The 55551-nt window shown below is 65.2% G+C and carries 55 protein-coding genes and 1 tRNA gene; 19 read left to right on the forward strand and 37 right to left on the reverse strand.

Translation table 11 applies throughout. The features are described 5' to 3' along the window. Window position 1: 1 nt before the first annotated feature. Window positions 2-178, forward strand: coding sequence for an integrase core domain-containing protein (locus QZZ02_RS15075; protein ID WP_366511526.1), 177 nt, complete (start codon window positions 2-4; stop codon window positions 176-178). Window positions 179-202: 24 nt separating this feature from the next. Here QZZ02_RS15075 and QZZ02_RS09685 read toward each other — a convergent pair whose 3' ends face one another. The 5 genes from QZZ02_RS09685 to QZZ02_RS09705 all read right to left on the reverse strand — a co-directional run bounded on the left by QZZ02_RS09685 (window position 203) and on the right by QZZ02_RS09705 (window position 4957). Continuing rightward, the gene (locus QZZ02_RS09685; RefSeq protein ID WP_291843987.1) at window positions 203-2104 is read right to left on the reverse strand and encodes an ABC transporter ATP-binding protein/permease; all 1902 of its coding nucleotides are present in this window, start codon (window positions 2102-2104) and stop codon (window positions 203-205) included. A gap of 67 nt (window positions 2105-2171) precedes the next feature. Beyond that, entirely contained in the window at window positions 2172-3137 is a 966-nt protein-coding gene (locus tag QZZ02_RS09690) for a hypothetical protein (protein ID WP_291843988.1), read from the reverse strand. After that, window positions 3134-3481 carry a PadR family transcriptional regulator gene (locus QZZ02_RS09695; protein WP_291843989.1) on the reverse strand — a complete coding sequence of 116 codons (348 nt, stop codon included), beginning with the start codon at window positions 3479-3481 and terminating at the stop codon, window positions 3134-3136. Before QZZ02_RS09695 ends, QZZ02_RS09690 begins: the two co-directional genes overlap by 4 nt. A 91-nt stretch (window positions 3482-3572) precedes the next feature. Beyond that, the gene (locus QZZ02_RS09700) at window positions 3573-3932 is read right to left on the reverse strand and encodes a hypothetical protein (protein ID WP_291843990.1); all 360 of its coding nucleotides are present in this window, start codon (window positions 3930-3932) and stop codon (window positions 3573-3575) included. 5 nt (window positions 3933-3937) lie between these two features. Beyond that, window positions 3938-4957, reverse strand: coding sequence for an Ig-like domain-containing protein (locus tag QZZ02_RS09705; RefSeq protein WP_291843991.1), 1020 nt, complete (start codon window positions 4955-4957; stop codon window positions 3938-3940). Window positions 4958-5077: 120 nt separating this feature from the next. Between QZZ02_RS09705 and QZZ02_RS09710 the strand changes: the two genes are divergently transcribed. Beyond that, the gene (locus tag QZZ02_RS09710) at window positions 5078-5686 is read left to right on the forward strand and encodes a TIGR00730 family Rossman fold protein (protein WP_291843992.1); all 609 of its coding nucleotides are present in this window, start codon (window positions 5078-5080) and stop codon (window positions 5684-5686) included. Here QZZ02_RS09710 and QZZ02_RS09715 read toward each other — a convergent pair whose 3' ends face one another. The 4 genes from QZZ02_RS09715 to gltX all read right to left on the reverse strand — a co-directional run bounded on the left by QZZ02_RS09715 (window position 5687) and on the right by gltX (window position 8733). Beyond that, window positions 5687-5890: a helix-turn-helix transcriptional regulator gene (locus QZZ02_RS09715; RefSeq protein WP_291843993.1), complete on the reverse strand. Its 204-nt coding sequence runs from the start codon at window positions 5888-5890 to the stop codon at window positions 5687-5689. Beyond that, window positions 5887-6279, reverse strand: coding sequence for a hypothetical protein (locus tag QZZ02_RS09720; RefSeq protein ID WP_291843994.1), 393 nt, complete (start codon window positions 6277-6279; stop codon window positions 5887-5889). Before QZZ02_RS09720 ends, QZZ02_RS09715 begins: the two co-directional genes overlap by 4 nt. Further along, window positions 6279-7202: an alpha/beta hydrolase gene (locus QZZ02_RS09725; RefSeq protein WP_291843995.1), complete on the reverse strand. Its 924-nt coding sequence runs from the start codon at window positions 7200-7202 to the stop codon at window positions 6279-6281. The genes QZZ02_RS09720 and QZZ02_RS09725 overlap by 1 nt, the downstream gene beginning before the upstream one ends. A gap of 193 nt (window positions 7203-7395) precedes the next feature. Next, complete coding sequence (gltX, locus tag QZZ02_RS09730; RefSeq protein ID WP_291843997.1) at window positions 7396-8733, reverse strand: glutamate--tRNA ligase; 1338 nt, start codon at window positions 8731-8733, stop codon at window positions 7396-7398. Window positions 8734-8901: 168 nt separating this feature from the next. Here gltX and QZZ02_RS09735 point away from each other — a divergent pair, with 168 nt between their 5' ends. Next, window positions 8902-11106 (forward strand): pentapeptide repeat-containing protein, encoded by a 2205-nt coding sequence (locus QZZ02_RS09735; RefSeq protein WP_291843998.1) that lies wholly within the window; start codon window positions 8902-8904, stop codon window positions 11104-11106. On the opposite strand, the gene QZZ02_RS09740 is transcribed toward QZZ02_RS09735, so the two are convergent. The 5 genes from QZZ02_RS09740 to QZZ02_RS09760 all read right to left on the reverse strand — a co-directional run bounded on the left by QZZ02_RS09740 (window position 11103) and on the right by QZZ02_RS09760 (window position 15585). Beyond that, the gene (locus QZZ02_RS09740) at window positions 11103-11612 is read right to left on the reverse strand and encodes a hypothetical protein (RefSeq protein ID WP_291843999.1); all 510 of its coding nucleotides are present in this window, start codon (window positions 11610-11612) and stop codon (window positions 11103-11105) included. The genes QZZ02_RS09735 and QZZ02_RS09740 overlap by 4 nt on opposite strands. A 56-nt stretch (window positions 11613-11668) precedes the next feature. Beyond that, on the reverse strand, window positions 11669-12106 hold the full coding sequence (locus tag QZZ02_RS09745) for a hypothetical protein (protein ID WP_291844000.1): 438 nt from the start codon (window positions 12104-12106) through the stop codon (window positions 11669-11671). Next, window positions 12103-12522: a hypothetical protein gene (locus QZZ02_RS09750; protein WP_291844001.1), complete on the reverse strand. Its 420-nt coding sequence runs from the start codon at window positions 12520-12522 to the stop codon at window positions 12103-12105. Before QZZ02_RS09750 ends, QZZ02_RS09745 begins: the two co-directional genes overlap by 4 nt. 420 nt (window positions 12523-12942) lie before the next feature. Next, window positions 12943-14601 (reverse strand): NAD+ synthase, encoded by a 1659-nt coding sequence (locus tag QZZ02_RS09755; protein WP_291844002.1) that lies wholly within the window; start codon window positions 14599-14601, stop codon window positions 12943-12945. A gap of 54 nt (window positions 14602-14655) precedes the next feature. After that, window positions 14656-15585, reverse strand: a complete 930-nt coding sequence (locus tag QZZ02_RS09760; protein WP_291844003.1) for a Gfo/Idh/MocA family oxidoreductase — start codon at window positions 15583-15585, stop codon at window positions 14656-14658. Between the two features lie 175 nt (window positions 15586-15760). Between QZZ02_RS09760 and QZZ02_RS09765 the strand changes: the two genes are divergently transcribed. From QZZ02_RS09765 to QZZ02_RS09780, 4 genes are all read left to right on the forward strand, one after another. Then, a complete protein-coding gene (locus QZZ02_RS09765) occupies window positions 15761-16579 on the forward strand; it encodes a DUF3667 domain-containing protein (protein WP_291844004.1) in 819 nt (272 codons plus the stop codon). A gap of 21 nt (window positions 16580-16600) precedes the next feature. Beyond that, a complete protein-coding gene (locus QZZ02_RS09770; protein WP_291844005.1) occupies window positions 16601-17596 on the forward strand; it encodes an NADP-dependent oxidoreductase in 996 nt (331 codons plus the stop codon). After that, window positions 17596-18330 carry a DUF3667 domain-containing protein gene (locus tag QZZ02_RS09775; protein ID WP_291844007.1) on the forward strand — a complete coding sequence of 245 codons (735 nt, stop codon included), beginning with the start codon at window positions 17596-17598 and terminating at the stop codon, window positions 18328-18330. The genes QZZ02_RS09770 and QZZ02_RS09775 overlap by 1 nt, the downstream gene beginning before the upstream one ends. A gap of 399 nt (window positions 18331-18729) precedes the next feature. Then, window positions 18730-18996: an HU family DNA-binding protein gene (locus QZZ02_RS09780; protein WP_291844008.1), complete on the forward strand. Its 267-nt coding sequence runs from the start codon at window positions 18730-18732 to the stop codon at window positions 18994-18996. A gap of 239 nt (window positions 18997-19235) precedes the next feature. On the opposite strand, the gene QZZ02_RS09785 is transcribed toward QZZ02_RS09780, so the two are convergent. The 6 genes from QZZ02_RS09785 to glmU are packed head-to-tail and all read right to left on the reverse strand — an operon-like array spanning window position 19236 to window position 26074. Then, window positions 19236-20606: a class II 3-deoxy-7-phosphoheptulonate synthase gene (locus QZZ02_RS09785; RefSeq protein WP_291844009.1), complete on the reverse strand. Its 1371-nt coding sequence runs from the start codon at window positions 20604-20606 to the stop codon at window positions 19236-19238. 1 nt (window position 20607) lies between these two features. Then, window positions 20608-21996: a glutathione-disulfide reductase gene (gene gor, locus QZZ02_RS09790; RefSeq protein ID WP_291844010.1), complete on the reverse strand. Its 1389-nt coding sequence runs from the start codon at window positions 21994-21996 to the stop codon at window positions 20608-20610. A gap of 46 nt (window positions 21997-22042) precedes the next feature. Further along, window positions 22043-22525 carry a DUF2059 domain-containing protein gene (locus QZZ02_RS09795; RefSeq protein WP_291844011.1) on the reverse strand — a complete coding sequence of 161 codons (483 nt, stop codon included), beginning with the start codon at window positions 22523-22525 and terminating at the stop codon, window positions 22043-22045. A gap of 11 nt (window positions 22526-22536) precedes the next feature. Further along, window positions 22537-23238 (reverse strand): ribose-5-phosphate isomerase RpiA, encoded by a 702-nt coding sequence (rpiA, locus tag QZZ02_RS09800; RefSeq protein ID WP_291844012.1) that lies wholly within the window; start codon window positions 23236-23238, stop codon window positions 22537-22539. After that, entirely contained in the window at window positions 23235-24719 is a 1485-nt protein-coding gene (locus tag QZZ02_RS09805; protein ID WP_291844013.1) for an NAD-dependent succinate-semialdehyde dehydrogenase, read from the reverse strand. The genes rpiA and QZZ02_RS09805 overlap by 4 nt, the downstream gene beginning before the upstream one ends. Continuing rightward, window positions 24716-26074, reverse strand: a complete 1359-nt coding sequence (glmU, locus tag QZZ02_RS09810) for a bifunctional UDP-N-acetylglucosamine diphosphorylase/glucosamine-1-phosphate N-acetyltransferase GlmU (protein ID WP_291844014.1) — start codon at window positions 26072-26074, stop codon at window positions 24716-24718. Before glmU ends, QZZ02_RS09805 begins: the two co-directional genes overlap by 4 nt. Window positions 26075-26189: 115 nt before the next feature. Here glmU and QZZ02_RS09815 point away from each other — a divergent pair, with 115 nt between their 5' ends. Beyond that, window positions 26190-26879: an HAD hydrolase-like protein gene (locus QZZ02_RS09815; protein WP_291844015.1), complete on the forward strand. Its 690-nt coding sequence runs from the start codon at window positions 26190-26192 to the stop codon at window positions 26877-26879. On the opposite strand, the gene QZZ02_RS09820 is transcribed toward QZZ02_RS09815, so the two are convergent. Then, window positions 26880-27098, reverse strand: coding sequence for a phosphoglycolate phosphatase (locus QZZ02_RS09820; RefSeq protein ID WP_291844016.1), 219 nt, complete (start codon window positions 27096-27098; stop codon window positions 26880-26882). Window positions 27099-27349: 251 nt separating this feature from the next. Between QZZ02_RS09820 and QZZ02_RS09825 the strand changes: the two genes are divergently transcribed. The 4 genes from QZZ02_RS09825 to QZZ02_RS09840 all read left to right on the forward strand — a co-directional run bounded on the left by QZZ02_RS09825 (window position 27350) and on the right by QZZ02_RS09840 (window position 31349). Further along, window positions 27350-27424, forward strand: a tRNA-Val gene (locus QZZ02_RS09825). A 202-nt stretch (window positions 27425-27626) separates the two neighbouring features. Continuing rightward, the gene (locus QZZ02_RS09830) at window positions 27627-28667 is read left to right on the forward strand and encodes an extracellular solute-binding protein (RefSeq protein WP_291844017.1); all 1041 of its coding nucleotides are present in this window, start codon (window positions 27627-27629) and stop codon (window positions 28665-28667) included. A gap of 2 nt (window positions 28668-28669) precedes the next feature. Continuing rightward, window positions 28670-30292: an iron ABC transporter permease gene (locus QZZ02_RS09835; protein ID WP_291844019.1), complete on the forward strand. Its 1623-nt coding sequence runs from the start codon at window positions 28670-28672 to the stop codon at window positions 30290-30292. A 25-nt stretch (window positions 30293-30317) separates the two neighbouring features. Continuing rightward, complete coding sequence (locus tag QZZ02_RS09840) at window positions 30318-31349, forward strand: ABC transporter ATP-binding protein (RefSeq protein WP_291844021.1); 1032 nt, start codon at window positions 30318-30320, stop codon at window positions 31347-31349. 274 nt (window positions 31350-31623) lie between these two features. Here the strand turns inward: QZZ02_RS09840 and QZZ02_RS09845 are convergent, their stop codons facing one another. The 4 genes from QZZ02_RS09845 to QZZ02_RS09860 form a co-directional block, all read right to left on the reverse strand. Continuing rightward, window positions 31624-32697 carry a Glu/Leu/Phe/Val dehydrogenase dimerization domain-containing protein gene (locus QZZ02_RS09845; RefSeq protein WP_291844023.1) on the reverse strand — a complete coding sequence of 358 codons (1074 nt, stop codon included), beginning with the start codon at window positions 32695-32697 and terminating at the stop codon, window positions 31624-31626. 119 nt (window positions 32698-32816) lie between these two features. After that, window positions 32817-33407 (reverse strand): uracil-DNA glycosylase family protein, encoded by a 591-nt coding sequence (locus QZZ02_RS09850; RefSeq protein ID WP_291844024.1) that lies wholly within the window; start codon window positions 33405-33407, stop codon window positions 32817-32819. After that, window positions 33394-33666 (reverse strand): DUF3253 domain-containing protein, encoded by a 273-nt coding sequence (locus QZZ02_RS09855; protein ID WP_291844025.1) that lies wholly within the window; start codon window positions 33664-33666, stop codon window positions 33394-33396. The genes QZZ02_RS09850 and QZZ02_RS09855 overlap by 14 nt, the downstream gene beginning before the upstream one ends. A 12-nt stretch (window positions 33667-33678) precedes the next feature. Continuing rightward, the gene (locus tag QZZ02_RS09860; RefSeq protein ID WP_291844026.1) at window positions 33679-34116 is read right to left on the reverse strand and encodes a PaaI family thioesterase; all 438 of its coding nucleotides are present in this window, start codon (window positions 34114-34116) and stop codon (window positions 33679-33681) included. Between the two features lie 144 nt (window positions 34117-34260). Between QZZ02_RS09860 and QZZ02_RS09865 the strand changes: the two genes are divergently transcribed. Then, window positions 34261-34983: an acyltransferase gene (locus tag QZZ02_RS09865; protein WP_291844027.1), complete on the forward strand. Its 723-nt coding sequence runs from the start codon at window positions 34261-34263 to the stop codon at window positions 34981-34983. A gap of 347 nt (window positions 34984-35330) precedes the next feature. Here QZZ02_RS09865 and QZZ02_RS09870 read toward each other — a convergent pair whose 3' ends face one another. Further along, window positions 35331-36611, reverse strand: a complete 1281-nt coding sequence (locus QZZ02_RS09870; protein WP_291844028.1) for a nucleoside transporter C-terminal domain-containing protein — start codon at window positions 36609-36611, stop codon at window positions 35331-35333. Between the two features lie 84 nt (window positions 36612-36695). On the opposite strand from QZZ02_RS09870, the gene QZZ02_RS09875 reads away from it, so the two are divergent. Together QZZ02_RS09875 and QZZ02_RS09880 are read left to right on the forward strand one after the other, a co-directional pair. After that, window positions 36696-36923 (forward strand): DUF1289 domain-containing protein, encoded by a 228-nt coding sequence (locus QZZ02_RS09875; RefSeq protein ID WP_291844029.1) that lies wholly within the window; start codon window positions 36696-36698, stop codon window positions 36921-36923. Between the two features lie 3 nt (window positions 36924-36926). Then, a complete protein-coding gene (locus QZZ02_RS09880; RefSeq protein ID WP_291844030.1) occupies window positions 36927-37646 on the forward strand; it encodes a TIGR02281 family clan AA aspartic protease in 720 nt (239 codons plus the stop codon). Window positions 37647-37655: 9 nt separating this feature from the next. Here QZZ02_RS09880 and QZZ02_RS09885 read toward each other — a convergent pair whose 3' ends face one another. After that, entirely contained in the window at window positions 37656-38474 is an 819-nt protein-coding gene (locus QZZ02_RS09885; protein ID WP_291844031.1) for a sulfite exporter TauE/SafE family protein, read from the reverse strand. Beyond that, window positions 38475-39470, reverse strand: coding sequence for a tRNA dihydrouridine(20/20a) synthase DusA (dusA, locus tag QZZ02_RS09890; RefSeq protein ID WP_291844033.1), 996 nt, complete (start codon window positions 39468-39470; stop codon window positions 38475-38477). A gap of 157 nt (window positions 39471-39627) precedes the next feature. Between dusA and QZZ02_RS09895 the strand changes: the two genes are divergently transcribed. The 4 genes from QZZ02_RS09895 (at window position 39628) to QZZ02_RS09910 (ending at window position 45200) form a co-directional block, all read left to right on the forward strand. Continuing rightward, window positions 39628-40179, forward strand: a complete 552-nt coding sequence (locus QZZ02_RS09895; RefSeq protein ID WP_291844034.1) for a hypothetical protein — start codon at window positions 39628-39630, stop codon at window positions 40177-40179. A gap of 75 nt (window positions 40180-40254) precedes the next feature. Beyond that, on the forward strand, window positions 40255-41820 hold the full coding sequence (locus QZZ02_RS09900) for an EAL domain-containing protein (RefSeq protein ID WP_291844035.1): 1566 nt from the start codon (window positions 40255-40257) through the stop codon (window positions 41818-41820). Between the two features lie 21 nt (window positions 41821-41841). Beyond that, entirely contained in the window at window positions 41842-42399 is a 558-nt protein-coding gene (locus QZZ02_RS09905) for a response regulator (RefSeq protein WP_291844036.1), read from the forward strand. 65 nt (window positions 42400-42464) lie between these two features. Continuing rightward, the gene (locus QZZ02_RS09910; RefSeq protein WP_291844037.1) at window positions 42465-45200 is read left to right on the forward strand and encodes a PAS domain-containing sensor histidine kinase; all 2736 of its coding nucleotides are present in this window, start codon (window positions 42465-42467) and stop codon (window positions 45198-45200) included. 27 nt (window positions 45201-45227) lie between these two features. Here QZZ02_RS09910 and QZZ02_RS09915 read toward each other — a convergent pair whose 3' ends face one another. From QZZ02_RS09915 to QZZ02_RS09955, 9 genes are all read right to left on the reverse strand, one after another. Next, a complete protein-coding gene (locus QZZ02_RS09915) occupies window positions 45228-45782 on the reverse strand; it encodes a periplasmic heavy metal sensor (protein ID WP_291844038.1) in 555 nt (184 codons plus the stop codon). Then, a complete protein-coding gene (locus QZZ02_RS09920; RefSeq protein ID WP_291844040.1) occupies window positions 45779-46189 on the reverse strand; it encodes a hypothetical protein in 411 nt (136 codons plus the stop codon). Before QZZ02_RS09920 ends, QZZ02_RS09915 begins: the two co-directional genes overlap by 4 nt. Then, window positions 46189-46866: an RNA polymerase sigma factor gene (locus tag QZZ02_RS09925; protein ID WP_291844041.1), complete on the reverse strand. Its 678-nt coding sequence runs from the start codon at window positions 46864-46866 to the stop codon at window positions 46189-46191. Before QZZ02_RS09925 ends, QZZ02_RS09920 begins: the two co-directional genes overlap by 1 nt. A gap of 29 nt (window positions 46867-46895) precedes the next feature. Next, the gene (locus tag QZZ02_RS09930; RefSeq protein WP_291844043.1) at window positions 46896-47474 is read right to left on the reverse strand and encodes an EF-hand domain-containing protein; all 579 of its coding nucleotides are present in this window, start codon (window positions 47472-47474) and stop codon (window positions 46896-46898) included. Window positions 47475-47546: 72 nt separating this feature from the next. Next, window positions 47547-50432, reverse strand: a complete 2886-nt coding sequence (locus tag QZZ02_RS09935; RefSeq protein WP_291844045.1) for a bifunctional [glutamine synthetase] adenylyltransferase/[glutamine synthetase]-adenylyl-L-tyrosine phosphorylase — start codon at window positions 50430-50432, stop codon at window positions 47547-47549. Window positions 50433-50542: 110 nt separating this feature from the next. Next, a complete protein-coding gene (locus QZZ02_RS09940) occupies window positions 50543-51922 on the reverse strand; it encodes a HAMP domain-containing sensor histidine kinase (protein WP_291844046.1) in 1380 nt (459 codons plus the stop codon). Window positions 51923-51982: 60 nt separating this feature from the next. Next, window positions 51983-52654, reverse strand: coding sequence for a response regulator transcription factor (locus QZZ02_RS09945; protein WP_291844047.1), 672 nt, complete (start codon window positions 52652-52654; stop codon window positions 51983-51985). Window positions 52655-52672: 18 nt separating this feature from the next. Continuing rightward, window positions 52673-54184, reverse strand: a complete 1512-nt coding sequence (locus tag QZZ02_RS09950; RefSeq protein WP_291844048.1) for a Do family serine endopeptidase — start codon at window positions 54182-54184, stop codon at window positions 52673-52675. Between the two features lie 118 nt (window positions 54185-54302). Then, the gene (locus tag QZZ02_RS09955; protein WP_291844050.1) at window positions 54303-55532 is read right to left on the reverse strand and encodes a bifunctional alpha/beta hydrolase/OsmC family protein; all 1230 of its coding nucleotides are present in this window, start codon (window positions 55530-55532) and stop codon (window positions 54303-54305) included. Between the last annotated feature and the right edge of the window lie 19 nt (window positions 55533-55551).

The following is a 55551-nucleotide window of genomic DNA, read 5'->3' on the forward strand; positions in this document are numbered from 1 at the left end:
CCTGCTCAGGGAATGGGCCTACGCCATACCCTACAGATCATCCGATAGCCGGAACCGCGATCTCGCCCGATATCTAGACTGGTACAATACCGGCCGGCCGCACTATGCTCTCGCCAAACAGCCGCCAGCCAAAAGGCTCAGCCAGCTACTGAACAACGTCTTGAGAAACGACAACTAGGCAGGCCTCTGGCAAAGACAACGCCTATTCGGCCAGCGCGGCGGCATCGGACGCGATAGCGGGACTGGCCGCCGACACCGCCTCGCTCTGACGGCGCCACATGTCGGCATAGAGACCGCCGAGGGCGAGGAGTTCGTCATGGGTGCCCGTTTCGGCAACCTGACCGGCCTCGAGCACGAAGATACGGTCGGCGCCGGCGATGGTGGACAGGCGGTGGGCGACGGCAATCGTGGTCCGGCCCTCGGCGGCATCGGCCAGGGCCGCCTGGACCTCGCCCTCGGTCTGGCTGTCGAGCGCCGAAGTGGCTTCGTCGAGGATCAGCACGGCCGGGTCCTTGAGGATGGCGCGGGCCACGCCGACACGCTGTTTCTCGCCACCGGAGAGTTTCAGCCCGCGCTCACCGACCCGGGTGTCCAGACCGTCCGGCAGGCCACGCACAAAGTCGGCCAGGTGGGCGCGTTCCAGCACCGCCATGATCTCGGCCTCGCTGGCATCCGGCTTGCCGTAGATCACATTGGCACGCAGCGTGTCATTGAACAGGACGACATCCTGAGGCACCAGGCCGAGCGCGTCGCGCAGGCTTGTCTGGGCAATGTCGCGCAGGTCCTGCCCGTCGATCAGCACCCGCCCCTGTTCGGGATCATAAAAGCGGAACAGGAGCCGCAACACGGTCGACTTGCCGGCTCCGGACGGTCCGCAAATCCCGACAAAACTGCCCGCCGGGATCTCCATCGACACGCCGCCGAGCGAGCGCGAGCGGCCATCATGGGTGAAGGTCACATCCTCGAACGTCACCGCGCCGCCGGACAGGACCAGCGGCCGCGCATCGGCGCTGTCGGCCACGTCGGGCTTGAGCGCCAGCGTCTCATAGACCCGTTCCATGTCGACGGCGCCCTGCTTGATCTCGCGATAGGCCCAGCCAAGGATGTTGAGCGGCTGGTAGATATTCATCAGGACCAGCGTCACGGCTGCGACATCACCGGGCTGCAGCACGCCGTTGAAGGCTTTCCAGCCGGCGGTCAGCGCCATGGCCAGAAGACCGGCATTCATCACCAGCGCCTGCAGCCCGTTGAGCAGGGCCAGCGAAGATTGCGACTTCGTGGCCGCCCCGGCATAGCGGGTCATGGCGTCATTATAGGCGTCACTCTCGCGGGTTTCCGCCGCGAACGCCTTCACCGTCTCGAAATTGATCAGCCCGTCCACGGCCCGGGCCGAAGCCTCGTTGTCGGCATCATTCATCTGCCGGCGGATCCCGACACGCCATTCGGTCAAGGACCAGGTCAGGCCCATGTAGACCGCAATGGTGATCACCGCGATGACGGCAAATTCCCAGCCGTAATTGGCGCTCAGGACAATGGCCGCCAGGGTCAGTTCGAACAGGGTCGGCGCGATGTTGAAAATCAGGAAGCGCATCAGGAAATCGACGGCGCGGGCGCCGCGTTCGATGATGCGCTGCAGGGCGCCGGTGCGCTTGGTCTGGTGATAGCCGATCGACAGACTTTGGACGTGAGCAAAGGCCCGCACAGCGGTCAGCCGCTGGGCATCCTGGCTGACGGGCGCAAACATCGCATCGCGCAGCTGCGGCGCCCCGACCGACAGGAAGCGGGCGACGGCATAGGCGATGAAGGCGAGCGAGAACGTCGTCAGGAGGCCGGGCCAGAGCGTACTGCCCTGCCCGCTGCCCGAAGCCGGTGCCCCGCCTGTCGCGTCGACGATCAGGTTGATGCCGTCCCCGAACAGGATGGGGGCTGCCACCGAGAACAGCTTGGCGATGATGGTCAGGACGAGCGCCACCCCCATCCGGAAACGCCACTTGGCCATCTCCGGCGAGGCCAGCAGCGCGAACAGACGCCACATGGTCAGGCCCAGCGCGCCCTTGGGCGCCTGTCTGGCGTCTTCCTCGCTATCGGGGGCGGTCGGTCTCATTGCGTCGAGAGATAGGGCGTGACGCGGCCGCGCGCCAGAGGGCGGTGTGCCAATCGCCGTCGCCGGTTCATTCCTGAGCGGGTGGCGCGGAGGCAGCCGCCTCGCTGCGACGCGTCTGCCAGTCGCGATGCAGGGCGGTCAGGCTGGTGATCACCCCCCATCCCCCGAACAGGGCCATGGCCAGCTTCATGTATTCATTGGCCGGCTCGGCGGCGAAGACGTCGCCGGCCAGGACGATCCGGAACAGGGCCGCCGCAAGCAGCAGGGTCAGCACCGCCTCGACGCGGCGTGTGGTACGGGTAACGCGGCCCGCGACCGCCTGCCAGGCCGGAACCAGGATGGACAGGGCCAGCAGCACCCACAGGACCGGCGCCCGCTCGGCCGCAAAAGCCGCATCATAGGTGAAGGCGTCGAGCAATGCGGTCGGCGCTGCACCGCCTGTGATGTGGGCCATGACGGTCGCCGGTCCGGCCATCAGGATCGCCAGACCGGCAGCCCAGAACATGATCGCGGCGGCCATCACGGGGCGGTTGACCGCGTCCGGGGCCTGCACGGCCGGCAAGGCATTCGGCGACCATCGACCGCGCAACCAGCGGCGACGGGCGAAACCGGCAATCCAGAACACCACAAGCAATCCACCCAGGCCTTGCAGGGCTGCGGCCAGGGTTTCATCGGCAATCCGGTCGGCAAAGGACGCGTCGGTTTGGGCCGCCGGATCGGACAGCGTCACGCCCAGGGCGAGCACGGCCAGCGCTGCAAGAAAGATCACGGCCAGTTTGCGAAACAGGCGCCCATCAAGGGTTTCGATCACAGGCGGCGTTTGATGATAGCTCAGCGCCACGGTCTCGGGATGGCCGAACCCCTGCAATAGCGTCCGGGCCAGGGCGGCATCGGGCTCCCGCCCCTCGGCCCGGCCGGCCAGCTCCTCGGTCAGCAAGGCCGACAATTCGGCACCGATATCGGCGCGTTGCTCAAGCGGCAGGCGCCGGGTCACGGCCTGCACATAGCGGGCAATCATCTCATTCGCGGTCATCGGCCCGCTCCATCCGCTACAAGTGCGTCCATGACCGCGCCCAGCGCGTGCCAGGATTGTGAAAGCCGGGTGTAAAGCTGCCGCCCGTCCTCGCTCAGCGTGTAATAGCGGCGCGGCGGGCCGTCCCCGGTCCGCCACTCGCTGACCAGCACGCCCTGCGCTTCCAGCCGCCGCAGCAGCGGGTAGAGCGTGCCCTCTTCAATCTCCATCCCCCGCGCCGCCAGCGCCTGACGCAGGGAATAGCCGTATTGGGCCGAGCTCAGCTGCGACAGGGCCGCCAGCACGATCGCACCGCGGCGCAGTTCGAGTTCCAGCTTCGGAAATGGGTCATCAGCTTCTACCATATGACGCACTGTACTGTGAGTCACACAGTAAACAAGCGAGATTGTCGCGCGGCGAAATTCGGAGCCTGGATTGTGAGCGTGTGCGACCGCCTCAAACGTGTCCGGACCGGATCAGGGCGTGCCAGAGCACGGCAGCCAGCAAAGGGACGATACAGAAGATCAGCCGGTGCCAGCCGAGCAGGCCACTGCCCACCCGGAGGAGCAGCAGAACAAGGGACAAGGCCACAAAGCCGGTCATCCCGGTCGGAAGCGTCGTCAGCTGACCCAGCACGGCCTCGCTGCCATCCCGATACCAGCCGACCATCATCCCGTAGGGATAGAAGGCAACGAGCAGCGCGCGCAGCACATGCAGGCTGACCAGCACCACAGCCACATCCAGCAGGATGGGCGACCAGCGGCGCCAGGGCGAACTGTCGAGATCGAGCGGAAGCTCCCGGTCCGGGCCGCCCATCCGGGCTAGCCGCCCTGCCCGTCTTCCGTCGGCGCCTCGAGCACCTGGCCGGGATAGATCAGGTCCGGGTCGCGGATCTGGTCGCGATTGGCTTCATAGATGACCGTGTACTGGACACCTTCGCCATAAAGGCGGCGGGCCAGCCGCCAGAGCGAATTGCCCGGCTGCACAACGACGGAATTGGGACCCATGTTGAGGTCTTCGGCGGCGACCCGCTCGAACGGCAGCACGATGACGGCGCTGACATGGCCATCCTCGTCGACCTGGTCGATCTGAAGGTCATAGATGCCCGGCGCCAGCAGGGCCCCGGCCTGCAGCGTCCAGCGTCCATCGCGGCCGACATTGGCCTCGCCGACCAGGGCGCCGTTGGCATAGATGCGCACGGTGGTGCCGGCTTCGGCCCGACCGGAAAAAATCACGGCGCCGGTCTCGTCATAATCGATGGTTTCCAGCACCAGCGGCCCCATCTCGCCGGTCGAACAGGATGGGCATTGCCAGACACGGCTGGCCTCGCCCGGTCGTCCGACCACAACCAGCGGGGTCGGTCCGCGCTGTTCGGGGATGGAGACCACGACGACCTGTTCGGAACGCAGCTGGCGTCCGTCGCTTGCGGTCATCAGCAGGGAGAGCTCGACGGCGCCGGACGGTAGCGGGTCATTGAGGATGATGACCCACTCGCCGCGCTCATTGATTGTCATGCGATCAGAGCGCGTGCCGCCATCCTCGAATTCTATCGCCGTGTCATTGGCCAGAAGCTGGATTGCCGCGCCCGGCTCGCCACGTCCGGCAATCACGGCCGTACCGGCCGGTGCCACGCGAACAATGTCGAAAACCGGGGCGGCCAGCATGGCAGCGCTCGGATCGGGCTGTGTCGTCGTGCCAGCGGGGGACACCGGATTGCCGGCGACCGGTACGGCCGCACCGTCATCCTGCGCCGCGGGACGATACATGATGAAAGCCAGCGCGGCGGCGATCGCCAGCGCGGCAAGGGCTGCAGCGATGATAAACGACCGCGTGGCGGTCATGGCGGCTCTCCCGTCGTCAATTGGGCTGGACACGAATATGCGCTCCGGCATACCGGAACTGGATGCAAACCTCGCGCCGTCAGCCTTCGGCGAATAGCATCCCGATCCGATAAAGCAAATATGAGTGATGTCACGATGGCGAAACTAAGGTCGATTGGTGTCTTCTGCGGATCACGTATGGGTGAGCGCGAAACCTATGCAGCCGCCGCCGCGGGCGTTGGCCGCGCGATCGCCCAGGCCGAGTGCCGGCTGGTCTATGGCGGCGGCGATGTCGGCCTGATGGGGATTGCAGCCTCGACCGCCGCGGCCGAGGGAGGCGCGGTCCATGGCATCATCCCGGGATTCCTGATCGCCCGCGAAGGCCATCTCGACGGCGTCGAGATCAAGATTGTCGAGACGATGAGCGAGCGCAAGAGCGAGCTCATCGCCGAGAGTGACGCCTATATCATCCTGCCCGGCGGCACCGGAACGCTGGAGGAAGTCTTCGATGTTGTATCGCGCCAGCAGCTGGGCTTGCACGACAAACCGATCGTATTCCTCAACACGGACGGTTTCTGGGGCCCCTTCATCGAGCTGATTGCCCACACAGTGCGCGAAGGTTTCACGCCGCAAACCCTCGCCGATCATGTCGAACTGATCGACCGGCCGGAGATTGCCATTGCCCGCATCTGTGCCCTGCTCGACGAAAAGGATGCCGCCGCGGCGCAGCTGGCCGAAAAAGCGGACTGATCAGTCCGCCTCTCCGCTCGGATCAAACACATCCTCGATCTTGAGGTCGAAGGCGCCGGCCAGGGCAAAGGCCAGGGTGAGCGAGGGATCATGCTTGCCGGTCTCGACCGCATTGACCGCCTGGCGCGACACCCCGACCCGTTCGCCGAGTTCGGCCTGACTCCAGCGTCGCTCTGCGCGCAGGACGCGCAGCCGGTTCTTCACCGGTACACCACGTATTTCTGGAAGCAGCCGACCAGGCCCCACAGCCCGATCATCGCCGGAAAGATCCAGATCATCGGGATGGGCGGCAGCTCCAGCGCGCCCTCCAGGAAGCCATAGGCGAAGGTTCCAAAACCTGTCAGCAGGGCGGAAATGATCATCGCCTCAGCCAGCAGGCGCTGTTTGAACTCATCCATGGAGCGGTAGAAAGTCAAGACCGCCCACAGTGCGCCCAGTCCCGGCAGGACCGGCAGAACCGCAACCAGGCCGGTGACGACCGGTCCGAAACTGGCCGATTCCAGCAGGAATACCGACCCGAAGAGCGTCGCCATGTAGAGCACCATGGCGCTGCCGAAATGCAGCATGTAGCGGCGTGCGTTCGCGGCCATCATCAGCCTTCCTCCCCCGGGTCACCGATCACGCCGGTCAGCACGGACCGGAAGGCCGCCGGCTGGTCCAGCATGATGAAGTGACGCGACCCGTCAATCCGGTGCAGGTCGAGCGTCGCCAGACCGGCATATTGTTGTCGATACACGGATTCGAGTGCTTCCGCGCTCACCGGTGCGCCCTCGCTCCAGGCAATCATCACGGTAACCGACGCGGAGACATGATCCAGCACCGGACTGAAATCGGTCCCCATCACCTCGCCCATGGCCGCGCTGACAACAGACTGGTCGGCCTGTTCCATCCAGCCCATCACCCGCGCCTGCCCGGCCTCGCTGATCGACTGGACCGGCAGCCCCTGGCGCGAAATCGCGAGGAATTGTTCGCGCGAAGCCGCCGCCATCCGGGCCGACATACCCGTCGCATAGGCTGAGGCCTGCTCTGGCGTGATCGCAGGATTGAACAGGCGGGCAAAGAAGGGGGCACTGTCCACGATGACGACGTCGCTGACACGGTCAGGCGCATGGGCAGCGAGCTGCAATGCGATCTGCGCACCCATGGAGTGGCCGACCAGAACAGCATCCTCGATCCCTTCCCGGTCCAGCCATCGGGCGAGATCGGCGACTGCACTGCCAACCACACCCTCCACCGCGCGCGGCACAGCGGGCACATCACCAAAACCGGCCAGCGTCACGACATGCGCATCGATCGTGTCACCCAGCGCTGCGACCGTGTCTTCCCAGACCGCACCGGGTGTCGCCAGGCCGGGAATGAAGACGATGTCCCGCCCGCTGGCCGCGCCCGCCCGCTCGATCTGCACACTTGCCAGATCCTGGGCGTCCCCTTGACCAGACGATATTGCCGCAACAATCGCGATGATGATCCCGATCCAGCCCGCCGGGCTCATCCGGAGATTTCCACAGGGTTTCATATTGCGCTCCATCAGCTTTACATGACTTAATGTCATGGAAACCTGACACTTGTATGCGCAAATGTCAAGCAAACCTTACCATATGTCATGAGGACAGGTCATTCTGTCAGGCTGGACTGGTGAAAGAGCGATGAGAAGATGAGCGCCCCGGCGCGCAATCATCCATGGGTCGCGTGTCAGCCGGCAGGCCGCCCTAAGCCGCCTCGCCCGCCAGACGCTTGAGGATTTTCTCGCGTCCGATCAGCGGCAGCAGGACGGCCATTTCCGGGCCGCGTTCCTCGCCGGTCAGCATCTGGCGCAGCGGCATGAAGAGCATCTTGCCCTTGCGGCCGGTCGCGTCCTTGAGGGCATTGGTCCAGGCCGACCAGCTGTCACCGGTGAGTTCGCCGTCCGGCAGATGCTCCGCAGCCGCGGCGGCATAGTCCGCATCCTCGATCACGGGCGTGACGGGACCATCGATCAGCGCCGCCCAGGCCTTGACGTCAGCCAGGGTTTCCAGGTTCGGCCGCACGGCCTCCCAGACCGCCTCGCCCTTGTCGGCGCCAAGCTCTACCAGGCGCGGTTTGGCGACGGCATAGGGCATGCCGTGCAGCAATTTGGCATTCACGCGCTTCAGCTCTTCATCATCGAAACGGGCCGGCGAGCGCGACAGCTTGCCAAGATCAAACCCTTCGAGAATCCCGTCGACATCCGCAAAGGCATCGACCGGGTCCGACGTCCCGATCCGGGCCAGCAGCGACATGATCGCCATCGGCTCGAGACCATCGACATCGCGCAAATCGGCAATGCCCAGCGATCCCGTCCGCTTGGACAGCTTGCCGCCATCAGCACCAACCAGCAGGGCCTGGTGGCCGAACAGGGGCGGCGTGCCGCCAAGAGCTTCGAAGATCTCGATCTGGGCGCCGGAATTTGTGGTGTGGTCCTCGCCGCGGATGATGTGGGTGATATCGGCCTCGATATCATCCACCACGCTGGGCAGGGTGTAGAGATAGGAGCCGTCCTCGCGGATCAGGATCGGGTCGGACAGGGAGGATGTCTCGATCGAGACATGGCCGCGCACCATGTCGTCCCACTCCACCGGATTGCCCGACAGTTTGAAACGCCAATGCGGCTTGCGCCCTTCCGCCTCGAAAGCGGCCTTCTCGGCCTCGCTGAGCGCCAGGGCGGCGCGGTCATAGACCGGCGGCCGGCCATTGGCCATTTGCAGGCGGCGCTTGCGGTCGAGCTCGTCGCCGGTCTCATAACACGGGTAAAGCAGGCCCTTGGCCTTCAGCTTTTCCGCCGCTGCGGCATAGCGGTCAAAGCGCTCGGACTGTTTGAACGTCTCGTCCCAGCTTATGCCCAGCCAGGTCAGGTCGGCGCGGATGCCGTCCTCGAAAGCCTGGGTGGAGCGCTCGACATCGGTATCGTCAATGCGCAGCACAAAGGTCCCACCCGCCTTGCGCGCGAACAGATAGTTGAAGATCGCGGTGCGGACATTGCCGACATGAAGCTTGCCGGTCGGGCTGGGCGCAAAACGGACTTTGGTCATCGACGTGGAGCCTCACTGAGTTTGAGGCGCAGGGCTTAGCGCTGTCAGGGCATCGGGGCAAGCGGGGGGTGCGGATGGGGGCGTGCAGTGACGGCGACAGTCGATTACTCGCCTTCGCGCTTCATCTGCGCTTAACTCGCGCCAGACGCGCAATCGGGGGAGACGGGCGTGGACGATGAAGCGCGCAAGGCCGAACGCAAGAAAGCGATCGAGGACGCGTGGTGGAAACGCTGGCGCGAGCAGGATTTCAGCTGGGACGGGCTGGCGGCGCTGGATGAGGATGGCAAGCCGAAACACGCCTGGCAGGGCTGGTCGGTCACGAAGACCCGGCGCGTTGTCGAGACAAAGGACGCGCCGGACGGATCGCGCCCGGCGACCTTGCAAGACTATTTTCGTCGCAAGCCCGGTGGCGACACGCTGCGTGGCGATCCAGTGTTGCGCAAGGCTGGCCTGCTGATCGACGGTGCCGAAATTCCCGGTTCCGATGGCAAGACCTTCCACATCATCCACTGCCCGAAAACGCTGGACGCCGAAGACACCACCACCACGAAAGCCCTCGACGCGTCACAATGGGAAACGCTGGAATCCGAGGTCGATCGCCTGATCGCGCTGGGTGAGAAGACGGATAAGGATTATCTGAGGGGCACCACCGGGACGGACAAACGCACTCAACTGTCCGGCGTCATTTTGCGCCGCTTTCCCCGCCCACCCGCCCCCGAAAAAGACCAGGCCGAGCTGGCGCCGCTCCATCTGACAGCACCAAGCTCGGCGTGGCTCGATCATGTTGGCGCCGAAAGTCTCAACTTCGCGTCAGAGCTTTCCATGTACGCCGCGATTTTCTTTGCCGACGCGGACTTCAGACAAGCGCAATTCTCCGGCGGAGACGCGAGCTTCCATCAAGCGCAATTCTCCGGCGGATACGCGAGCTTCTATCAAGCGCAATTCTCCGGCGGAGACGCGTACTTCGGAGAAGCGCAATTCTCCGGCGGAGACGCGTACTTCGGAGAAGCGCAATTCTCCGGCGGATACGCGTACTTCAATCAAGCGCAATTCTCCGGCGGAAACGCGTACTTCAGACAAGCGCAATTCTCCCGCGGATACGCGTACTTCGGAGAGACTTTGTTTTTGGGAAGCCTGAATCTTCAACGCGGTGATCTCGAGGGCCTCTCGGTGGGGTATTTGGGCGCCACGGTTGACGCCTCCCGTGACGGTGAAGGCGAGGTTGGCGACGGGCCGGACGTATCGCGTGAAAGAACGGATATCTGGCTGACCACGCCGGCCGCCAAGGCCGAAGCCGGAACTCTGACCAATTTCAACTTCGAAGGCGCCCGGGTCTTCGGCACGGCCTTCTTCACGGATCGCATTTTTGCGGAAACACCGGATTTCAGCGGCGCCCGCTTTTTCGGACGGGCGGACTTTCATGGCGCCAGCCTGCATGAAAGCGTGCAGCTGAAAAATGCCCGTTTCCGCTTTGGCACGCCCATGCGGCCACGCCGTTTTCCCGGTTTCGACCGCGCCTGGCGCGGCGCCTATACCGGTCTGCGGTCATGGCTCCGCCTGCCCCCGGTCGAACCACCGGACCACATCCGGTTTCCCGAGCAGGACGAATTGTGGGCCGAGATCGAGGCCCGGGCGAATAAGCTGGACCGCCCGCTTCCGGACAAGGCGCGGGAGCAATTCGACAAGACCTATGCGACCGCCAAGCAACGCTTTGATGATCGCGGTCATGAGGCCAATCTCTACGAGAATGAATACCGCACGCTGAAACGCCTGATGGCGCGGATCGGGGCCAGCAGTGAGGAACAGCGCTTTTTCGCCCTCGAACTGAAAGCCCGCCAGGCACGACGGCGCAGCAAGACATCGTCCGACGACGCCAGCGATCAAGATGTCACTGCTTGGGAGGCTTTCTTCGCCGGTCTTTATGGCGCGGTCACCGATTACGGCCAGAGCCTGACGCGGGTGCTGGGCTGGATGGGCGGGGTGTGGGCCGTCAGCGCGGCGGCCTATCTCATCCTTGCCGTCACTGCACCGCCCCTGCCGCCAGTGGCGCCCGCAAGCGAGGCCGGTTACCACACGCCGCGCCTGATCGGACCGGGTGATGACGAGACGGTGAGTGAGCGTCGCTGGACCACCTATTGGCGCATGGAAGGCCCTACCGGCCTGCTCGGCCCGGCCCTTTATGCGCTGGAGATGACCGTCGTGCCCGTCGTCAATCCGGGCGGGCATCATCCCTGGACGCAGCGCCTTGAAGGCCCCGATGCCGGCGGGCATGCCTACTGGTTCGCCCTGGTGCGCCTTGTTCACCGCCTGCTCGCCCTGCCGCTGGCCTTTCTCTTCCTGTTGACCCTGCGGCGGCGTTTCCAGATCAGCTAGTCAAACACCCGCGCTTTCACCGCGTCCTGCGCTGTATCCATCGGCCGGCCGGGTCGCCCGGCGAGGCGCCAATAGGTCCAGCCGGCGGCCGCGCCGAAAGCGAGGAAGACGAGGTAGAGCCAGGCCGGCATCGAACTCGGTCTCTCGGACGCACCATAGATCACGGTGCTGACGAGGAGTTGCAGCAGGGCAAGGGAGAGCAGCGCACCCGCGATCAATTCGCTCAAAGGTCGCGGCCATTTCAGGCCCCGGAACAGGCTGACCAGCCCCCAGACCGGCAGGGCAGAAAACACGGCGGTGACGAAGCCGGCGAACAGGCCCCACAGCGGGGCCATGGTCACGGTGCCCCAGTAGTTTTGCCGTCCCGCTTCACTCCCGGCGTCGAACACCGCGAGTATGGCGAAACCCGCGATCACCGCCACCGAGACCAGATAACAGGTCAGAAGCCAGGCCCCGATCGCGCGCCAGGGATTACGTCCAAGCAGGCGTTTGAGAATTTCAGGCATCGGGACAGCTTCCTGTGACGCAACCGCGACCACTCAAGCCGCCGCCCGGGACCAAATCAAGGCCGCGCAGACAAGCGCCAGTAAACCGCGCCGCCAATCAGGCCGGTCGCCGCGAAGAAGCCGGTCATCGGCAGGCCTTCGAGACCGTACTGGAGTGGAAAGCCGAATATCTGGATCGCGGCCGCCCCGGTCAGTGCGCCCATCAGGAGATGAGCCGGCAGGCCGTACCAGCCGGCTGCGCGTCTCACCCAGGTCAGCGCGATGGTGGGCAGCACTGTGAGAACCGCGACATAGAGCCCGATGAAGAAGCTGCCCGGGACCAGCGCCGAGAGGAACTCGTCATCCAGCGGATCGAGCCGTCCGGCCTCGATGCCGCCGACAATGGCGAAACCCACAACAATCGTCAGGCCCGACAACAGGCTGGCCGCGAGCCAAGCGAGACCGTTTCGGACCGTGCCCGCCACGGTGAGAGCGGGAATAGGATGGGTGGTCATGCGGCGTCTCCTCTTGCTTGGTCAGGTGTATCCGGAAGGCCGGCGGCCAGCCAGTAGGCCAATCCACCAATCGCTCCCAACCCCGCTATGAAGATCGCCCAACCGGTATTGGTAGAAACGGCGAACGTGATCAGGAAGCTCAACATTGAGGGCAAGCAGATATCGGCCATTCCACGGGGCCATCGCAGTTCGTGCACCAGATGCACAAGGACCAATGCGGGTATGATTGTCAGCACCATCGTTACCATCAGCGCCATGTAGAAGCTGGGCAATAGCAAGCCGGGCGATGCCACGGCGCCGGTCACGGCGATGGTACCTGTCAGAACGCCAGACACCGTCAGACAGGCGATAAACCAAGCAAAGACCCCACGCGCCTCCCCGTTTCCCGGCGGTGGAATACTCCGATCATCCGTCATGGCGGCTACTCCAGTTTTCATGATTTCTGTTTTGACAGAAATAACGGATCGCAAGAATGAGGCAGGGTGACGCAGCGAGCGTGGGACGAGCGCGCCAGCGCGGAGCCCTCACCAAAACCGCTTGTCAGCCGGCAAGCGGACTATGGATGATTGCGCGCCGGAGGCGGCGTCGCCTCCTCGCTCCGCTCGCCCCCTTAGACCCTCCTTCGCCGAAGGCTCCGGAGGGCCACTTCCCCCGCCCTGCGGGGGCAGAAAGACGGTGATGTCCTCGCCTTCGATGGGCGAGCTGGATCGCCCGACAGGGCGAGACGGAGAGGGTGATCGGCAGTGGGTGACGGGCGGTGGGTGAATGAACGCTGACGCGTTTCACCCCTTCCGGCCCTGCGGGCCACCTTCCCCGTCAAGGGGAAGGACCTGACTTCAGTTCCGGAACCGGTTGGTGATCGGATAACGCCGGTCGCGACCGAAATTCTTGGCGCCGATCTTCACGCCCGGCGGGGCCTGGCGGCGCTTGTATTCGGCGCGATAGAGCAGGTTCTCGATGCGTTTGACCTCGGCCTCCTCATGGCCGTCGGCGACCAGCTCGCGGACCGAACGCTCCTCCTCGACGAGACCATAGAGAATGGCGTCGAGCACGTCATAGGGCGGCAGGCTGTCCTGGTCGGTCTGGTCCTCGCGCAGCTCGGCCGAGGGCGGTTTGGTGATGATGCGCTCGGGAATGACCTGGCCAACCGGGCCCAGGCCGACCGCGTGATTGGCGGAATTGCGCCACCAGGCCAGCTCGAAGACTTCGGTCTTGTAGATGTCCTTGAGGGCGTTGTAGCCGCCGTTCATGTCGCCATAGAGGGTGGCATAGCCGACCGCCATCTCAGACTTGTTGCCGGTCGACAAGACCATCGGGCCGAACTTGTTGGACAGCGCCATCAGCACGACACCGCGGGCCCGCGATTGCAGGTTTTCCTCGGTGGTGTCGGCTTTCGTGCCCTTGAAAGGCGTCGACAGGATGGCGTTGAAGGAGGCAATCGTCGGCTCGACATCGACAATGTCATAGCGGATGCCCAGCGCCTCGGCGCAGGCACGCGCGTCCTCGAGGCTCTCCTGGCTTGTATACTTCGACGGCATCATCACCGCCCAGACCTTGTCCGCCCCCAGCGCGTCGACCGCGATCGCAGCCGAGATGGCGCTGTCGATTCCGCCGGACAGGCCCAGGACGACGCCGGGGAAGCCGTTCTTGGCGATATAATCGCGCAAGGCCGTCGTCATCGCCTTCCAGTCGGCCTCGAGGCCCGACTTGACCGAGACCACCTTGCCGCCGGCACCAAACCAGCCCTTGTCCGTCTTCACCCACTCGACCGCATCGAGGCATTCCTCGAAGGCGGGCAGGCGCTGGACCTCGCGGCCCTCGCTGTCGCGCGAGAAGGAGGCGCCGTCGAACACCAGCTCGTCCTGGCCGCCGACCTGGTTGACGAAGACCATCGCCTTGGGCGAGGCCCAGCCATCAAACCAGCGACCAAAGGCCTGCTTGCGCTCGCGCTCGATGGTACGGCGCCAGGGCGAGCCATTGATCGTGATGATCATCTCGGCGCCCCTGGCGATCAGCGCCTCAGGCACATTGCCCAGCCAGAGATCCTCGCAGATCGGCAGGCCGAGCCTGATGCCGCGCCATTTGACGATGTCCGGCAAGGGCCCGGGCTCGAAGACGCGCTTCTCGTCAAAGACGGCGTAATTGGGCAGCTCATGCTTGAAGCGCAGCGCGACCAGCTGGCCCTTGTCGATCAGGGCGACGGCATTGTGCAGGCGCTTGTTCTGCCGCCAGGGCAGGCCGATCAGGATGGCCGGACCGTCGCGGGTGATTGCGGCCAGATCATCGAGCGCCTTGCGGCAGGCTTCCACCGCCGAGGGTTTGAGCACCAGATCCTCGGGCGGATAACCCAGCAGGAACATCTCGGAGAAGACCACAAGGTCGCCGCCGCGCGTGCGCGCCTCGGCATGGGCCGCGCGGGCCTTGGCCAGATTGCCCGCGACATCCCCGACAACCGGGTTGAGCTGGGCGGTGACGAGAATGATGCGATCAGTCATGCGCGCGACTTAGACCGCGCCGCCCGGGACCGCAAGTGGCGACAGGCCCGGGTGTCAGGACCCGTAGATGCGCGCACCGTCAATCGCCCGCGCCGCATCAAGCGCTCGCAGGCCGGCGATGCCGGGCACGGCAACCGGCGCCCCGTCGAGCACGGAGGCGATGAAGGCGTTGACATTGGCGCCCAGGCTGTCCTTGGCGGTCGGGCTCTCGGCGAAGTCGGCGTTGAGCGCGTAGGGCGTGGTATTGTTGAAGGTCTTGGCGACGAAATCGATCTCGAGCACGCCGGTCTCGTATTCCACCGTCATCTTGCGGTCGCGCTCATGATGGACCCGGCTCGCCGACAGCTCGGCCTCGCAGCCATTGTCGAAAACCAGATGCGCGCGGGCGATGTCTGGCTGTCCGAAACGACCGGCATCGACCTCGCCGGTAACCGATTTCACCGCGCTGCCCGACAGGGCAATGACCAGATCAAGATCATGCACCATCAGATCGAGCGTGACCGAGACATCAAGGCAGCGCTCGGACGGCAGCCCCATGCGGCTGGCCGTGATTTTCCTGGGCGTGGCGTCGACAGCAAAAAGGCCCATCGCGTTGAACACGAAACGCTCCTGATGCCCGACCTGCAGGACACAGCCATGCTTGGCGGCCAGCGCGATCAGCTCACGCGCTTCCTCGACGGAGGAGGCGATCGGCTTTTCCACGAGGACATGCTTGCCCATGGCCAGCGCCGTCGCGGCCGCTTCGAAATGGTGCACAGCGGGGCTGGCGACGGTGATGGCATCAACCTCGGACAGGAAGGCGGCAAAGTTGTCGAAACCCTTTGCGCCATGCTTCTCGGCCAGCGCCTTTGCGCGTTCAAGGTCGGGTTCATAAACACCGATCAGCTCGACCCGCTCGTTGGCGGCGTATTTCGACGCGTGGAAGCCGCCGAACACGCCGGCGCCGACAACGCCGGCCCGAAGGATGCGAGAATTGAATGTCATGAACTCACCTCGTTTTATGGCGCCGTGAATAGCGTTGCCGCCGTCACGATCAAGCACGGCATGCATCACCACTTGTTTCGGGCGATTGCAGGGCAGGCACTGCGCTCGGGCGGGCGATCGCGGCTTGCACCGACCGGCGCGACGCCTAGGATGACGCGGCTACGGGGGAATGCACGTGCCTGACGAACGAGACATTGACCGCCACGCACCCGCAAGAGACGGCGATACGCCGCTCGATTCACTGTCCATCGCCGTGTTCGATGTTGATGCCCGGATTTTTCGGACAATGCGCGACCATTTCCTCAAGCCCGTGACCGTCGCGACCGCCGGCATGTCGCGCGACTACTCGCGCTATCTGTCGCCGATCCGGGTCTTCATCGCCCTCTTCTCCTTCCAGTTCTTTGTCGCGGCCCTGTTCGGCACGCCGATCACGGCCACGATCGAGTCGATAACGGCGACGGACGCCGATCTGGATCCGCTGGCCTGGCTCGCCTCTGCCCGCATCGAGTTCGAGACTCCGCTGACGCTCCAGATCATCGAGGACAAGCTGCGCGCCGTGCAGTCGATCACGCTGTGGCCGCTGACCGTGCTGGCCTCCCTGCCCTATCTGATCGCGCTAAAGCTCTACCGCCCTTCGACGCCGCTATGGGGGCATCTGCAGATCTACCTGGTCGCGACCAATGCCAGTTTCGTCGTGATGATCGCCCTCATGCCCCTGCACACATTGGGCGGCGCAGGCATGGCGACCGGCATGATGATCGCGCTGCTGGCCTTCTTCATCATCGCCGGCATGATGCTGGCCCATTTCTACGGCCGGTCGGTCGTCGCACTGGTCCTGCGACTGGCCGGGCTGGTTGCACTCCTGCCCGTCACCATGCTGATCACCACCATCGGCACCTTCCTCACGATTGACTGGGTGCTCGAGCACGAATTCGGCCTGGACCTCCTGGCGCTCCTCGCGCCGGACGCCTTCGCCGCAATGTCCTCACCATAAGAAAGAAACGGGAGTTGGTAGATGAAATCGCGTGAAGTCCACCTGAATGCCTATCTCAAGGGCGCGCCGGATCCGTCCTATTACAGCGTCGTCGAAACCGACCTCCCCGCACCGGGGCCGGGCGAAGTCCTGGTCCGCAATCTCTTCATCTCGGTCGACCCGTACATGCGCGGCCGGATGAGCGGCATCCGCACCTATATCGGGCCGTTCGAGCTGGGCAAGGTGATGGAGGGCGGCGCGGTCGGCGAAGTCGTCGAGAGCAATTTCGACGGGCTGAAGCCGGGCGATCATGTCTCTTCCATGTTCGGCTGGCGCGAAGCCTATGTGGCACCGGGTCAGGCGCTGACCAGGATCGATACCAGCCAGCTGCCACCGCAGGCTTTCCTGGGCATTGCCGGCATGCCGGGCCTGACCGCCTATGTCGGCATCAAGCGCATGATCGACCTGCAGCCGGGTGAAACCCTGTGGATGTCCGGCGGCGCCGGCGCGGTCGGCACATCCGGCATCCAGTTCGCCAAGGCCATGGGCGCCACCGTGGTCGCCACGGCGGGCGGACCGGAAAAATGCGCCTTCGTCAAATCGCTCGGAGCCGACCATGTGGTTGACTACAAGGCCACCGACGATCTGACCGCCGCAATCGCGGAAGTCGCCCCGAACGGCGTCGACGGCTATTTCGAGAATATCGGCGGGACGCACTTCACGGCGGCCCTCAACTCGCTTCGCCCCAAGGGGCGGATGGCGGCGTGTGGCATGATCCAGCGCTATAACGACACCAGCACGGCCACCCTGCCCGACAACCTCACCCAGATCGTCGGCAAGTCGCTGACCATTCGCGGCTTCATCGTCTCGGACCATGCCGACATGTTCGGCGATTTCGTGACGGATCTGGGAGCCTGGATGGCGGCTGGCAAGATCAAGCCGGCCGAGACCATCATGGACGGGATCGAAAACGCGCCCGCCGCCTTCTCCGGCCTTTTCACCGGTCGGAACACCGGCAAGATGCTGGTCAGGATCTGATGACGGACGGGGCGCAGGAAGGGGATCGCAAGGAAGAGCGCGTCCTCGAGGACGTGCTCGACGAGGTGCTGAGCTTCAATTTTCGGAGCCTGCGCACCTTGCGCGACATTTTCCTCCGCCCCGCCGACATTGCCCGCGCATTTCTCGCGGGCGACCGCAACACCTATACCCCGACCATGCGGGTCTGGTTTGGCGTCCTGACCTGGATGTTTGTCCTGTCGATGGTCTGGGGCGGCTGGGGCGAGGTGATCTGGCGGGCATCGGCGGACGGCGCAGCCTTTGGCGAGGCCCTGCGCGAGGGACGCCGTGACATCGACGCCGTACGCGACGCGATCTCGACCATGGCCGCCCTGCTCTATGTGCCGATCGAAGCGCTGCTCATCCTTCCCGGCATTCTGGTACTGCGGGCCATGCGCAACACCGTCAGCCGCATGCAGGCGACGCAATGCTATTTCATTCCGGTGACCGCCAGCGCCGTCTCCAGCACCCTCATCCTTGTCGCATCAACCTATTGGTCCGGCATCCTGCAATGGGGGATGGCGCTTGATATGGCCGTTTTCATGCTGGTCGCCGCCGCGGTGATCCGGACGGGTTTTGCGGACGGCTGGCCGGCGACGATCGTCAAGACCGTCATCCTGACCATTGTCGTGTTTGTGCTCTCGATAATCGCCCGTTTTGCCACCCTGCTGATCAGCATATTCTGGGCGCTTGACCAGGTCCCGCCTGCGGCCTGAACCGGATCAGCGCCGGGTCAGGCGACCGAGCGTCCAGCCGGCCGCAATAGCAGCAAAAACAGGCGACCAGGTTTCCCCCGCACCTGCGAGAAAGGCGAGCACGTAAGCGCCCAAACCTGCTGCAAGTGCGAACGGGAGCATGCGAATCGGGCGATTCGTGATCGGTGCGTTATGGTTCGGTTCACCCTGATACATGCTGCGCAATGTACGCAATTTGGGGGCCGAACTGTGAAAAACCGTGATTTACCGGGAAAATTACAGCGATTTGGCCCGGATTCGCCTGTTGCAGCTTGCAATGGCAGGCAGTTCTTGGCCTTGATGGACCGTCAACGAACACGCGGCAGCCGGACGGATACGATGACCGTACTTGCCGGACCGCGAACAACTGGGGGGAACCCTATGAACAAGTCTGATCTCGCCAAGTCTGTCTCCGAAAAGACCGGCCTGTCCCGCGCCCAAGCGGGTGAAGCTGTTGATGCCGCCATCGACGCCATCGTCGGTTCGGTGAAGGGCAATGACAGCGTCCAGATCGCTGGCTTCGGCACCTTCTATGCGAAGCACCGTGAAGCCCGTGAAGTGCGCAATCCGCGCACCGGCGAAACGATGATGTCGAAGGCTCGCACGCAGGCGGCATTCCGCCCGGCGGCCGCCCTGAAGGACATCTAGTCAGTCCAACGGGTTCTGATTACGCGAAACGCCGTCCGGATCACTCCGGACGGCGTTTTTTGTTTGGGTTTCTTCCCCACATCGTGGGGAAGTGGGCCGATGCACAGCACCGGGTCGATGGGGCGGCGCGCAGCGCCGAATTGTTTCGGGCCGGCATCAGGCATTCCGCCGCTGACACCGCGGCCCCTCCCCCGCTTCGCGAGTCCCCCTCCCCATTGGCATGGCGAGGACGGCAGCCTCTAGGCCGCGTTGGCGGCCGAGTTGTTGCCGCGCACGCGCTTGAGGCTCTCGGCAATGCGGAAGGCCATGTCGAGCGCCTGGTCGGCATTGAGACGCGGATCGCAATGGGTGTGATAGCGCGCCGCCAGATCGGCCTCGGTGACCGTCTTGGCACCACCGACACATTCGGTGACGTCGCGGCCGGTCATCTCGAAATGCACACCGCCGGGATAGGCGCCCTCGGCATAGAGCACATCCATGAATCTCTCGAGCTCCAGCAGGATTCGGTCGAAGTCACGGGTCTTGTAGCCATTGCTGGTCTTGTGCGTATTGCCGTGCATCGGATCGGACGACCAGACCACATGGCGGCCGGCCTTGGTCACAGCCGCGGCCAGCGCCGGCAGGTTCTTGCCGACATTGTCTGCCCCCATGCGCACGATGAGCACCAGGCGGCCGGCCTCATTGTCCGGATTGAGCGCGTCGATCAGCGACAGAAGCTCATCCGGCTGCATGGTCGGGCCGCACTTGACGCCAACCGGGTTGGAAATGCCGCGGGCGTATTCGACATGCGCGCCGTCGAGCTGGCGGGTCCGTTCACCGGTCCAGATCATGTGAGCGGAGGTGGCATACCACTGGCCCGTATTGGGATCACGGCGGGTCAGCGCCTGCTCGAAGGGCAGGTGCAGGGCTTCGTGGCTGGTGAAGAAATCGACCGCTTCCAGGGAGGGCGCGCTGTCGCGACCGATGCCGCAGGCCTTCATGAAGGCCAGCGCTTCGGAAATGCGCGTCGCGGTCTCGGCATAGCGTTCCGCCGCCGGACTGTCGCTGACGAAGTCCTGGGTCCACTGGTGGACATTGTGCAGATCGGCATAACCGCCGGACGCAAAGGCGCGCAGCAGGTTCAGCGTCGAGGCCGACTGATCATAGGAGCGGATCAGGCGCTGCGGATCCGGTTCGCGGGCCTCGGGTGTGAAATCGGGGCCGTTGACGCTGTCACCGCGATAACTCGGCAGGGTCACCCCGTCGATCGTTTCGGTATCAGACGAGCGCGGCTTGGCGAACTGGCCGGCGATCCGGCCAACCTTCACGATCGGCTTGGAAGCGGCGAAGGTCATCACCACCGCCATCTGCAGCAGGACACGGAAAGTGTCGCGCACGCCCTCGGTCGAGAACTCCTTGAAACTCTCCGCGCAATCGCCGCCCTGCAACAGAAAGGCCTTGCCCGCACTGACATCGGCCAGCTGGCGGCGCAGGCGCCGCGCCTCGCCGGCAAAGACGAGCGCCGGACGGGCGGAAAGCTCCTCGATCACCGCCTCCAGCTTGGCTGCATCCTTGTAGGTGGGCATCTGGCTGACGGGTTTTTCGCGCCAGGATTGGGGAGACCAGGTCATGTTACTCTGCTGCTTTCAACTCCGGTGGCGTCCATTTTTCCTTCATGGTCACCAACTCTTCCGCACTGGTCGGATGCACGGCACAGGCCGCATCATACTGATCCTTGGTCAGGCCCGCCTTCACGGCGATCCCGGCCAGCTGGATCATTTCAGGCGCATCCGGCCCGACAATATGCACGCCCAGCACCCGCTCTGTCTCCCCGTCGACGACGAGTTTCATCAACATCCGCGAGGCATCGGACGTGAGGGATAGTTTCATAGGCCGGAACGAGGTCTTGTAAACATCAACCTGTGCATATTTTTTGCGCGCATCGACCTCGGAGAGACCAACAGAGCCAACCGGCGGCTGTGTAAACACTGCTGACGCAATGTCTTCGTGGTCATAGGCTGTCGGCTTGCCGCCGAACACGGTCGCGGCAAAGGCCGCCCCCTCGCGGATCGCCACCGGGGTCAGATTGACCCGGTTGGTCACATCACCCACCGCATAGACATTGTCCGCGGTGGTTTTCGAATAGGCATCGACCTTGACGGCCCCCTTCGGGTCCAGCGCCACGCCGGCCTTCTCAACCCCGAGCCCGTCGACATGCGGATTGCGGCCGATCGCATACATGACGACATCGGTATCGATGTGATGGCCATTGTCGAGATGGACCCGCTTGCGGCCATTCTCCAGCGCCTCGATCCGCTCGAAGACCGAATGCGTGATCACCCGCACGCCCGAGCGCACCAGCTCTTCATGGACATGGCTGCGCACATCATCGTCAAAGCCGCGCAGCACGGTGTCGCCGCGATAGACCTGGCAGACCTCCGAGCCCATGCCGGCGAAGATCTGGGCGAATTCACAGGCAATATAGCCGCCACCGGCGATGACGACATGTTTGGGCAGCGCCTCGAGGTGGAAGGCTTCGTTCGAGGTAATGCCCAGCCCGGCGCCCTCGATCTCGGGCACATAGGGCGTGCCACCAACCGCGACCAGGATCTTGTCAGCCGTGACGGTCTTGCCGGACTTCACCAGGCGAAGCGTGTGTGCATCCTCGAACACCGCCCGGTCCTCGATGATCTCGACGCCGGAATTGTTGAGATTGCGCATGTAGATGCCGGACAGGCGGTCGATCTCGGCATCCTTGGCATTGATCAGCTTTTCCCAGCTGAACGTGGTCTCGCCGACCGACCAGCCATAGCTCTCGGCCAGCTTGAACGTCTTGGCGAACTCACTGGCATAGACCAGCAGCTTCTTGGGCACGCAGCCGCGGATCACACAGGTCCCGCCGACCCGATACTCCTCGGCCACGGCGACACGCGCCGCGCCATGCTGTTTGGCCATCCGGGCCGCGCGCACGCCGCCGGAACCGGCGCCGATGACGAAGAGATCATAGTCGTATTGGGTCATGTCATGTCCTTCGGGATTGGCCGGCCAGGCACGGATGTGGCGGGGTCTACTGGAAGATCGCCTGCAAGCGTCCGATATTGTTCTGCACCGCCTGGCCGCCCAGCATTTCACCGATCTGCGCGAGCTCCCCGGTTATGCCGGGCATTTCCGACGCCAGCTTCCGGCCGACCGGCGTTTGGTAGAAGGCGAGAATCTCGACCAGCTCGGCTTCGGTGAAGCGGCTCGCATAGACATTGCTCGAAACCTCAACGACATCCGGATAGGTCGACATCATGATCTCGAGCATGATGTCCATGGCTTCGTCGAGTTGGGCATCGGTCGCGCCGGGTATGCTGACCGCAAAATTCTGGCGCGCCAGTGGCAGGCTGGTTTCCAGCGCAATCCGGTAGACGTCTTCAGAGGTCGAGGCCTCGACAATCTGCCGCGCAAGTTCGACGCGTCGCGTGGCGTCGGCGTCCTGCGCCTCCACCGGCGGCAACGACACAATAAGGAAAACGGCGCTCAGGGCGCCAATGAGAAATCGCGTCATGGTCTTTTCCCCTAAAGCTCCATCACCCGGGCTTCACCGTCCTCGCCGACGATGACCACGCGGGCCAGATCAATGAACAAACCGTGTTCGACCATGCCCGGAATGGCTTTCAGCGCCTGGTCGACAGCCCGGGCATCCGGGATGGCTTCGCAGGCCGCGTCGAGAATGTAGTGACCGCCATCGGTGACAAGCGGCTCCAGCCCGTCGCCCTTGCGACGCAGCTGGACATCGGGTGATTTCACCCCCGCCTTGCGCAGCGCGTCATAGACATGGCCCGCCGTCAGCGAGAAACCGAAGCGGTCCACTTCGACCGGCAACGGGAATTTTCCCAGGGTTGAAACCAGCTTGGTCTCGTCGACCATGACGATCATGAGGTCCGAGGCGTGGGCAATGATCTTCTCGCGCAGAAGGCAGGCCCCGCCACCCTTGATCAGCTGAAAACGGCCATCGACCTCATCGGCTCCGTCGATGGTGATGGCAATGCGATTGACGTGATCGACATCGATCAGCGGCACGCCATTCTCGACCGCCACCTCGGCCGTGCGCTGCGATGTCGGCACACCGCGCACATCAAGCCCGGCCTTCACCTTCTCGCCGAGCAGGCGCAGGAAGATTTCTGCCGTCGAGCCCGAGCCGAGGCCCAGCGTCATGCCGTTCTCGACATAGTCGAGCGCGGCTGCTGCGGCGCGGGCCTTCTGGCGCTCGGCACTCATTGGTCGACCCCCCCCAGGAGCACGTATTTGAGTTCCGTGAACTCCTCGACGCCCCATTTGCCGCCTTCACGGCCGATGCCGCTTTCCTTGACGCCGCCAAACGGTGTCGAGGCCGCGCCGACCATCGGCGCATTGACGCCGATCATGCCATACTCGATGCCCTCGGTCAGACGATGCACCCGACCGACATCATTGGTGTAGATATAGGCGGCCAGGCCATAGGGGGTATCATTGGCGAGCCTGATGATGTCCGCTTCGGTCTCGGCGCGGTAGACCGAGGCCACCGGCCCGAAGATTTCCGAGCACGACACATCCATGGACGGGTCGCCGCCATCGATCAGGGTCGGGGCATAGAAGGAACCGCCCAGCTCCTCGGTCAGCGGCTTGCCGCCGGTGACGATGCGGGCCCCGGCCTCGCGGGCCTGGACGACCAGCTTGTCGACGCGGGCCACGGCATTCATGTGGATCAGCGGGCCGACATCCGTGTCGCTGGCAAACCCGTCACCGGCTTTCAGCTTCGAGATGCGCGCTTCCAGTGCCGCGACCAGTTTGTCGGCAATGGCCGGCTGGGCGATGATGCGGTTGGCCGAAACGCAGGTCTGGCCGGAGACGCGGAATTTCGAGGCGATCACGCCATCAGCCGCCTTCTCGATATCGGCATCGTCCATGACGATGAAAGGTGCATTGCCGCCCAGTTCGAGCGCAACGCGCTTCACGGTCGAGGCAGCCTGTTTCATCAGCAATTTGCCGACCGCCGTCGAGCCGGTGAAGCCGACCATGCGGACATCGTCCGAACCGGTCAGCACACCGCCAATGGCCGGCGCGTCGCCGCAGACGACGTTGAACACGCCATCGGGAATGCCGGCGCGCTTGGCCAGTTCGGCCAGGGCGAGAGCCGAGAGCGGGGTTTCCGGCGCCGGCTTGATCACCATGGTGCAGCCGGCGGCCAGGGCCGGGGCGCATTTGCGCGTGATCATGGCATTGGGGAAGTTCCACGGCGTGATGCAGCCGACCACGCCGATCGGCTGGCGGATCGTCCAGCCGCGCGAGCCCGGAAAGGGCGTCGACAGGGTTTCGCCATGCACGCGCTTGGCTTCTTCCGCCGACCACTCGATGAAGGAGGCGCCATAGACAACCTCGCCCTGGGCCTCCTTGTTGACCTTGCCCATTTCCAGCGTGATCAGCGTGGCGAGGTCCTGCGTGTTCTCCAGGATCAGCTTGTGCCATTTCATCAGCACGGCGGCGCGCTGGAAGGGCGAGACCTTTTTCCAGGTCTCGAAGGCGCGCTTCGCCGCCGCAACCGCCGTCCGGGCGCCGGCTTCGCCAACATCACCGACCGTGGCAATCACCGCATTGTTGGCCGGGTTGAGAATGTCCAGCCCGCCCTCACCGCTGACCCACTGGCCATCGATGAAACTGTCGGTCCGAAACAGGCTGGGATCGTTGAGACGCTCCGTCACACTCATGTCTGGCACACTCATGTCTGGCTGTCCTTTCTGGCCTTCCGGGCCTGCTTGGCGGCGTGGAAACGGGCCGCCCAGCCCGGCTTGTGGGTTTGCGGCGTGCGCGCAAGGGCAAGCGCATCAGCCGGCACATCCTCGGTCACGATGGTTCCGGTCGCAGTGAAGGCGCCCGCACCAACAGTCACCGGCGCGACGAGACAGGTATTCGAACCGATGAAGGCATTGTCGCCGATCACGGTACGGTGCTTGTCATATCCGTCGTAATTGCAGGTGATGGTCCCGGCTCCGATATTCGCGTTCGCGCCGATCGACGCATCGCCGATATAGGTAAGGTGGGAGACTTTTGCGCCCTCTGCGAGCTGCGATTTCTTGATCTCGACGAAATTGCCCACTTTCGAGCCCTCGCCCAGCACCGCGCCGGGCCGCAGCCGCGCGAAGGGTCCAGCCTGGGCTCCGCGTTTGAGGCGGGCACCCTCGATATGCGAATGGGCATGGATGACCACGTCTTCCTCGATCACCACGCCGGGGCCGAACACGACATTGGGCTCGATCACCACATCACGGGCGATCTGTGTGTCATAGGCGAAGAAAACAGTCTCCGGCGCGATCAGGGTCACGCCTTCCGCCATCATCGCGCTGCGCATGCGGGCCTGGAAGGCCGCCTCGGCCTCGGCCAGGTCAGCGCGGGAATTGACGCCAAGCACCTCGTCCGCACCGGCCACCACCACACTGGCGCGCAGGCCGCGGGCCCGGGCCAGCCCGACGACATCGGTCAGATAGAACTCGCCATTGGCATTGTCATTGGTGACCTCGCCAAGGAGGTCGAACAACAACTCCGCGGGCGCCGCTAGCACGCCGGAATTGACCAAGCCGACCGCCCGTTCGGCCTCATTGGCGTCCTTGAACTCGACGATGCGGTCGAGATCGCCGTCGGCATTGGTGATGAGCCGGCCATAGGCGGCCGGGTCGTCCGGCTCGAAGCCGAGCACCGCCACGGCGGCGCCACCTTCCAGCGCCTCGAAAACGCGCGCTACCGTGGCCGCGGTGATCAGCGGCGTATCTGCATAGAGCACGATGGCGTCGCCGCCCAGATCGCTCAGCGCGTCACGCGCCGCCTGGACCGCGTGGCCCGTGCCGCGGGGCGGATCCTGCAGCGCCGTGCGCGTGCCCAGCGCCTCGGCGGCGTCACGGACGGCAGGCGAATGCGCACCCCAGACGGTGACCACATCGGTGGCATTGCAGTCGCCGGCCAGCGCCACGGCCCAGTCCAGCATCGCACGGCCACCGACCTTGTGCAGGACCTTGACCGTTTTCGACTTCATCCGTGTGCCCTGGCCTGCGGCGAGGATGATAGCGGCGCGGGATCGGGACATTGCGGCTTCCTTGTCCTGTGGAATCGACGGTTTCGACCTGTCGTGCGCTATAGCCTATCGCTCCGGTGCGCGTAACCTAGCTTCTCCTGCTTTGCCGGTTCAAAGGCCTGAATTCATGCTCGACTCCCGAGACGCCGCCCTGTTTGCCGATGCCGCGATCGCCTTTGACCTGGACGGCACGCTGGTCGACACGGCGCCGGACCTTTTGCGCGCGCTCAATGCGGTCATCCTTCCGCGCGGATTGGCCGCCGTCGAGCTGCACGCGGTGCGGGCAATGGTCGGGCGCGGTGCGCGCGCCCTGCTTGAGCGCGCCCACGCCAGCCAGGGCCGCGCGTTCGAGAATGCCGATCAGGCCGTCGCCGAGTTCATCGAGATCTATCGCCAGGACGTCGCCGCCCACAGCCGGGCCTTTGACGGAGTCGAGGCAACCCTCGGCTGGCTCAGGTCACAGGGCAGCCGGCTGTCGGTGTGCACCAACAAGCCATCGGTGCTGTCGGACATGCTGATCGGGGAATTGGGATTGAGCGGGTATTTCGACCGCATCATCGGCCCGGAGCGGACCCGCGCGAAAAAGCCGGCGGCGGATCATCTGCTCGATGCGCTGGGCGACGGCTACAGCCGGGCGGCCCTGGTCGGTGACAGCGAGCCGGATGTCGCGTCTGCGGCAGCGGCCGGTCTGCCAAGCATCGTCATGAGCTATGGCTACAGCGAAAGACCGGCCGACTCCTTGGGAGCCGGCCGGGTCATTCACGCTTTCAGCGATGTACCGCTGGCGCTCGCCGAATTGTGGCGAGCCACGACCTGATCAGGCCGTGCGACGCTCGCGGCCTGCGTCGTTGGCAGCACGGGTCGGCATGCCGTTGACGAGATTCGAGCGCACATCCGTGCGGGCAGAACGCATGGCAGGCATGAAGCCGGCTTCCACGAGATCCACGGAAACATCATAGCCGCGCTCGGCCCAATAGGCTTCGATACGCGATTTGAGACGACGCGCACCTTCAGGCGTGCACAGATCATTACTCATGAACAAAACCTCCTACTCGACCGAAGCTTCCCCCGGCCGGGAATTGCGTCCAATCTGGTGATTGACGGGACGGGCCACGTCGGCCGCGTTCCAGCTTGGGGGAGGCTGATATAGGCAGGACGGCCGTATGACGAGTGCGTGACGGTGTGGCAAGTTGTCGCACCTGGGGCGCGATGCATCTGCACTTCAACTTCCTCGCGTAGTTGACCGCTTAGAAGTGCCTGCTTATACGGTCGCTTTCCGGAAACACCGGGCGATTAGCTCAGCGGGAGAGCACCTCGTTCACACCGAGGGGGTCACTGGTTCAATCCCAGTATCGCCCACCATTTCCAACTTTCCGGCACATCCGAACAAGTCAGAATGACGCCGGGCAGTCCGCCTCGAGAGGTTGATTCTTCCGATCCGGCCGATGTTCGCACGCGATCAGGTCCACGTGCGGCGCGATGGCGCAGGCCGCGCCTGCAGGGATTTCTTGCGACGCATTCTCATTAATGAGATGACTGCCACATCAACAAGATTGGGTGTGACATGAAATCCGTGAAATTCCTCGCACTTGCCGCAAGCGCCGCACTGGCCGCCTGCTCCCAGCCAGCCACCGAGGACAATGACACAGCCGGTGTCGTCAACGTCTACAGCGCGCGCCACTATTCCAGCGATGAAGCGATCTATGCCGCCTTCACCGCCGAGACCGGCATCGAGGTCAATCTGGTATCGGCCAATGGCGACCAGCTCATCGAACGCGTCCGTGCCGATGGCGAGCGCAGCCCGGCCGACGTCATCATCACCGTCGACGCCGCCCGCCTGCACCGCGCAGAAGAGGCCGGTCTGTTCGCCCGGACCGATTTTTCCGACCTCACCCACACCGTGCCGGCCAATCTGATCGATCCGGAGGGCTATTGGGTCAGCTTCGCCAAGCGCTCCCGCGTGATTGCATGGTCGAACACGCGCGTCCAGCCGGGTGAGATCACCCGCTATGAGGACCTGGTTGATCCGCGATGGCAGGGCCGCATCTGTGTCCGTGACAGCGGCAATGCCTATAACCAGTCACTGCTGGCCTCCCTGGTCGCCCATCTCGGCGAGGAAGGGGCACAGGCCTGGGCCCAGGGCGTGGTCGACAACATGGCGCGCGCGCCCCAGGGCGGTGACCGCACCCAGATCAACGGAATTGCGGCCGGCGAGTGCGATGTCGCGATCACCAATCACTACTACTATGCGATGATGGTCAATTCCGACGATCCGGCAGCCCGGGCGGCGGCCAGCCAGGTGACGCTCTTCTTCCCCAACCAGGAGACAACGGGCGCCCATGTGAACGTGTCAGGTGCCGGCATCGCCGTGAACGCCCCGCATCCGGAGAATGCCCGCGCCCTGATCGAGTATTTCTTCTCTGACACGGCCCAGCGTGCCTTTGCAGAGATGACCAATGAAATTCCGGTCCGCACCGATGTCAGCTGGGAAAACCCGACCCTGGCCGCCATGCTTCCCTTCGTCGAAGATGATCTGAATGTCTCAGAACTCGGCGACCATAACGAGACCGCGCAACGCATCTTCGACCGCGTCGGCTGGCAGTAGGCGTGCGCCTGGCAGCCGCCTTCAGAAGCCCGGGCCATGTTGTGCCCGGGCGCGCCACCAGCCTGGCCGTCCTCGCCGCGATCCTGTGCGCGGCGCCGATCCTGGCTGTGGTCTGGATCGGCCTGTCCGGCGAGACCGGTGACTATCTCCGCCATCTCGCCGACACACGCCTGCCGACCTATCTCGTCACATCGGCCGTTGTTGGCCTGATCGCGGCCGGTGGCGCCGGCTTGATCGGCACCGGGCTGGGCTGGTTGATGGCGCGAACCGAGTTTGCCGGGCGCCGCACGCTGGGCTGGGCTCTCATCCTGCCGCTCGCGGTGCCGGCCTATGTCGCCGCCTATGCCTGGCTCGATCTGAGCGCTGCGGGCGGCCCGCTGCATGCGGCCACAGGCGGCCTCTTCCCGACCATTCGCGGCAGCTGGGGGGCGGGCCTGATGTTCGCCCTTGTGCTCTATCCTTACGTCTACCTGCTGGCCCGCAATACCTTCTCCAGCCAGTCCGCCGACGCCTATAACGCCGCCCGCACGCTGGGTGCCGGGCCGTTGACGGCCTTCTGGCGTACCTCCCTGCCGATGGCACGGCCGGCGATCGCCGCCGGTCTGGCGCTGGTGGTGATGGAAAGCCTGGCCGATTACGGCACCGTCTCGCATCTGGGTGCGCCGACCCTGTCGATCGGCCTGATCCGCGCCTGGAGCGGCGCCGGCTCGCTGGTCGATGCGGCCCGCATTTCTCTGGTCCTGGTGGTGATCGCCATCTTCGTTTTTGGCCTCGAGCGGGCCCAGCGCAGCCGCGCCCGGACCGTCAATGCCGCCGGACGGCACAATCCGGCACCGCGCCTTCAGCTTGATCCGGGACGCAGCCTGCTTGCGCTCATCGCCTGCCTGATCCCGCTGGCGCTCGGCATGGTCATCCCGCTCGGGCGTCTCGCCTGGCTGGCACTGCACACCGACACCGCGCCGGGCCTGGCGGCCGCCAGCCTGCACTCGCTGACCCTCGCCACCATCACCGCCCTGCTCGCTGCCGGACTGGGCCTGGCCACCGCCTACGCCCTGCGCAGCCGCACCGCCATCGCCACCCTGGCCGCCCGCGCTGCCGGGCTGGGTTATGCCGTGCCGGGTGCAGTTGCGGCCGTTGGGGTGATTGCCCTCCTGTCGGGCACCCAGGCGCTGCTCGACCCGGCCTGGCGCGCGCTGACGGGCGATGTCTTCCCGATCCTCTTGACCGCCACCGGCGGCGCCCTCGTCTTTGCCTATCTGTCGCGCTTTGCTGCCGCCGCCATCAGCCCGGCCGAGACCGCGCTCGCGCAGGTCACACCGTCGCTGGACGGAGCCGCGCGAACACTCGGAGCCGGCCGCCGGCGCCGAGTGTGGCATATCCACTGGCCGCTGATTGCCGCCGGGGTGACCTCGGCCGGCCTGCTGGTCTTTGTCGAAGTGCTCAAGGAATTGCCGGCAACGATGATCCTGCGCCCGTTCAACTACGACACGCTGGCGATCATCGCCCATAATTTCGCATCCGATGAAAGACTGGGCGAGGCCGCCCTGCCCTCGCTCCTGATTCCGCTGGTCGCCCTGCTTCCCATGATCTTCGTGGCCCGTTACCTATCGAGACCGGATCGATAGTCCACACGCCCCGGGGGAACGCTGCATGGCGGACGTGCGTACAGTGTTGAGCATTCGCGGGGCAGAGCGTCGCTACCGGGCCGACCACGCCGCGCTGGCGGGGGCTGATCTCGACCTGCATGCCGGACGCATTACCGCACTCCTGGGCCCGTCGGGCAGTGGCAAGTCGACCCTGCTGCGCGCCATCGCCGGACTGGAACGCCTTGAAGCGGGGACGATCTGCCTCGGCGACACGGTCTGGAACGACGCCGCCACCCATGTCCCGCCGGAAGCCCGCCGGGTCGGCATGGTCTTCCAGGACTATGCGCTTTTCCCGCACATGACCGCGCTGGCCAATGTTGCCTTCGGGCTCACCGGCCCCGACAAGCAGGCCCGCGCCCTGGCGCAACTCGAGGCCGCCGAGCTGGGTCACAAGGCCAGGGCCTATCCGCACGAGCTCTCGGGCGGTGAGCAACAGCGTGTGGCCCTCGCCCGCGCGCTCGCCCCGCAGCCGGCCGTGGTGCTGCTCGACGAGCCTTTCTCCGGCCTTGACCGGCGCCTGCGCGGCGAGCTGCGCGAACGCACGGTCGACACGCTGCGCGCTGCCGGCACGACGGCGCTCATCGTCACCCATGATGCCGAGGAGGCGATGGCGGTTGCCGACGAGCTGGCCCTGATGGATGGCGGACGCATCATCCAGACCGGTCCGCCGGACGAGGTGTGGATGAGCCCGGTCAGCGCGACAGCGGCAAAACTCCTGGGCGATGTCGAGATCATCGAAGCGAGCGTTGCTGGCGGTCAGGCCGGGACACCCTTTGGCCCGGTCGACGCCAATGGGTTTGAGGATGGTCAGCCGGTCTGGGTCCTGATCCGCCCGCGCGCCTTTACGCTGAGCCTTGATGAGGCGGCACCCTTCACCGTCACCCGTCGCCGCTCTGCCGGGCCGCACCTGATGCATCGCTTTGCCGGCGCCGGCGGAGAATGGTCGGCGCAGACGCCGGCGCCCTCGCCGATCCGTGAGGGCGACCGGGTGAGCGTCGCGCTGGACCCGGCTTATGTGCGGGTTGTGTCGCGGTAGCCGGAGCGTATGCGCGCTTCGGCGCACAGATACCCACACACCACTTGCCGAGAGGTCGCCGTCTTCGTTTCTTCACGTCAAGGGCGGCGAAGCCGCGGCTTTGCGGGCATGCCCCTTGCCGTGAAGAAACGAAGACGGCCTGCTGGCTGACAAGTGATCTATGGATCAAGCTGCGCCCGAGCGCGCTTTTCACTCACCCAAACTCACCCACACACAGCAAAACGCCCCCACCATCCGGCGGGGGCGTTTCAGTGTCAGTGACTGGCGGCGTGGCTTACGCAGCCTTGCCCAGCTTCGCAGCGCGCTTTTCCTCGATGCGCTGACGGGCGATCTCGTCGGCGATGAGGTTGGAGGGGCGACCCTCGGCATCGGACTGGTCGAGGATTTCGCCGAGCGTCTTTTCCAGACCGATCAGCTTGCCCTTGACCCATTCCGGATTGAAGTCACCGGCAATCTCGCCCATCACATTGATGATGCCGCCGGCATTGAGGACATAATCCGGCGCGTAGATCATGCCGCGCTTGAGCAGCTCGGCGCCCATCTCGCGGCTGGCAAGCTGGTTGTTGGCGGCACCGGCAATGATCTTCGCCTTGATGCGATCGATCGTGTCCGGATTGATGATGGCGCCCAGCGCACAGGGTGCGAAGACGTCGACATCCTGGTCGTAGATCTCGTCCAGACCGACGATGGTTGCACCATATTCCGCCTTGAGGCGTTCCAGGCCATCCATGTTGATGTCGGTGATGAAGAGCTCGGCACCGGCCTTGTGCAGGTGACCGGCCAGGTAGGAGCCGACATGGCCGGCCGCGCCCTGGATGGCGACCTTGACGCCGGTGAGGTCGGACTTGCCCAGGCCACGCTCGACGCAGACCTTCAGGCCGCGGAACACGCCCTCGGCGGTCACCGGCGAGGGGTCACCCGAGGCCGCCTTGCCTTCCGGCAGGCCGACCACGTGTTCGGTCGAGGCGCGCACGGCCATCATGTCGTCCGGGCTGACGCCGACATCCTCGGCCGTGATGTACTGGCCATTGAGGCTGTCCACGGCGCGGCCGAAGGCTTCAAACAGGGCGCGCCGGTCAAACGAGCCCTCCGGCTTCATGATGACGGACTTGCCGCCGCCGATCGGCAGATCGGCCATGATGTTCTTGTAGCTCATGCCCTGGGACAGGCGCAGCACGTCCACGAGGGCGGCCTCCGAGCTGGGATAGGTCCACATGCGGCACCCGCCGCAGGCCGGACCGCTGACCGTGGAGTGGACACCGATGACGGCTTTCAGCCCGGTGACCTCGTCGGTCGCGAAAAGAATTTTCTCGTGATTGTCGAAAGACGGATGCTCGAGAACACTCATAAGCGGCAAACCCTTTTGTTCAGCTGTTGCGACCGCCTTGCGAGGGGTCACGATTTCGGGCGCCGGAATACCCTTTCAGAGGGCAACACACAAGCGCTCGAAAACACCCCGAAACGTGGTCACGGTAACAATTCTTTTATGCGGCACCGCAGCATCGGGAGAATTATTTCCCCGAACCAGGGGTTTTTGCGCAACCAGGCACTATTTCGCCACGAGGGGTGCGGGAGCGGCAGAAAATCCGGCGCATAACGGGCCGCATCGCGCACGGTTTCGGTCAATGCCTTGTGCGCCTGCGAACCCAGCCAGAAGCGCTGGGCGTACTGGCCGACCAACAGCGTCAGGCCGATATTGGGCAGGCTTTCACGGACTTTCGCCTGCCAGAGCGGCGCGCATTCCCGGCGCGGCGGCAGATCGCCGCCCCTGGCGTCCAGTCCGGGAAAACAAAACCCCATCGGCACGATGGCGAGCCTGGTCGGGTCGTAGAAATCCGCCTCGTCCATTTGCAGCCACTCACGCAGCCGGTCGCCGGACGGATCGGTGAAGGGCATGCCCGAGGCATGGACCCGCGTGCCCGGCGCCTGGCCGACCAGCAGGATGCGGGCGTCCGGATGGGCCTGGATGACCGGGCGCGGCGCGTGCGGCATGGCATCGGCGCAGACCCGGCAGGCGCGGATATCCGCCAGCAGCGCGTCGAGATCAGGCGCGGCCAATCCGCCAGACACCCTTGAAGGTCTCGGGATCCTCGACCGGCTTGCCCTTGCGCAGGATGGTCACCTTGCCGGCCTTGGCAAGCCGGATGGCGGCCTGACGGACATGGCCGAACTTGCGATTGAAGCGTTCCGGGTCGACCGCCTTGGCGACGTCGGCCGGGGAAATCGACCGGTTTTCCGGCGCGGCAGCGACCAGCGCCAGGATAATGTCCTCGATCGGGTCTGGACCTGTCAGGTCGGTTTCGGGCGTATCGGTCATCAGGATTCAGCCTTAACGGGTCTTGGGCGGCAGGGAATAGGTCGCACTGGCCTGGGCGATCAAGTCGTCCGAACCGTCGGCGGTGATATCACAATCCGTGACCGCCAGTCGCGACCCCAGTTTCAGCAGGCGGCAATGTCCGGTGACCGGCCCGGGCGGCGCCTTGCGCAGGAAGTTGATGTTGAGATTGGTCGTCACCGCCAGCGCCTGCTTGCCGACATGACCGAGTATGACGGCATAGGCGGCAAAGTCGGCCAGGGTGAACAGGGTCGGACCGGACACGGTCCCGCCCGGTCGCAAATGCTCGGCCCGCGCCTCGGCGGTGACAATGGCCCGGCCGGGCTCGATCCGCTCGATCGCGAACCGGATCCCGCCCTGGTTCCATTGCGGGAAGACCTCGTCGAGATAGGCGGCCACCGCCGCGGCATCCATGGAGACGTGCAAACTCATCCATCCGTCCGGCCTGTCGCCTGCATCACAGGCGAGACAGGGCCACTCCCTTATTGTCTCATGTCAGGCGAAAGCTTTGCTGCCGCAACGCCTTGCTGCAAGCTGCCTTCACAGCCACACGCCGCCAGCCAGACGGATCACCCCATGCGCCGCGACCACCGCCCCTACTGGATGCACCAGGCCTGGGAAAACTTCGAGAACGCCTGGGCGCGGCATTTCCTGTGGCCGCATTTCAGCGAGATCGGCCTCGCCCCCAAGATCGTCCAGCCCTGGGCGGTCGAGGTATTCGGTCCCAACATCACCGCCGGTGAGTATCTCCACATCATCGCCAACAAGGCCGACCAGGTCCGCCTGACGGTGTGGTCGCCGCAGACCCAGGCCGGGCGGATCAGCCTCGGCGATCATGTCTTCCTGGCACCCGGCACGCGCATCCTCGCCGCTGGCGAGATCGAGATCGGTGATGCCTGCCTGATCGCCAACAAGGTCACGATCACCGATTGCGACTGGCACTCCATCCATGACCGCGTCGACCCGCAACCGGAATTCAGACCGGTGAAACTGGGCCGGAATGTCTGGATCGGCGATGGCGCCTTTGTCGGCAAGGGCGTCACCATTGGCGATCATTCGGTGGTCGGTGCGCGCTCTGTCGTCACAAAAGACGTCGAGCCCTGGACCATCGTCGCCGGCAATCCGGCCCGTGTCATCAAGCGCATCGACCCCGACGCCCCGATGAAGACCCGCTCCGACCTGTTTGCGGATGCGGAAGGCCTCGACCGTTTCATGGACACGGCCTACCGCCAGTCACTGGCAGGGAATTCGACGATTGGCTGGCTGCGCAGCCGGCTCTGGCCGGCGCGCGGGGATTGAGGCTTTCCCCCCACATCGTGGGGAGGGAAACCGCGAAGCGGTGGAGGGGTGACGTGCCTTGCGCGGCATCACGGCGCTGAAGCGCCGCCCCATAGAGCCGAGGCTTCGCCCCGGCCCACTTCCCCACGCTGTGGGGAAGAAAAGAAAGCCTTCCCCAGCTTTTCTCATTTTTCCGGAGGCGCAACGCGCCATCCCGGACCGACGGGAGACTCATTGCTGACCGGATGGATTCGCAGGTCCCGGCTCTCCGCTCCGCTTTCGCGGGGCCTCGGCCGGGTTTCGCGGGGCTTCGGCCGGGAAAATGGTGAGGATGAGCTTGATAAAGCGCGCCAGCGCGAACCCTGCCCCTACCCGAACAGCCCCTGCGGCAGCACCCCGATCGCTGCCCCTGTCATCAGCGTCGCCAACGTGCCCGAGATCAGCGCTTTCGGGGCCAGCTGGAGGATGTCCTCGCGGCGCGACGGCGCAATCGCGACCAGGCCGCCCGTGAGGATGCCGACGCTGGAGAAATTGGCGAAGCCGCACAGCGCATAGGTCATGATCAGGCTGGTGCGCGGGGACAACTCGTCGCCGATCTGGGCCAGCCGGTCATAGGCATAGACCTCGTTGAGCGCCGTCTTGAGACCCATCAGGGAGCCCGCCTGGGTCGCTTCCGACCAGGGCACGCCGGCCAGCCAGACGATGGGCGCAAACAGCCAGCCCAGGATGCGGTCGACCGAGAGGGCGGCGCCGAACACGTCCGGGAAAAGACCCAGCATGACGTTCAAAAGGGCGACCAGGGCGGTGAAGACCAGCAGCATGAAGATGATGTTGAAATAAAGCCGCATGCCATCCGACACGCCGGTGGTCAGCGCATCCATGGAGGAATGGTAGATCTGGGTCGGCACCTTTTCCTTGGCCTCGGCTTCCGGGGTCACGGGCTCGGCCGGCATCATCAGGCGCGACAGCAGGACGGCGGCGGGCACCGAGATCAGCGAGGCGGTGAAGATATGACCGGCGGCACCGTCAATAATGCCGGAGAGCTGGGAGACATAAAGCGCCATCACCGAGCCGGCGACGGTGGAAAAGCCGACCGTCATGATCAGGAAAAGGTCGGAGCGGCTCATGTCGGGCAGGCGCGGCCGGATGAGAACCGGGCTTTCCGTCATGCCCAGGAAGATATTGGCCGCAGCGCCCAGGCTGGCCGAACCGGACAGGTTCAAGAGACGCTGGAAGGCAAAGGCAAAGGCCCGCACCAGGACTTCCAGGATCCGCCAGCGCCACAACAGGGCCGACAGGGCCGAGAGCACGATCACCATGGGCAGCGCCTGGAAGGCAAACAGGAAAGTGCCGCCCGCCGCGTCCGGATTGATCTCGAAGGGCATGGCGCCACCAGCGAGATAACCGAAGACGAATTGCGCGCCCTCATTGGTCACTTCCTGCAGCACGGCAACAACACCGGTCAGGGATTGCAGGAAGGCGCGGAAAGGCGCGACCGTGTACAGCAGGGTGGCGATGACCAGCTGCAGGCCGATGGCCCCGCCGAGCAAGACGACAGGAAGACGCTTGCGCGGTCCCAGGAGCCAGGCAATGCCCGCAAGAAGGAACAGGCCCGCAAAGCTGCGCCCCTGCAGCATAAGATCATCCATGGAAGTCCCCGGCCGGTCAAAACGGGACCTTATTCCGCCCGCACCAGCCGCTGCAAGCACTTGCCTCAACGTCCGGCCCGCGAAATGCTGCAGCGCATGACGCTGACCCCCAACAAACCGCCGATCCGGACGCCCTGCGTGCAGGTCTGCTTCGTTGATCCCAAAGCACAATTATGTGTCGGCTGCTTCCGCACCATGGAAGAGCTGGGCCGCTGGACACGTTACAGCGATGATGAGCGCGCGGCGATCATGGCGGCCCTGCCCGGCCGTGAAGCGGCCTATCAGGCGGCCCGCAAATCACGGCAGGACTAGGTCATGCGCCAGCTGATCACCCGCGCCGCTCTGCCGGTCCTCGCCCTTGCCATTGCGCTGATCGTCCTGCGCGTGATCAGCTGGCCGCTGTGGGAGGGGGTCGAGCCGCTGGCGCGAACGGTTTTCATGACAACAATCCTGATCCTGCTGGGCCTCGCCCTCACCGGTTCAGCCCTCGCTCCGGACCGGACCCGTCACCGCAACCTCATCGCCTGGGTGTCGATCAGCGCCGCGGCGTGCAGCGTCGCCGTGCTCGATCGCGATTATGCGGACTGGCAGTATCAGGACATCTGGGGCGCAGCCCCCGTTGAAGCCGCCAGCGCCCGGCGCAGCCCGGGCGGGGTGCAGCTGGATGATGGCGCCATCGTGCTGGCGCGCCAGTTCGACGGGCATTTCTATATCGACACCGAAATCAACGGGACCGAAGTCAATTTCCTGATCGATACCGGTGCGACCGGTGTCGCGCTGACCCTCGACGATGCCCGCCGGGTCGGCATCCGCACCGACCGGCTTGAATTCAGCATCCAGACCTCGACGGCGGCGGGCCGGTCAATGGCTGCCGCGGTCGAGATCCGCACGCTCGACCTGCCCGGTCGCACATTCGAGCGGGTGCCGGCCCTGGTGATGAGTGGCGGCGAGCGGTCCCTGCTCGGCATGACCGTACTGGAACGCTTCGACGTGATCGAGATTCGCCGCGACCAGCTTGTCCTGCGCTCAGAATAGCGGCTCCGGTCAGCCGGCGGCCAGCCAGGCCTCGCGCACCAGCATGACACCGACGACCACCAGGCCAACGGCGAAACAGCGCTTGAGCGTCTTCTCCGGCAGGCTGTGCGCCAGCCTGGCACCGAGCGGCGCAACGAAGAAGGCCGAGCCGGCCAGCAGGGCAAAACCGGGCAGGTTCACATAGCCGAGCGAATACGGCACGGCGTCCTGTCCCCAGCCATTGACGATGAAGCCAACCGCGCCGGGAAAGCCTATGGCCACACCGAAACCGGCGGCGGTCGCGACCGCCTTGTGGATCGGTTTGCCACACAGCGTCATCAGGGTGACCCCGAGCACGCCGCCGCCAATCCCCATGAGGGCTGAAAGGATACCGATCGAGCCGCCCAGCCCCCAGCGCACGGGACCGCCGGGCATGTCGTCGGCGAGGCGCCAGTCAGGGCGTCCGAAAAAGAACTGCGCCGACAGGAGGATCGCCATCGCGCCGAACAGGCCGGTCAGGAAGTTGCCGGGCAGGATATGCGCGATGCGCGAGCCGATCAGCGTGCCGATCACGATCCAGGGCGCCCAGGCCTTCAGGACCGCGAAATCGACGGCGCCGCGTTTGGCATGGGCCGAGACCGAACGCAGCGAGGTGGCAATGATCACTGCCAGCGACGTCCCGACCGCAACCTGCATGATGGTCGGGTCGTCATAGCCGAGGAACTGGAAGGCATAGAACATGGCCGGCACCATGACGATGCCGCCGCCAATGCCGAACAGGCCGGCGATCAGCCCGGCAGAGGCGCCCGTCGCCGCCATCGCCAGGACCAGAATCCAGATATCGGTCATTCAGGCTGCCTCATCGCGCGGCGACACGGCCGCCTGCGCTTCCTCGACTACGTCGAGCCCGGCGCCGGCGCGCGGGGCCTTCTCCGACAGGATGCGCCGCCACTGGCGCGCGCCGGGCTCGCCGGCATACAGGCCGAGCATGTGACGGGTGATGTCATGCAGGCGGCCACCGCCATCAAGATGGGCCGCGATATAGGGCCGGCAGGCGTCCAGCGCCTGTGACCGGGTCGCCACCGGATCGGCTTCGCCGAATAGGGTTGAGTCGACTCGGGCAAGTATCCACGGCGTGTGATAGGCGGCGCGTCCGATCATGGCACCATCGAGATCGCTGCTCTCGCGAACCGCGTGACCCAGATCTTCCAGCCCGCCATTGAGGATGATTTCCAGTTCCGGGCGCTCGGCCTTGAGACGGCGCACCAGATCATAGTCGAGCGGCGGGATGGTACGGTTTTCCTTCGGGCTGAGCCCGTTGAGCCAGGCTTTGCGGGCATGCACGGCAAAACTCGTGACGCCGCGCGCCGCACAGGCATCGACCAGGGCGAAGAGCGCGGCTTGCGGGTCCTGGTCATCGACCCCGATCCGGCATTTCACGGTAACCGGGATGGCGACCGCCTCGCGCATTGCCTGGACACAGTCGGCGACCAGTTCCGGCTCGAGCATCAGGCAGGCGCCGAAACGGCCGGACTGGACCCTATCGGAGGGACAGCCGACATTGAGATTGACCTCGCAATAGCCGAAATCCTGCGCCGTCCGGGCGGCGGCAGCGAGCTCGGCCGGGTCGGAGCCGCCCAGCTGGATGGCAACCGGTTGCTCTGCGGCGTCAAAGCCGATCAGGCGTGCCGTGTCGCCATTGATGATCGCCTTGTCGACCGCCATCTCGGTATAGAGCAGCGCCTTGCGCGTGAGGACACGGTGGAAGGCCCGGCAATGCCGGTCCGTCCAGTCCATCATCGGAGCCACCGAGAGCCGGCGCGAAAAGGTCGAAGGCGTATCCATGACGCGCACATAGCCTGTGCAGGCCAGTCGGGCAACGCGTCACGCCCGTAGCGGTTGGCGCAGCGCCCGTGCGGATGATCGTTCAAATCCGGTCTGTTCCGTTCACCCGGTTTAAACGCGGACATGGTTGTGTGACGGGGGCGAGGGAGTTTGACACATGGCCAAGGCAGTCTTTCACAAGCATCAGCGTGTCTTTGTCGGACCGGTAGGGACCTGGGCATTGATCGAACAGGTCAAGCCGCACTGGGTGAAGGATGTCGAGGAGCCGATCCGCATCGCCTATGATTGCGGGCTTGGTCGCGACTTTGTCGCCGAAGAACTCTCCGCCGAACAGGCCGACCATGTCGAGGCGGGTCACTGGCGTGTCCTGCGCGCCAGGAACAAATGGCAGAGCGTCGAGGAATGCGCCGGGCATCCCTTCCCCGGCACCTTCCCCGTCGTTGTCACCGAGGCGATGGACTGGGGCGGCTGGCGCGTGCCGGCAGCGGAGTATGACCGCGACCCGCACCGTATCGAGGCCCAGGCCCGCCTCCTGGCCAACAGCCCCCGCCTGCTGGAAATCGCCGAACGCCTTGCGGCCCTGGCCGGCGAAGAGGGTGAATTATCACCCGCTTTGGCCGAGCTTTCGCGCCAGGCCGAGAACGTCCTCAAGGACGTCAACACCAAGCCAGGCAAGCGCGGAGTCGGCAGCCGACGGGCAGCTGCCTGATTTACCTAAAATTTTAAGGGCGTTCTAACGATTGCCCGTCGACACTGGGCGACCTGTGCACACGAGTGGAATCCCATGTCCCTGGTCGAACAACGCAACCGTTTCCTGTCCTTCGCCTTTGCCGCTGCCGACATTCTGATCGAGACAGATGGCAAGGGTCGCGTGACCTATGCTGCCGGTGCCGTCGCCACGCTGGGCGAGCCGCAATTGACCGGCTCGGGCGAGGATCTCGCCAAGCGTTTTGACCGCACCTCGCGACCGGTTTTCCAGGCGACCATGCATCGCCTCAAGCCCGGACGTCGGCTCGGCCCGGTCCGGATCGCCGTCGGCGGCCGGGAATGCCGCCTTTGCGGCTGGATGCTGGGCGATGATGACCGCATTCGCTGGAGCCTGTCCTACGAAGCCCTCCACGCCCCGGACGAACTCGATCCGCAAGCCTTTGAGCGCAGCGCCGAGCGCGCGATCGAGAAGGCTCGGTCCGCGGGCGTAAACATGGCCATGTCGGTGCTTCGGATTGAAGCCGGGGATGCGCTCGACCGGCTGGTCGGCCATGAGCGGGCAGCCGCGATCTATCAGTCCGTCGCCGCCTCCTGCGCGCTCGCCGTCGGCGATGACGGTGTCGCCCGCCAGGTCGACGAAGAGCGGACCGCCCTGATCCACGACCGGACGCTCGACCTTGAGCGGCTCCGGAAGGAAATCGAAGGCAGCCTTGCCGATGCAGGCCTCGACGAAGCCGTTGTCAGCATCGATTCCGTAGCCGATGCGCCAAGTCTCGATTCAAGTGTTGCCATCCAGGCCTTCCTCTACGCCATCAATCAAGCTGCCCAGTCCGACCGCGTCCTGGACGTCGTCAGCCTGCAGGAAGTTGCCGAAGGCATGATGCAGGAGAATGAGCGCCGTATGAAGGAGTTGCGGACCACTATTGCCGGACGTGTGATCGAGCCGCACGCCCAGCCGGTCGTCGACCTGGAGACCGGCGAGGTCCACCATTACGAGCTCCTGCTGCGTCTGCCCGGCGGCAAGCCGGTGCAGGACAGTGTCGGCTTTGCCGAGAACACCGGACTGATTTACGAGATCGACTTCGCGATGACCGAGATCGCCGCCACCTTCCTGCGCGACGATTTCGATCGGCCGTCACTGGCGGTGAACCTGTCCGGAAAATCGCTGACCAACATGGCCTGGGGCAAGCGTTTCCTGGCCCTGCTGGCGGATCTCAAGATCGACCGTTCCCGCCTCAGCTTCGAGCTGACGGAGACGGCGACCGTCACCAATATCAAGGCCGCCAATGCCGTGATCCAGAAAATCCGCGAGCGCGGCCACGATGTCTGCCTCGACGATTTCGGGGCCGGCTCGGCCGGCTTCCACTATCTACGCGATTTCCCGGCCGACGTGGTCAAGATCGACGGCAGCTATGTCAAGCAGTTCGAACGCTCCAAGCGCGATGCGACCCTGCTCAAGGGCATGATCAATATCTGCCGCAGCCTCGGGGCGGCGACGGTCGCCGAGATGATCGAGACCGAAGCCCAGGCAAAGGCACTGAAGACTTTCGGTGTGACCTATGGGCAGGGTTACTATTTCGGTAAGCCTGTGCCGCTAAGCTCCCTCAAGAACCTGAAGAGTAAGGCGTCGCACGCGGCGTGACGTAACTGAGGTAGGCAGACCATGGCCGTTGATTTCAGCCGTGTGCGAATTCTGATCGTCGATGATAACGGCTATATGCTGACCATCCTGCGCACCATTTTGCACGGGTTCGGCATCAAGCAGATATTCGAGTCGAAAGACCCGGCCGACGCGTTCGACCTGGTCCGCTCCGATTCGGTCGACATCATCATCACCGACTATCAGATGGAAATCCTCGACGGGCTCGACTTCGTGCGCCTGGTGCGGACCGCCGATGACAGTCCCAATCCGCTTGTGCCGATCATCATGCTGAGTGCCTATTCGGAGAAATCCAAGGTAATGGCTGCGCGCGATGCCGGGGTCACCGAATTCTGCTGCAAGCCGGTCACCGCCAAGGAGATGTTTTCCAAGATCGCCTCGGTAATCAACGAGCCCAGACCCTTCATCCGGAACAAGAATTATTTCGGTCCCGATCGGCGGCGTGCCAATGCCGGAGGCCCGGCCTACAAGGGTGCGGAACGCCGAAAGGCGCGCCAGAAGGTGGCCGCCGAGAGCGACGCGGCCACGGACGCGCCGGAGACCGGTGCCGGCGAGGCCTAGATTACCGTTTGCAAGCCCGCGCTCACAGGTCGACACAGGCCCGCGACGCACCTTAGTTTGAGACCATGAATCAGATGCGGTTCGAGCAACGCCTGTCCAGCGACAAGGCGATCAAATCCCCGTCCGGGGGATCGCGCCCGCGCGACCGCAAACCTGATCCCCGGAAACCGGCCAGCAAACGCTCCAGCGGGGTGATGTGGATCATCCTCGCCATGGTCCTGTTCACGCTGGCCTATGGTGGCATCCTGCTGATCAAGATCCAGCAGGAGCGCGAGATCCTGATCACCGAGGCGGAGCGGTCCCAGGCCAATGCCGCCGGCTATCTGGCGGAACGGGTGACCGCCCGCATCGCCGAGGCCCGCTATGCGCTCGCCTTCGCAGCCGCCGACCTGCGCGATGCCCGGGTCGGCGCGGTCGAGGACCTGGCCCGCGCCCGGCTCGCCGCGATCGGCGAATCGGAACTGGTCGCCGACATCGCCCTCCTCCTGCCCGGTGGCCAGGTGATCGCCGATGGCGACCCGGCCGAGGGTTTGCGCGAGCTCGCGGGCGCCGCGCTTGATGCGCCGTCCGGCCTGACCGCCGATGTGTCCGGCAATATCGCCCATCTGGTGCTGGCCGTGCCGGCGCCGCTCAGCGACGGCACTGTCGGTGCCTTCGTGGCCCGGCTGAGCACCGAGACCGCCCTGCCCGACTGGGGCGATGACCGCGTTGTGGCGCTGGCCGATTCCGAAGGCGGCATGCTGGCGATCCGCCCGCGCATGCCCAGCGTCCGGGCCGGCACCCAGCTGGCCGAGCGTTTCGGCCTGCAGCCGGCGTATATCGATACGCTGGCGAGCGGCGGCGGCGGTGCCACATCGGAGGCGCGTTTCGGCGAGGAGCGCGTGACCTTCGCCGTGGCCCCGATCGCGGGAACCGAATTGCGCGTCTACGCGCTGGGCGCCATGCGCATCAATCAGAGCGCTTGGTACCGCACCATCTCCTTTTACGGGCTGATGTTCATCGCCCCGATCTTCGTGGCGCTGGGCCTGTGTGCCCTGGTCTTCATGCAAATGGGGCGGCTGCGATCCACGCGGCAGCAGCTCGAAGACAATGAACAGCGCTTTCGCGTCGCCATCGAAGGCGCACGCTGTGGTGTCTGGGACTGGAACCCGGAAGCCGACACGGTCTTTGTCACCGACTCGCTTGCCCGCATCCTTGGCCTTGAAGCGGCCATCGAGTGCAACGGGCAGCAATTCCTGCAACTCTTCTCCAAGCCGGATCGCGAGCGACTGCGCGCCGCCATGCGCGGCGCCCCCGCCGGCGCCGAGGTCGATCACGAGGTCCTGGCCGCCCGCTCACCGGTCTGGCTGCAGATGCGCGGCCGTATCCTGCCGGGCGGCGAGGCCAATCATACCCGGATCGTCGGCGTCGCCATCGACGTCACCGAACGCAAGGGCGCCCAGGCCCGGGTCGCTGCTGCCGAAAACCGGCTGCGCGCGGCACTGGAATCCATGTCGGAAAGCTTTGTGCTCTGGGACAGCCGCCAGCGCCTGGTCCTGTGGAACCGCAAGTTCCGCGACCTGTTTGATTTTCCCGAGGGCATGCTCAAGCCCGGCATGAGCTATGCCGCCGTCGAGCAGGCTGCAGCGCGCGCCATCAAGGCCGTGCATGGCGGCACCGACAGCAAGGTGGCCTACGAGATCGAACTCGCAAATGGTCGCTGGCTGCACTATTCCGACCGCCCGACCGCCGATGGCGGCCTGGTCTCGGTGGGTGCCGACATTTCCGATCTCAAGCATCACGAAGCCGCCCTCACCGAGAATGAGGCCCAGCTGCGCAAGACCGTCGATGACGTGAAGCGCTCGCAGGCCCGCATCGCCGATCTCGCCAAGAAATACGAGGAAGAGAAGATCCGCGCCGAGGAAGCCAACCGGTCGAAGTCCGAATTCCTCGCCAATATGAGCCACGAGCTGCGCACGCCGCTGAACGCGATCAACGGTTTCTCCGAAATCATGATGCAGGAAATGTTCGGCCCGCTCGGGGATGACCGCTATGTCGGCTACATGAAGGACATCCTGTCCTCGGGCAAACACCTCTTGGAACTGATCAACGACATTCTCGACATGTCCAAGATCGAGGCCGGCAAGATGCAGCTGCAGCCCGAGCCGACCGATGCCAGCGAGCTGGTCGAGCAAAGCATCCGCATCGTGCGTGGCCGGGCCGAGGAGAAGCGCCTGCAGCTGCGTGCCGATGTCTCTGACCTGCCGGAGATCGAGGTCGATCCGCGCGCCTTCAAGCAGATCATGATCAACCTGGTCTCCAACGCGGTGAAGTTCACGCCGGAAGGCGGACGGGTCACAGTGCGCGGCTTCCTGTCCGGCCTCGGCGTCGCCTTCCAGGTCTCCGATACCGGCATCGGCATTGCCAAGGACGACCTGCCGCGCCTGGGACGTCCCTTCGAGCAGATCGAAAGCCAGCACTCCAAGAGCTTCCAGGGCTCCGGCCTCGGCCTCGCCCTGTCGAAATCCCTGATCGAGCTGCATGGCGGCACATTGTCGATCGAATCGACGCTCGGCGAAGGCACGACGGTCTCCATCGTGCTGCCGATCAGCCAGGACCAGCCGATCCCGCGCGATGCGAGCCGCAGGGTCTCCGAAAAGGCGCCGCGCGGGGATGAGGATGGTTTCGCGCCGGCGGACGACAACTTCGACGCCCATGCGCCGCTGGGACTGTCAGCCGGGCTGCAGGGCGGGGACAGCTTCGACGCCGATGATGAATTCGTCGACAGCGCAACACCGGCCCGCTTCGCGGCCGGCGAGTAACGTCACCCCTGCCAGATTGCGGGGAATCTAGTGTCGATCGCGCGGTGGCGGCGGCGGGCCTTCGCGGCCATCCCGCGGTGTCCCGCGCCGGTGCATGGCCGAATGACCGATGCGCTCGCGCCCGGCTTGCAAGGCTGCGGCACGGGTCTCGGCATCAAGCTCGGCCACAACATCCAGCACAATCATTTCGATACGGGCCTCGACGGCACGCTGGCTCTGGCGCATTCGCTCCATCGCGGCAGCAACTGCGTCGGCGTCGAAGTCCTCGGCGACGAGCAGGGCATCGAGCTCCCGACGTGCCGCCCTGCCGTCCATGGCGATATCGCGCATTTCGGCGAAACTCGCGCGCAGGCGGCTGCGGGCTTCATCGCGCGCCGCTTCGGGCAGCGACTCGACGAAACCGCGCAGGTCGAAACCGGCACGCCCCGGAGGGCCGCCGCGCGTCGGCATCTGGCCATCATGTGGCACCCGGACATGCCAGCGCGGCCCGTCCGTCGTGCGATGGAGGAGGTAACCAACAAGCACGCCATTGATCATTACCGATCCGACCAGGGCGATGATCCAGGGCAGGGCCGGCCTCATGCGTCCTCCCCCAGCCAGTCCACCCAGTCCTGCTCGTATCCGGTGAAGGCATCGGCATAGATCGCGTCGCTGTCGTCGGCGGGTCCGGTGAGCGCGCCGCTGGCAAAACCGCCCAGCACACCAACCAGAAGCGCGGCAGCGATGGCTGACGGCGCCATCCAGGCGGGCAATCCGGTCGGGCCAGGAAGCCGGGCGAGAAGACGGCGCTCAAGCAGCGGCGCCTCGATCACCGGCTCGACCATGCGGTCAAGAAGATCGTCGAGCACCATCTCGTCACCGGTCGCGTCGAGGACCAGGGCAGGATGCGCGGCGGCAAAGGCTTCGGCCTCGGCCCGTTCGGCATCGGGCCAGCGCGCCGGGTCGGCCCCATAGGCCTCGAGAATTCGGAAAAAGCGGTCCTCAGTCATCATTCGTCACCGTAACGGGCGTCACCGCCCCGTGCATAGCTGGCAATGAGATCCGGTGCATCGCCCAGAAGCAAGGCCTTGAGCTTGCGCCGGCCGCGGGCCAGCAGGGATTCGAGCGCATCGACGCTCACAGACATGATCGCCGCCGCCTCGATATTGCTCATCTCCTGGAAATGAACCAGTTCGAGCGCCTGGCGCTGGCGGTCCGGCAGTCGGGCGACAGCCATTGCGACGCGATGACCGGTTTCGGCCTGCTCCATCCGGGAGTCCTGCCCGGGCGCGCTGTCAGCGCGTTCCGGCACGGTCTCGGTTGGTATTTCGCGGCGCCTGCGCAGCCGGTCATAGCAGAGATTGAGCGCAATGCGGCAAATCCAGCTCGACACCCGCGCCTGACCGGACTGCCAGCGCCCTGCGGCTTTCCAGACCCGCAGGAAAGTCTCCTGCGCCACGTCCTCGGCCTCCACCGGATCGCCGAGCGTGCGCCGGGCCAGACCGAGAATGCGGGACAGGTTGGCAGCCATCAGCTCGCGCGCCGCGTCGCGGTCGCCGGCGCCAATACGCGCCATCAGCCGGTCTTCCGCGGCGCGCACCCCGGCCGGAGCCGGGGTGGCGGGAGATGACCGTTCGCGGACACGGCCCGACAGGGGTCCGGCAGCGGCCGGTTCGTCAGTCTTCATGCCGTGTCCGTCGAACATCAGCGAAACGCCTAGTTCCGCCACCAATGCCGGCGATCCTGTCGCCGTTCAGCCGCGGCGTCCAGCTCGTCCGGCGTGATCGCGCCGTCCTCGTTTGCGTCCAGCATGGCGAACAGTCGGTTCTCGCCACCGAGGAATTCGGCGCGGGAAATCCGACCATCCTCATCGGTGTCAAAATGGCGGCCGGGGCCCGCCCCGTCCGGGCCGTCACCAGGACCGTCACCGCCGTGAGCCCGCCGCCGCCAACGCCGGCCTTCCTCGCCGGCTTCATCGGCCTCGGCCTCATGCAGGGCCCGCAGGCGCTGGCGCACGGGCGATGCGTCTTCGCCATCAAGATAGCCGTCGGAATTGCGATCCATCCAGGCGAACATCTCCGCCTGCAGAGCATCGACTTCGGCGCGGGTAATGGTGTTGTCGGCATTGGCGTCGGCCGCCCGCAGCATCATCATCGCGCGCTGTGGGCCGCCGGCACCGGGACCGCCCTGGCGGTCACCGCGGTGATGGCCGCCAATTCCCTGGGCCTGCGCCGCAGCGCCGGCCAGCAACAGGCAGGTCGAGCTCATCAGAATAATCAGTCGGGAAATTTTCATGACATTGTCCTCGTCGTTCAAAGCCTCGCAATGAGTAGAACGCGTCAGGCCCGAACATCCGTCGCGGCAGGATCACATTTTCCCGATCCGACGCTCAAACACCTTGTGGACGGCCACCATGCGCCTATCCAGCGCCGCCATGAGTGCCTCGATCTTGCGGCAGCCGCCGAGCTCGGCAAGCCGTTCGGCAAAACCACTGCTGGCCTGGTCCGGGTCGAAGCCGGAGCCGTGGGCACAGCGGATCAGCTGCAGCACGCCGAGCTCGAGCTGCAGCGTCTCGGTGAGCAGCTTGACCTCGTCGGCCGGCAGAATCCCCGCCTCACCCAGCGCCATCAGCGCCTGCATGGTCGAGGCGCGCAGCACATCCTTCCGGTCGGCATGGATCAATTGCAGGGTCTGGGCGATGAACTCGATATCCTGCAGGCCGCCCGGCCGGGCCTTGAGGTCCCAGTCTGACTTCGGCGGTTTGGCCTCGGCGAGTCGGCGCCGCATCGACAGGGCGTCCTCGCGCACGCCCTTGGCCTCGCGCGGCCGCCGCAACGCCCGCTCGAAGGAGGCCTCAACGGCACGCGCCAGCGGACCGTCACCGGCGATGATGCGGGCTCGCGTCAGCGCCATCATCTCCCAGGTCCAGGCCTCGTGCGGGTAATAGCTGTCAAAGCGCGCCAGCGAGACCGCGACCGGGCCCGCCTTGCCCGATGGGCGCAACTGCATGTCCACCGTATAGAGTTCGCCCTCCTCGGTGGGCGCCGACAGGGCGCTGATCAGGCGGGTCGCAAAACGGCCGAACCAGGAGGCGGCGGTCTCGTCTCCCTGATAGATGATCATGATGTCGAGATCACTGTCGGCCGCAAGTTCCCGGCCGCCCAGCTTGCCCATGCCCAGAATGACGCCCTCGCCCGGCATCGGGCCATATCGGCGCTCGGTTTCGTCCTGCGCGGCCCGCGCCATGGCCGACAGGGTCGCATCGGCCATCGCGGAAAAGGCCGCGCCGGCGGTTTGCGCGCTGGCCGTCCGCTTGAGGATTTGCGTGCCGATCCGGAAGCGCTCCTCGCGGACGCGGCGACGGGCAATATTGAGGGCGGCCTCGTAATCCCCGGCCCGGCCCAGCGCCTCGCTCAGCACCGACTTGAAACTGTCCGGCGGATCGCGGTCGAGGGGGACGGAGAAGCGCTCGTCCAGCATGGCATCGAGCAGGGCCGGACGGCGTGCCAGATCGGCCGCCAGTCGCGGTGCCAGGGTCAGGATGCCGATCAGGTCTGCCGCCAGGCCCGGCTCGTTGGACAGGAGCGAGAGCGGTTGCACGCCCATGGGCAGGTTCTCGAAAAAGGCGGCGAAGCGTGTCATCGCGGCATCCGGCTCGCCGGTGGCGGCCATGCGGTCGACCAGCTGCGGTGCGATGCGGGCAAACAGGGTGCGGGCACGGTTCGACCGTACCGCCCTCACCCGGCCACCGGCCCAGCCATTGAGCGTCGCCCAGACCGAGGCCGGTTGCGAGAAGCCCAGGGTTTCCAGCGTGGTGATGGTGTCCGGCGTCGGCTCGACGCCGGTCAGGATCAGCGAACCGGCCTCCGAGGCCAGGGCCTCGTCATCCTCGAACTGGTCGGAAAAATGCCCGTGCACGCGCTGCAGGCAGGCCTCGACCGCCGCCTCGAAGGCGGCCCGGCTGTCAAAGCCGGCCAGCGCGGCGAGATCGGCGCGGTCATCATCATCGACAGGCACCGTCTGGCTCGGCTCGTCCTGGCGCATCTGCACGCGGTGTTCCCAGCTGCGCAGATCGCAATAATCCGCCGACAGGGAGGCGACGACATCGGCCTCGACAGCGCCGGTCTCGCGCAGCGCCGCCAGCGCATCCAGTGTTGCCGGAACGCGGACGCGCTCGTCACGGCCGCCAAAGACCAGCTGCGGGATCTGGGCGTAAAACTCGATCTCGCGTATGCCGCCGCGCCCCAGTTTGAGATCATGCCCGGCCGGCCGGATCTCGGCGCGCCGCCCCACCGTCTGGATCTGCCGCGCCAGGCCGCGGATATCATCGATCGCGGCATAGTCCAGCGAGCGGCGCCAGATGAAGGGCTGCATGTGGGCGAGAAAGCGCGCCGCTGCAGCGGTGTCGCCGGCACTGGCGCGCGCCTTGATCCAGGCCGCCCTCTCCCAGGTCTGGCCCAGGCTTTCATAATAATTCAGCGCCGCATCGGTCGAGATGATGACCGGGGTCGCACCCGGATCAGGCCGCAAGCGCAGGTCGACGCGGAAGGCATAGCCGTCAGACGTCACATCCTGCAGCGATTTCACCACGGACTGGATCAGGCGCGGCAGGCGTTTGCGCGGCTCCTCGGTCCCGGGCAGGGTCAGGGCCTCGGCATCATAGACGGCGACCAGGTCGATGTCGGAGGAATAGTTGAGATCACCGGTTCCCATCTTGCCCAGCGCCAGCAGGATCACGCCGGGAAGCGGGTTGTCCGGGTCACTCACGGCATGCGCGCGGCCCTGTTCGGCGAGCAAGCGGACATGGGCATGCAGCGCCGCCTTGAGGGCCGCATCGGCGAGCCGTGTCATCGCCGCCGTCACCTGGCGGACATCCCAGACCCCGGCGAGGTCCGCCAGCGCGGTGACCAGATGGGCATCGCTCTTGGCCTCGCGCAGGGCGGCATCGAGGGCGGCAATATCCGGCGCCGCAGCCCCGGCAATGCGCAGATTGTCGATGGCCAGGGCGAGCAGCCGGTCCGGCGTCTCGCGCACACAGGCCGCCAGCGTGTCGGGCCGGCGCTGGGCCAGACGCGCCAGATAGGGCGCGGCGGCGAACACAGTGTCGAGGAAGTCGGAGACCGGCGCGATCGCGGCGCGCGCCCTGTCCGGCAGTGACGCGATCACATGCGCGGCCGCACCCGGCTTGCGCCCCGGCAAGGGCGGTAGTCCGGCGGGCAGGGCCGGTCGTGATGGCGTCTCGACGTCAGTCATGACCGGCAAATTGGCCCGATCCGCCAGCCGGGTGAAGGGGCAAAGCCGCATTTGAGAAATTTGTCCCGGCATGTGTGCCACGAAAATGTCTTTCGCAGCACACAACCTGCCTAGCTCTCCGCCGGCGCCTTGGGGAAACAGAGTGAGGCGCGCAGGCCGGCGCCGTGCCCGTCAGCGACCACGCCCGGGCCCTCGCCCAGCTCGAACTTGCCATTGTGGACATCGACGATGGCCTTGACGAGCGACAGGCCGAGGCCCGAGCCGGGCATGGTGCGTGAATTGTCGAGCCGCACGAAACGCTGGGTGACCCGCTCGCGATCCGTATCGGGAATGCCCGGACCGGTATCGGTGACAGAGAACTCGATACGGCCTTCACCGGTCTCGCGCAGGCGCAATGTCACCGCACCGCCGGGCGGGGTATATTTGACCGCATTGTCGAGAATGTTCGCGAGCGCCTGGGACAGGAGACCGCGATCGCCCAGCAGGGTCAGGCCGGACTGGATCTCGCTGTTGAAGGACAAGCCTTCATCCTCGCAGACCGGCTCGTAGAGCTCGGCCATGTCGGAGGCGATCTCGGCCGGGTCGAGACGCTGGATCGAGGCCCGGCTTTCACCGGCCTCCAGGCGTGACAGCGACAGGATGGCGTTGAAAATGCCAAGAAGTTCGTCGGTATCGGCGACAGCGCGCTCCAGCGCCTGTTCACGCGAGGCCTGGTCACCCTCCTCGCGCAGCGCCTCGTCGAGCCGGTTGCGCATGCGTGTCAGCGGCGTGCGCAGATCATGCGCGATACTGTCGCCGGTATGGCGCATGCGGTGCATCAGCGCCTCGACCCGGTCGAGCATGTTGTTGAAATTCTCGGACAGCTCATCGAGCTCGTCGCCGGTGAAATTGCGCGGCGCTCGGGGCTGCAGGTCGCCGGCCTTGACCCGCCGCGCCACCGTATTGATCCGGTCGAGACGGCGGACAAAGCGGCGGCTGACGAAAATCCCCGCCGCCACGCCCAGCGCCAGGGCCAGCGCAGACGCGGCAAGAATGGTGTTGAGCATGCGCGAGACGAGGCGCGTCTCCTCGTCGACATCGAGGCCGACATAGAGGCGATAGCCCGAAGGCAGGTCGATGATGCGGCCGCGCGCGGTACGGTCATCCTTGCCATCGGCATCATTGCGGTCACCGGCGGCGGGCCGGCGATAGGTGAACTGGACCCGACCCTCATCATCGGGCTGGACGTCCGGCAGATAGGTCAGATTGCCCGACAGGCTGCGGCCGGAGGGGTGAACCAGCAAATAGAGATAGTCCGCCCCGCCGCCGACCGTGCGTTCCAGGATGTAGCGGTTGACCGTGCGGATGCCGCCAGCCTGGAAACTGGCGTCGAGCTGCTCGACTTCCTCATTGATGGCCGCATCGGCGCGGCGCAGCACCATGCCGGCCGAGGCCGCATAGACGAAGCCCAGCGTGACGAAACTCGCCAAGGCGAACAGGGCCGCCGACAAAAGTGTCTGTCGGAACGCCGTTGTTCGAAGAAAGGCTGCCCCCCGCGCCTGCATGCCGGATCAGGCCTGCAGGCGGTAGCCGGCTCCGCGCACCGTGTGCAGAAGCGAGCGCGGGAAGGGTTTGTCGATCTTCGAGCGCAGACGCGAGATATGGACGTCGATCACGTTCGTCTGGGGGTCGAAATGATAGTCCCAGACCTTCTCCAGCAACATGGTGCGGGTCACCACCTGGCCGGAATGCTTCATGAGGAATTCCAGCAGGCGAAACTCGCGCGGCTGCAAGAGGATTTCCTCGCCCTCGCGCACCACGGTGCGGGCAAGGAGATCCATTTCCAGATCGCCGACCACCAGCTTGGTGCGGACCGTGTCCGGGTCGCGGCGGCGGGCCAGGGCCTCGACCCGGGCCAGCAGTTCGGCAAAGGCATAGGGCTTGACCAGATAGTCATCGCCGCCAGCCTTGAGACCTTCGACGCGATCATCGACCTCGCCGAGGGCCGAGAGGATGAGAACCGGGGTGCGATCGTCATCGGCGCGCAGCGCCTCGACCATCGACAGGCCATCCATGCGCGGCATCATGCGGTCGACGACAAGCACGTCGTATTCCGCGGCGCGGGCCATTTCCAGACCCTCTTCACCGTTGCCGGCATGGTCGGCCACATGGCCACTTTCGCGAAGCCCCTTGCGGATATAGCCGGCAGCTTCGCGGTCGTCTTCAACGATCAGAATGCGCACCCCGATCTCCTCTTTTCTCTAGTCGGCTTCGCCGAGTTGCAGGGCGACATAGCGTTGTCCGCCACGTCCCTCGACCAGCAGCAGGATGGCGCTGCGCCCGTCTTCACGGGCTTCATCCGCAATCGCGCGGAGGGTCTCGACGCTGTCGACGGGATTTCCGCCCGCCTCCAGGATAATGTCACCGGTGAGGATGCCCTTTCGGGCGGCCTCGCTTCCGGATTCGACCTCGTCGACCACGACACCCTCGACATTCGGGGCCAGGCCGCGGACCTCGCGGTCCTCGTCTTCCAGCGGGGCCATGGACATGCCGAACACGGTCGCGCGCGGCGCGTCCTGGTCGAGAGTGTTCATGCTGGCCAGTTCCTGCTCGCCAGGACGATCACCGAGACGCGCCCGGACCGTCCGTTCACGGCCGTCACGCAGGACCAGGAAGCGGACTTCCTCGCCGGCCTGGATATTGCCGACGCGGCGGGTCAGGTCGCGCGATCCGTCGACTTCCTCGCCATTGATCTCCAGCACCACATCCTCGCGCTCGAAACCGGCCTGGTCGGCCGGGCCGCCCTGGACGATGGAGGAGATGATGGCACCGCGCGTTTCCTCAAGGCCAAGGGCCTCGGCGATGTCGTCGGTGACATTCTGGATCGATACGCCGAGCCAGCCGCGCGCCACCCGGCCGTCTTCGCGCAGATCGGCGATGATACGGGCGGCGACATCGGAGGGAATGGCAAAACCGATGCCGACATTGCCGCCGGTCGGTGAAAAGATCTGCGAGTTGACGCCGATCACATTGCCATTGAGGTCAAAGGTCGGGCCGCCGGAATTGCCACGATTGATCGGCGCATCGACCTGGATGAAGTCATTGTAGGTCGAATTGCCGATCGGGCGCCCGATCGCCGAGATGATCCCGGCCGTGGCCGTACCGCCCAGACCGAAGGGATTGCCGACCGCGACGACCCAGTCGCCGACGCGATAGCTTGGATTCTCTTCCAGTTGCACGAAGGGAAAGACGATATCGCTGTCGATCTTCAGCAGGGCCAGGTCGGTCTGCGGATCGGTCCCGATCACCCGGGCCGGATACTCCTCGCCGTCCGAGGTGCCGATGGTGATCTCGTCGGCATTGGCCACGACGTGATTATTGGTCACGAGATAACCGTCGGCGCTGATGAAGAAGCCGGAACCGAGCGACTGGCGGGGCTGCGGCTGCGGGGTCTGGCCGCCGAACTGGCGCTCCAGCCATTCGCGCATCTGCGGCGGCAGGTTTTCCATGTCGGGGCCATCCCCGCCAAGCCGGGCCATGTCGACCGAGCCGCTCACCTGGACGGTGACGACGGACGGGCTGACGCTCTCGATCAGGTCAGCAAAGGACATCGGGGCGCCAGAAGGAACAGCGGCCGCCAGCGGCGGCTGGCCAGCAGTCTGGAAGGCGTGCGCCTCGCCCATCGGGCTGTCCAGAAGGGTGCCTGCCGCCAGCGCGGAGAGCGCCAGGAGCGAAACACCGCCGAGGCGGCGTATGCGATCAACCGAAATCATGGGTATCGACGACCTTTCCATTGCTTGTACGGGTTCATTGCGAATACAGGCCCACCATCAGGCCGCCGGATTAAACGCCGCGTGTCTCAAACATTACAATAACATTACAGTTGGTAATTTACCCGCCATCTTTCAGGCGGGTCCGGACGACCACCGGATTGTGCAGGGTGCGGTGCACCGGGCATTTGTCGGCGATTTCCAGGAGACGGGCCGTCTGGGCGGCATCGAGCGCGCCTTCGAGCAGGATTTCACGCTCGAAAATGTCGACATTGCGCTCCTGACCTTCCAGGCAAGCCTCGCAATCCTCGGCATGCCCCTTGGTGTGTGAGGTTGTCACCGTGACACGGTCGAGCGGCAGGTCCTTGCGGTCGGCATACATGCGCAGCGTCATCGAGGTGCAGGCCCCCAGGGCGGCGCTGAGAAAACCATAGGGAGACGGGCCGGCATCAAAACCGCCGACCGAAACCGGCTCGTCGGCCAGCAGGACATGGTCCCCGTCGACAACATGGTTCTCGAACTTCCCGCGCCCGGTCTCGCGCACGACCACTGCGCCGGACGGATCCGGGCGTGGCGCCGCAGGCGCCGGTGCCAGGACATAGCGCGCGGCCCAGCTGGCGATCACATCAGCCGCATAGAGCGCGTCACGCTCGCCGCGCAGCAGGTGATCGGCATCGTCAAGGCTGACGAAACTCTTGGGATGTTTGGCTGCCAGGAAGAGGCGCGAGGCATTGTCGATGCCGACGATCGCGTCGGTCGGGGAATGCAGGATCAGGAGCGGTCGCCGCAATCCGGCCGCCGCATCCTCCAGGGTCCGCCCGGCGATATCGTCGAGGAATTGCTTCTTGATGGTGAAGGGGCGTCCGGACAGCGAGACCTCCGCCGTGCCATCGCGGGCAATGGCGTCGAGGGAAGCGGCGAACTGCTGGGTGACATGATCGGCATCGGCGGGCGCCCCGATGGTCGCGACCGCCTTGACCGAGGGCAGCTGCGCCGCCGCAGCGATCACAGCCGCCCCGCCCAGTGAATGCCCGACCAGCAGGTCCGGCGCGGCATGGTGGTCAGCCATGTAGCGGGCGGCCGCGATCAGGTCCTCGATGTTGGACGAGAAATTCGTGTTCGCGAAATCACCGTCGGACTGCCCCAGCCCGGTAAAATCAAAGCGCAGGACGGCGATCCCGGCCCGGGTCAGCCGCCGGGCAATACGACTCGCGGCGAGAATGTCCTTGCTGCAGGAAAAACAGTGGGCGAACAGGGCATGGGCGCGCGGCGGACCCGCCGGCAATTCCAGCCGCGCCGCCAGCGTCTCGCCGAGAGCACCATCAAATTCAACACGTTCGGATCGGGCCATGTCGGGCCTCCCTTGCTGT

The sequence above is a fragment of the Maricaulis sp. genome (assembly GCF_015665295.1).
In the GTDB taxonomy this organism is placed as follows: domain Bacteria; phylum Pseudomonadota; class Alphaproteobacteria; order Caulobacterales; family Maricaulaceae; genus Maricaulis.

What these genes read in the sequence shown, in the direction of transcription:
- QZZ02_RS09925 (WP_291844041.1), bottom strand. Translation starts at nt 46,866, where the DNA reads ATGAAGACTGACGAACCGGCCGCTGCCGGACCCCTGTCGGGCCGTGTC.
- QZZ02_RS09935 (WP_291844045.1), bottom strand. Translation starts at nt 50,432, where the DNA reads ATGACTGACGTCGAGACGCCATCACGACCGGCCCTGCCCGCCGGACTA.
- QZZ02_RS09910 (WP_291844037.1), top strand. Translation starts at nt 42,465, where the DNA reads ATGAATCAGATGCGGTTCGAGCAACGCCTGTCCAGCGACAAGGCGATC.
- QZZ02_RS09775 (WP_291844007.1), top strand. Translation starts at nt 17,596, where the DNA reads ATGACGGACGGGGCGCAGGAAGGGGATCGCAAGGAAGAGCGCGTCCTC.
- QZZ02_RS09795 (WP_291844011.1), bottom strand. Translation starts at nt 22,525, where the DNA reads ATGACGCGATTTCTCATTGGCGCCCTGAGCGCCGTTTTCCTTATTGTG.
- QZZ02_RS09885 (WP_291844031.1), bottom strand. Translation starts at nt 38,474, where the DNA reads ATGACCGATATCTGGATTCTGGTCCTGGCGATGGCGGCGACGGGCGCC.
- QZZ02_RS09820 (WP_291844016.1), bottom strand. Translation starts at nt 27,098, where the DNA reads ATGAGTAATGATCTGTGCACGCCTGAAGGTGCGCGTCGTCTCAAATCG.
- QZZ02_RS09930 (WP_291844043.1), bottom strand. Translation starts at nt 47,474, where the DNA reads ATGAAAATTTCCCGACTGATTATTCTGATGAGCTCGACCTGCCTGTTG.
- QZZ02_RS09865 (WP_291844027.1), top strand. Translation starts at nt 34,261, where the DNA reads ATGCGCCGCGACCACCGCCCCTACTGGATGCACCAGGCCTGGGAAAAC.
- QZZ02_RS09705 (WP_291843991.1), bottom strand. Translation starts at nt 4,957, where the DNA reads ATGACCGCCACGCGGTCGTTTATCATCGCTGCAGCCCTTGCCGCGCTG.
- QZZ02_RS09920 (WP_291844040.1), bottom strand. Translation starts at nt 46,189, where the DNA reads ATGACTGAGGACCGCTTTTTCCGAATTCTCGAGGCCTATGGGGCCGAC.
- QZZ02_RS09770 (WP_291844005.1), top strand. Translation starts at nt 16,601, where the DNA reads ATGAAATCGCGTGAAGTCCACCTGAATGCCTATCTCAAGGGCGCGCCG.
- QZZ02_RS09900 (WP_291844035.1), top strand. Translation starts at nt 40,255, where the DNA reads ATGTCCCTGGTCGAACAACGCAACCGTTTCCTGTCCTTCGCCTTTGCC.
- QZZ02_RS09915 (WP_291844038.1), bottom strand. Translation starts at nt 45,782, where the DNA reads ATGAGGCCGGCCCTGCCCTGGATCATCGCCCTGGTCGGATCGGTAATG.
- QZZ02_RS09710 (WP_291843992.1), top strand. Translation starts at nt 5,078, where the DNA reads ATGAGTGATGTCACGATGGCGAAACTAAGGTCGATTGGTGTCTTCTGC.
- QZZ02_RS09785 (WP_291844009.1), bottom strand. Translation starts at nt 20,606, where the DNA reads ATGACCTGGTCTCCCCAATCCTGGCGCGAAAAACCCGTCAGCCAGATG.
- QZZ02_RS09840 (WP_291844021.1), top strand. Translation starts at nt 30,318, where the DNA reads ATGGCGGACGTGCGTACAGTGTTGAGCATTCGCGGGGCAGAGCGTCGC.
- QZZ02_RS09905 (WP_291844036.1), top strand. Translation starts at nt 41,842, where the DNA reads ATGGCCGTTGATTTCAGCCGTGTGCGAATTCTGATCGTCGATGATAAC.
- gltX (WP_291843997.1), bottom strand. Translation starts at nt 8,733, where the DNA reads ATGACCAAAGTCCGTTTTGCGCCCAGCCCGACCGGCAAGCTTCATGTC.
- QZZ02_RS09955 (WP_291844050.1), bottom strand. Translation starts at nt 55,532, where the DNA reads ATGGCCCGATCCGAACGTGTTGAATTTGATGGTGCTCTCGGCGAGACG.
- QZZ02_RS09720 (WP_291843994.1), bottom strand. Translation starts at nt 6,279, where the DNA reads ATGATGGCCGCGAACGCACGCCGCTACATGCTGCATTTCGGCAGCGCC.
- QZZ02_RS09685 (WP_291843987.1), bottom strand. Translation starts at nt 2,104, where the DNA reads ATGAGACCGACCGCCCCCGATAGCGAGGAAGACGCCAGACAGGCGCCC.
- QZZ02_RS09780 (WP_291844008.1), top strand. Translation starts at nt 18,730, where the DNA reads ATGAACAAGTCTGATCTCGCCAAGTCTGTCTCCGAAAAGACCGGCCTG.
- QZZ02_RS09845 (WP_291844023.1), bottom strand. Translation starts at nt 32,697, where the DNA reads ATGAGTGTTCTCGAGCATCCGTCTTTCGACAATCACGAGAAAATTCTT.
- QZZ02_RS09830 (WP_291844017.1), top strand. Translation starts at nt 27,627, where the DNA reads ATGAAATCCGTGAAATTCCTCGCACTTGCCGCAAGCGCCGCACTGGCC.
- glmU (WP_291844014.1), bottom strand. Translation starts at nt 26,074, where the DNA reads ATGTCCCGATCCCGCGCCGCTATCATCCTCGCCGCAGGCCAGGGCACA.
- QZZ02_RS09805 (WP_291844013.1), bottom strand. Translation starts at nt 24,719, where the DNA reads ATGAGTGTGCCAGACATGAGTGTGACGGAGCGTCTCAACGATCCCAGC.
- QZZ02_RS09725 (WP_291843995.1), bottom strand. Translation starts at nt 7,202, where the DNA reads ATGAAACCCTGTGGAAATCTCCGGATGAGCCCGGCGGGCTGGATCGGG.
- QZZ02_RS09700 (WP_291843990.1), bottom strand. Translation starts at nt 3,932, where the DNA reads ATGGGCGGCCCGGACCGGGAGCTTCCGCTCGATCTCGACAGTTCGCCC.
- QZZ02_RS09695 (WP_291843989.1), bottom strand. Translation starts at nt 3,481, where the DNA reads ATGGTAGAAGCTGATGACCCATTTCCGAAGCTGGAACTCGAACTGCGC.
- QZZ02_RS09690 (WP_291843988.1), bottom strand. Translation starts at nt 3,137, where the DNA reads ATGACCGCGAATGAGATGATTGCCCGCTATGTGCAGGCCGTGACCCGG.
- QZZ02_RS09875 (WP_291844029.1), top strand. Translation starts at nt 36,696, where the DNA reads ATGCTGCAGCGCATGACGCTGACCCCCAACAAACCGCCGATCCGGACG.
- dusA (WP_291844033.1), bottom strand. Translation starts at nt 39,470, where the DNA reads ATGGATACGCCTTCGACCTTTTCGCGCCGGCTCTCGGTGGCTCCGATG.
- QZZ02_RS09950 (WP_291844048.1), bottom strand. Translation starts at nt 54,184, where the DNA reads ATGATTTCGGTTGATCGCATACGCCGCCTCGGCGGTGTTTCGCTCCTG.
- QZZ02_RS09745 (WP_291844000.1), bottom strand. Translation starts at nt 12,106, where the DNA reads ATGACCACCCATCCTATTCCCGCTCTCACCGTGGCGGGCACGGTCCGA.
- QZZ02_RS09750 (WP_291844001.1), bottom strand. Translation starts at nt 12,522, where the DNA reads ATGACGGATGATCGGAGTATTCCACCGCCGGGAAACGGGGAGGCGCGT.
- QZZ02_RS09860 (WP_291844026.1), bottom strand. Translation starts at nt 34,116, where the DNA reads ATGAGTTTGCACGTCTCCATGGATGCCGCGGCGGTGGCCGCCTATCTC.
- QZZ02_RS09755 (WP_291844002.1), bottom strand. Translation starts at nt 14,601, where the DNA reads ATGACTGATCGCATCATTCTCGTCACCGCCCAGCTCAACCCGGTTGTC.
- QZZ02_RS09815 (WP_291844015.1), top strand. Translation starts at nt 26,190, where the DNA reads ATGCTCGACTCCCGAGACGCCGCCCTGTTTGCCGATGCCGCGATCGCC.
- QZZ02_RS09855 (WP_291844025.1), bottom strand. Translation starts at nt 33,666, where the DNA reads ATGACCGATACGCCCGAAACCGACCTGACAGGTCCAGACCCGATCGAG.
- QZZ02_RS09760 (WP_291844003.1), bottom strand. Translation starts at nt 15,585, where the DNA reads ATGACATTCAATTCTCGCATCCTTCGGGCCGGCGTTGTCGGCGCCGGC.
- rpiA (WP_291844012.1), bottom strand. Translation starts at nt 23,238, where the DNA reads ATGAGTGCCGAGCGCCAGAAGGCCCGCGCCGCAGCAGCCGCGCTCGAC.
- gor (WP_291844010.1), bottom strand. Translation starts at nt 21,996, where the DNA reads ATGACCCAATACGACTATGATCTCTTCGTCATCGGCGCCGGTTCCGGC.
- QZZ02_RS09880 (WP_291844030.1), top strand. Translation starts at nt 36,927, where the DNA reads ATGCGCCAGCTGATCACCCGCGCCGCTCTGCCGGTCCTCGCCCTTGCC.
- QZZ02_RS09870 (WP_291844028.1), bottom strand. Translation starts at nt 36,611, where the DNA reads ATGGATGATCTTATGCTGCAGGGGCGCAGCTTTGCGGGCCTGTTCCTT.
- QZZ02_RS09895 (WP_291844034.1), top strand. Translation starts at nt 39,628, where the DNA reads ATGGCCAAGGCAGTCTTTCACAAGCATCAGCGTGTCTTTGTCGGACCG.
- QZZ02_RS09740 (WP_291843999.1), bottom strand. Translation starts at nt 11,612, where the DNA reads ATGCCTGAAATTCTCAAACGCCTGCTTGGACGTAATCCCTGGCGCGCG.